53 protein-coding genes (2 of these 53 running past the window's edge) are annotated in these 56196 nt (G+C 71.2%); 25 read left to right on the top strand and 28 right to left on the bottom strand.

The window, feature by feature from the left end; translation table 11 throughout:
- The 3 genes from ACWEOW_RS16440 to ACWEOW_RS16430 all read left to right on the top strand — a co-directional run.
- Positions 1-235, top strand: partial view of a hypothetical protein gene (locus ACWEOW_RS16440; protein WP_452270296.1) — the 3' end only. It extends 527 nt beyond the left edge of the window; only the last 235 of its 762 coding nucleotides appear in the window; the start codon falls outside the window, past its left edge; it ends in the stop codon at positions 233-235.
- A gap of 98 nt (positions 236-333) precedes the next feature.
- Complete coding sequence (locus ACWEOW_RS16435) at positions 334-1092, top strand: VIT1/CCC1 transporter family protein (protein ID WP_452270295.1); 759 nt, start codon at positions 334-336, stop codon at positions 1090-1092.
- Positions 1093-1336: 244 nt separating this feature from the next.
- Positions 1337-3499 carry a DEAD/DEAH box helicase gene (locus ACWEOW_RS16430; protein WP_452270294.1) on the top strand — a complete coding sequence of 721 codons (2163 nt, stop codon included), beginning with the start codon at positions 1337-1339 and terminating at the stop codon, positions 3497-3499.
- Positions 3500-3542: 43 nt separating this feature from the next.
- On the opposite strand, the gene ACWEOW_RS16425 is transcribed toward ACWEOW_RS16430, so the two are convergent.
- Positions 3543-4046 (bottom strand): N-acetyltransferase family protein, encoded by a 504-nt coding sequence (locus tag ACWEOW_RS16425; protein WP_452270293.1) that lies wholly within the window; start codon positions 4044-4046, stop codon positions 3543-3545.
- Positions 4047-4056: 10 nt separating this feature from the next.
- Entirely contained in the window at positions 4057-6099 is a 2043-nt protein-coding gene (locus ACWEOW_RS16420) for an NAD(+) synthase (protein ID WP_452270292.1), read from the bottom strand.
- 108 nt (positions 6100-6207) lie between these two features.
- Between ACWEOW_RS16420 and ACWEOW_RS16415 the strand changes: the two genes are divergently transcribed.
- Positions 6208-6639 carry a pyridoxamine 5'-phosphate oxidase family protein gene (locus ACWEOW_RS16415; protein ID WP_452270291.1) on the top strand — a complete coding sequence of 144 codons (432 nt, stop codon included), beginning with the start codon at positions 6208-6210 and terminating at the stop codon, positions 6637-6639.
- Between the two features lie 23 nt (positions 6640-6662).
- Here ACWEOW_RS16415 and ACWEOW_RS16410 read toward each other — a convergent pair whose 3' ends face one another.
- Positions 6663-7856 carry a glycine C-acetyltransferase gene (locus tag ACWEOW_RS16410; protein WP_452270290.1) on the bottom strand — a complete coding sequence of 398 codons (1194 nt, stop codon included), beginning with the start codon at positions 7854-7856 and terminating at the stop codon, positions 6663-6665.
- Positions 7857-8160: 304 nt separating this feature from the next.
- On the opposite strand from ACWEOW_RS16410, the gene ACWEOW_RS16405 reads away from it, so the two are divergent.
- The 4 genes from ACWEOW_RS16405 to ACWEOW_RS16390 all read left to right on the top strand — a co-directional run bounded on the left by ACWEOW_RS16405 (position 8161) and on the right by ACWEOW_RS16390 (position 13060).
- A complete protein-coding gene (locus tag ACWEOW_RS16405; RefSeq protein WP_452270289.1) occupies positions 8161-8607 on the top strand; it encodes a pyridoxamine 5'-phosphate oxidase family protein in 447 nt (148 codons plus the stop codon).
- Positions 8594-9046, top strand: coding sequence for a TIGR03668 family PPOX class F420-dependent oxidoreductase (locus ACWEOW_RS16400; RefSeq protein WP_452270288.1), 453 nt, complete (start codon positions 8594-8596; stop codon positions 9044-9046). The genes ACWEOW_RS16405 and ACWEOW_RS16400 overlap by 14 nt, the downstream gene beginning before the upstream one ends.
- A gap of 96 nt (positions 9047-9142) precedes the next feature.
- Complete coding sequence (locus ACWEOW_RS16395) at positions 9143-9970, top strand: caspase family protein (protein ID WP_452270287.1); 828 nt, start codon at positions 9143-9145, stop codon at positions 9968-9970.
- A 3-nt stretch (positions 9971-9973) separates the two neighbouring features.
- Positions 9974-13060: a CHAT domain-containing protein gene (locus ACWEOW_RS16390; RefSeq protein ID WP_452270286.1), complete on the top strand. Its 3087-nt coding sequence runs from the start codon at positions 9974-9976 to the stop codon at positions 13058-13060.
- Here the strand turns inward: ACWEOW_RS16390 and ACWEOW_RS16385 are convergent.
- Complete coding sequence (locus ACWEOW_RS16385; protein ID WP_452270285.1) at positions 13050-13610, bottom strand: dihydrofolate reductase family protein; 561 nt, start codon at positions 13608-13610, stop codon at positions 13050-13052. The two genes, ACWEOW_RS16390 and ACWEOW_RS16385, sit on opposite strands and share 11 nt — an antisense overlap.
- A gap of 138 nt (positions 13611-13748) precedes the next feature.
- Here ACWEOW_RS16385 and ACWEOW_RS16380 point away from each other — a divergent pair, with 138 nt between their 5' ends.
- On the top strand, positions 13749-14120 hold the full coding sequence (locus ACWEOW_RS16380; protein WP_452270284.1) for a hypothetical protein: 372 nt from the start codon (positions 13749-13751) through the stop codon (positions 14118-14120).
- Here ACWEOW_RS16380 and ACWEOW_RS16375 read toward each other — a convergent pair.
- The gene (locus tag ACWEOW_RS16375) at positions 14107-14760 is read right to left on the bottom strand and encodes an alpha/beta fold hydrolase (RefSeq protein ID WP_452270283.1); all 654 of its coding nucleotides are present in this window, start codon (positions 14758-14760) and stop codon (positions 14107-14109) included. The genes ACWEOW_RS16380 and ACWEOW_RS16375 overlap by 14 nt on opposite strands.
- Position 14761: 1 nt before the next feature.
- Complete coding sequence (tdh, locus tag ACWEOW_RS16370; RefSeq protein ID WP_452270282.1) at positions 14762-15799, bottom strand: L-threonine 3-dehydrogenase; 1038 nt, start codon at positions 15797-15799, stop codon at positions 14762-14764.
- Positions 15800-15842: 43 nt separating this feature from the next.
- Between tdh and ACWEOW_RS16365 the strand changes: the two genes are divergently transcribed.
- On the top strand, positions 15843-16319 hold the full coding sequence (locus ACWEOW_RS16365; RefSeq protein WP_452270281.1) for a Fur family transcriptional regulator: 477 nt from the start codon (positions 15843-15845) through the stop codon (positions 16317-16319).
- Positions 16320-16352: 33 nt separating this feature from the next.
- Here ACWEOW_RS16365 and ACWEOW_RS16360 read toward each other — a convergent pair whose 3' ends face one another.
- The gene (locus tag ACWEOW_RS16360) at positions 16353-16874 is read right to left on the bottom strand and encodes a hypothetical protein (protein ID WP_452270280.1); all 522 of its coding nucleotides are present in this window, start codon (positions 16872-16874) and stop codon (positions 16353-16355) included.
- Between the two features lie 75 nt (positions 16875-16949).
- The gene (locus ACWEOW_RS16355; RefSeq protein ID WP_452270279.1) at positions 16950-19172 is read right to left on the bottom strand and encodes an alpha-galactosidase; all 2223 of its coding nucleotides are present in this window, start codon (positions 19170-19172) and stop codon (positions 16950-16952) included.
- Positions 19173-19255: 83 nt separating this feature from the next.
- Here ACWEOW_RS16355 and ACWEOW_RS16350 point away from each other — a divergent pair, with 83 nt between their 5' ends.
- The 5 genes from ACWEOW_RS16350 (at position 19256) to ACWEOW_RS16330 (ending at position 25448) form a co-directional block, all read left to right on the top strand.
- Positions 19256-20041, top strand: a complete 786-nt coding sequence (locus tag ACWEOW_RS16350) for a DeoR/GlpR family DNA-binding transcription regulator (protein ID WP_452270278.1) — start codon at positions 19256-19258, stop codon at positions 20039-20041.
- Entirely contained in the window at positions 20041-21162 is a 1122-nt protein-coding gene (gene galT / locus ACWEOW_RS16345; RefSeq protein WP_452270277.1) for a galactose-1-phosphate uridylyltransferase, read from the top strand. Before ACWEOW_RS16350 ends, galT begins: the two co-directional genes overlap by 1 nt.
- Positions 21159-22388 (top strand): galactokinase, encoded by a 1230-nt coding sequence (galK, locus tag ACWEOW_RS16340; protein ID WP_452270276.1) that lies wholly within the window; start codon positions 21159-21161, stop codon positions 22386-22388. The genes galT and galK overlap by 4 nt, the downstream gene beginning before the upstream one ends.
- A 227-nt stretch (positions 22389-22615) precedes the next feature.
- Positions 22616-24007 carry an MFS transporter gene (locus tag ACWEOW_RS16335; RefSeq protein WP_452270275.1) on the top strand — a complete coding sequence of 464 codons (1392 nt, stop codon included), beginning with the start codon at positions 22616-22618 and terminating at the stop codon, positions 24005-24007.
- A complete protein-coding gene (locus ACWEOW_RS16330) occupies positions 24000-25448 on the top strand; it encodes a pyridoxal phosphate-dependent decarboxylase family protein (RefSeq protein ID WP_452270274.1) in 1449 nt (482 codons plus the stop codon). The genes ACWEOW_RS16335 and ACWEOW_RS16330 overlap by 8 nt, the downstream gene beginning before the upstream one ends.
- On the opposite strand, the gene ACWEOW_RS16325 is transcribed toward ACWEOW_RS16330, so the two are convergent.
- Together ACWEOW_RS16325 and ACWEOW_RS16320 are read right to left on the bottom strand one after the other, a co-directional pair.
- Entirely contained in the window at positions 25396-26190 is a 795-nt protein-coding gene (locus ACWEOW_RS16325; RefSeq protein WP_452270273.1) for an ABC transporter permease, read from the bottom strand. The genes ACWEOW_RS16330 and ACWEOW_RS16325 overlap by 53 nt on opposite strands.
- Positions 26187-27116, bottom strand: coding sequence for an ATP-binding cassette domain-containing protein (locus ACWEOW_RS16320; protein WP_452270272.1), 930 nt, complete (start codon positions 27114-27116; stop codon positions 26187-26189). The genes ACWEOW_RS16325 and ACWEOW_RS16320 overlap by 4 nt, the downstream gene beginning before the upstream one ends.
- Before the next feature lie 59 nt (positions 27117-27175).
- Here ACWEOW_RS16320 and ACWEOW_RS16315 point away from each other — a divergent pair, with 59 nt between their 5' ends.
- On the top strand, positions 27176-28105 hold the full coding sequence (locus ACWEOW_RS16315) for a TetR/AcrR family transcriptional regulator (RefSeq protein WP_452270271.1): 930 nt from the start codon (positions 27176-27178) through the stop codon (positions 28103-28105).
- A gap of 137 nt (positions 28106-28242) precedes the next feature.
- Here ACWEOW_RS16315 and ACWEOW_RS16310 read toward each other — a convergent pair whose 3' ends face one another.
- From ACWEOW_RS16310 to ACWEOW_RS16300, 3 genes are all read right to left on the bottom strand, one after another.
- On the bottom strand, positions 28243-28863 hold the full coding sequence (locus tag ACWEOW_RS16310) for a superoxide dismutase (protein WP_452270270.1): 621 nt from the start codon (positions 28861-28863) through the stop codon (positions 28243-28245).
- 139 nt (positions 28864-29002) lie between these two features.
- The gene (locus tag ACWEOW_RS16305; protein ID WP_452270269.1) at positions 29003-29464 is read right to left on the bottom strand and encodes an aromatic ring-opening dioxygenase LigA; all 462 of its coding nucleotides are present in this window, start codon (positions 29462-29464) and stop codon (positions 29003-29005) included.
- A 151-nt stretch (positions 29465-29615) separates the two neighbouring features.
- Positions 29616-33107, bottom strand: coding sequence for a DEAD/DEAH box helicase (locus ACWEOW_RS16300; RefSeq protein WP_452270268.1), 3492 nt, complete (start codon positions 33105-33107; stop codon positions 29616-29618).
- Between the two features lie 76 nt (positions 33108-33183).
- On the opposite strand from ACWEOW_RS16300, the gene ACWEOW_RS16295 reads away from it, so the two are divergent.
- Positions 33184-33672 (top strand): acyl-CoA thioesterase, encoded by a 489-nt coding sequence (locus ACWEOW_RS16295; RefSeq protein WP_452270267.1) that lies wholly within the window; start codon positions 33184-33186, stop codon positions 33670-33672.
- A 10-nt stretch (positions 33673-33682) separates the two neighbouring features.
- On the opposite strand, the gene ACWEOW_RS16290 is transcribed toward ACWEOW_RS16295, so the two are convergent.
- The gene (locus ACWEOW_RS16290) at positions 33683-34939 is read right to left on the bottom strand and encodes a hypothetical protein (RefSeq protein ID WP_452270266.1); all 1257 of its coding nucleotides are present in this window, start codon (positions 34937-34939) and stop codon (positions 33683-33685) included.
- Complete coding sequence (locus ACWEOW_RS16285) at positions 34936-35430, bottom strand: SigE family RNA polymerase sigma factor (protein ID WP_452270265.1); 495 nt, start codon at positions 35428-35430, stop codon at positions 34936-34938. Before ACWEOW_RS16285 ends, ACWEOW_RS16290 begins: the two co-directional genes overlap by 4 nt.
- A 181-nt stretch (positions 35431-35611) precedes the next feature.
- On the opposite strand from ACWEOW_RS16285, the gene ACWEOW_RS16280 reads away from it, so the two are divergent.
- Positions 35612-36004, top strand: a complete 393-nt coding sequence (locus ACWEOW_RS16280) for a TY-Chap domain-containing protein (RefSeq protein WP_452270264.1) — start codon at positions 35612-35614, stop codon at positions 36002-36004.
- Here the strand turns inward: ACWEOW_RS16280 and ACWEOW_RS16275 are convergent.
- Positions 36001-36861, bottom strand: a complete 861-nt coding sequence (locus ACWEOW_RS16275; RefSeq protein WP_452270263.1) for an SDR family NAD(P)-dependent oxidoreductase — start codon at positions 36859-36861, stop codon at positions 36001-36003. The genes ACWEOW_RS16280 and ACWEOW_RS16275 overlap by 4 nt on opposite strands.
- Before the next feature lie 46 nt (positions 36862-36907).
- Entirely contained in the window at positions 36908-37876 is a 969-nt protein-coding gene (locus tag ACWEOW_RS16270; RefSeq protein ID WP_452270262.1) for an NADPH:quinone oxidoreductase family protein, read from the bottom strand.
- A gap of 57 nt (positions 37877-37933) precedes the next feature.
- Here ACWEOW_RS16270 and ACWEOW_RS16265 point away from each other — a divergent pair, with 57 nt between their 5' ends.
- Together ACWEOW_RS16265 and ACWEOW_RS16260 are read left to right on the top strand one after the other, a co-directional pair.
- Complete coding sequence (locus tag ACWEOW_RS16265) at positions 37934-38392, top strand: nitroreductase family deazaflavin-dependent oxidoreductase (protein WP_452270261.1); 459 nt, start codon at positions 37934-37936, stop codon at positions 38390-38392.
- A gap of 9 nt (positions 38393-38401) precedes the next feature.
- On the top strand, positions 38402-39667 hold the full coding sequence (locus ACWEOW_RS16260) for a DUF4921 family protein (RefSeq protein WP_452270260.1): 1266 nt from the start codon (positions 38402-38404) through the stop codon (positions 39665-39667).
- Positions 39668-39670: 3 nt separating this feature from the next.
- On the opposite strand, the gene ACWEOW_RS16255 is transcribed toward ACWEOW_RS16260, so the two are convergent.
- The 3 genes from ACWEOW_RS16255 to ACWEOW_RS16245 are packed head-to-tail and all read right to left on the bottom strand — an operon-like array spanning position 39671 to position 43073.
- The gene (locus ACWEOW_RS16255) at positions 39671-41113 is read right to left on the bottom strand and encodes a flavin-containing monooxygenase (RefSeq protein WP_452270259.1); all 1443 of its coding nucleotides are present in this window, start codon (positions 41111-41113) and stop codon (positions 39671-39673) included.
- Positions 41114-41131: 18 nt separating this feature from the next.
- Positions 41132-42619, bottom strand: a complete 1488-nt coding sequence (locus ACWEOW_RS16250) for a multicopper oxidase family protein (RefSeq protein WP_452270258.1) — start codon at positions 42617-42619, stop codon at positions 41132-41134.
- Positions 42606-43073 carry a DUF6220 domain-containing protein gene (locus ACWEOW_RS16245; RefSeq protein WP_452270257.1) on the bottom strand — a complete coding sequence of 156 codons (468 nt, stop codon included), beginning with the start codon at positions 43071-43073 and terminating at the stop codon, positions 42606-42608. The genes ACWEOW_RS16250 and ACWEOW_RS16245 overlap by 14 nt, the downstream gene beginning before the upstream one ends.
- Before the next feature lie 166 nt (positions 43074-43239).
- Between ACWEOW_RS16245 and ACWEOW_RS16240 the strand changes: the two genes are divergently transcribed.
- Positions 43240-45333 carry a sensor histidine kinase gene (locus ACWEOW_RS16240; RefSeq protein WP_452270256.1) on the top strand — a complete coding sequence of 698 codons (2094 nt, stop codon included), beginning with the start codon at positions 43240-43242 and terminating at the stop codon, positions 45331-45333.
- Positions 45326-46012, top strand: a complete 687-nt coding sequence (locus tag ACWEOW_RS16235) for a response regulator transcription factor (RefSeq protein WP_452270255.1) — start codon at positions 45326-45328, stop codon at positions 46010-46012. Before ACWEOW_RS16240 ends, ACWEOW_RS16235 begins: the two co-directional genes overlap by 8 nt.
- A 68-nt stretch (positions 46013-46080) precedes the next feature.
- Here ACWEOW_RS16235 and ACWEOW_RS16230 read toward each other — a convergent pair whose 3' ends face one another.
- The 5 genes from ACWEOW_RS16230 to ACWEOW_RS16210 form a co-directional block, all read right to left on the bottom strand.
- Complete coding sequence (locus ACWEOW_RS16230) at positions 46081-46371, bottom strand: response regulator transcription factor (protein WP_452270254.1); 291 nt, start codon at positions 46369-46371, stop codon at positions 46081-46083.
- 149 nt (positions 46372-46520) lie between these two features.
- Positions 46521-47549 carry an LLM class flavin-dependent oxidoreductase gene (locus tag ACWEOW_RS16225; RefSeq protein WP_452270253.1) on the bottom strand — a complete coding sequence of 343 codons (1029 nt, stop codon included), beginning with the start codon at positions 47547-47549 and terminating at the stop codon, positions 46521-46523.
- A 135-nt stretch (positions 47550-47684) separates the two neighbouring features.
- Entirely contained in the window at positions 47685-48209 is a 525-nt protein-coding gene (locus ACWEOW_RS16220; protein ID WP_452270252.1) for a 2'-5' RNA ligase family protein, read from the bottom strand.
- A 4-nt stretch (positions 48210-48213) separates the two neighbouring features.
- Positions 48214-49074: a hypothetical protein gene (locus tag ACWEOW_RS16215; RefSeq protein ID WP_452270251.1), complete on the bottom strand. Its 861-nt coding sequence runs from the start codon at positions 49072-49074 to the stop codon at positions 48214-48216.
- A gap of 1 nt (position 49075) precedes the next feature.
- A complete protein-coding gene (locus tag ACWEOW_RS16210; protein WP_452270250.1) occupies positions 49076-49546 on the bottom strand; it encodes a MarR family winged helix-turn-helix transcriptional regulator in 471 nt (156 codons plus the stop codon).
- Between the two features lie 84 nt (positions 49547-49630).
- Here ACWEOW_RS16210 and ACWEOW_RS16205 point away from each other — a divergent pair, with 84 nt between their 5' ends.
- The gene (locus ACWEOW_RS16205) at positions 49631-51451 is read left to right on the top strand and encodes an ABC transporter ATP-binding protein (RefSeq protein ID WP_452270249.1); all 1821 of its coding nucleotides are present in this window, start codon (positions 49631-49633) and stop codon (positions 51449-51451) included.
- Positions 51452-51638: 187 nt separating this feature from the next.
- Here the strand turns inward: ACWEOW_RS16205 and ACWEOW_RS16200 are convergent, their stop codons facing one another.
- Positions 51639-52181, bottom strand: a complete 543-nt coding sequence (locus ACWEOW_RS16200) for a dihydrofolate reductase family protein (RefSeq protein WP_452270248.1) — start codon at positions 52179-52181, stop codon at positions 51639-51641.
- Between the two features lie 60 nt (positions 52182-52241).
- Here ACWEOW_RS16200 and ACWEOW_RS16195 point away from each other — a divergent pair, with 60 nt between their 5' ends.
- Entirely contained in the window at positions 52242-52727 is a 486-nt protein-coding gene (locus ACWEOW_RS16195) for a PH domain-containing protein (RefSeq protein WP_452270247.1), read from the top strand.
- Positions 52724-54241 (top strand): PH domain-containing protein, encoded by a 1518-nt coding sequence (locus ACWEOW_RS16190; RefSeq protein ID WP_452270246.1) that lies wholly within the window; start codon positions 52724-52726, stop codon positions 54239-54241. The genes ACWEOW_RS16195 and ACWEOW_RS16190 overlap by 4 nt, the downstream gene beginning before the upstream one ends.
- A gap of 11 nt (positions 54242-54252) precedes the next feature.
- Here the strand turns inward: ACWEOW_RS16190 and ACWEOW_RS16185 are convergent, their stop codons facing one another.
- Together ACWEOW_RS16185 and ACWEOW_RS16180 are read right to left on the bottom strand one after the other, a co-directional pair.
- Entirely contained in the window at positions 54253-55380 is a 1128-nt protein-coding gene (locus ACWEOW_RS16185) for an ankyrin repeat domain-containing protein (RefSeq protein WP_452270245.1), read from the bottom strand.
- Positions 55381-55727: 347 nt separating this feature from the next.
- A protein-coding gene (locus tag ACWEOW_RS16180; protein WP_452270244.1) for an SMP-30/gluconolactonase/LRE family protein crosses the window boundary here: on the bottom strand, positions 55728-56196 show its end. It continues 494 nt past the right edge of the window; only the last 469 of its 963 coding nucleotides appear in the window; the start codon falls outside the window, past its right edge — the gene reads right to left on this strand; its stop codon occupies positions 55728-55730.

Below are 56196 nucleotides of genomic sequence, written 5' to 3'. Positions count from 1 at the left end.
GCAGGGCAGCCAGGGTGGCCAGGTGCCCAACTTCCAGAACGGCATACCCGGCGGTGGCCTCAACGGGATCGACCCGAACCAGCTCGGCCAGCTCGACCCGAACCAGCTCAGCCAGCTCGGCAACCTCGACCCGCAGCAGCTGCTCCAACAGCTGAACCAGCAGCTGAACCAGCAGCTGAACCAGCAGCTGAACCAGCAGCCCAACCAGCTCAGCCAGGGCGGGACCTCAACCTGATCCGGCCTGACCCCGCCTGACCCGGCCTGATCCCGCCTGACCCCGCCTGATCCGGGCCCGATCTGCCACGTCCCGCCGGGAAGTGCCACGATCGGGACATGCCCGACTCCGGCCCCACCCCTTCGCCCACCGAGCCTCCGACGGCCAGGGCCGCCCACGTCCTCGACGAGCCGCACGACGAGAGCGTCTCCTCGAGGCTCAACTGGCTGCGCGCCGGTGTCCTCGGCGCCAACGACGGCATCGTGTCGACCGCGGGCGTCGTGGTCGGCTTCGCCGGCGCGACGAGCGACCGTGGGGCGATCATCCTGGCCGGCATCGCCGCGCTCTCGGCAGGGGCGATGTCGATGGCCGCAGGCGAGTACGTCTCGGTGAGCACCCAGCGCGACTCCGAGCGCGCGCTGATCACCATGGAGAAGCACGAGCTGAGCCAGGACCCGGACGGAGAGCTCGAGGAGCTGACCCAGCTCTACGAGCAGAAGGGCATGCGCCGCGAGCTCGCCGAGGAGGTCGCCCGCGAGCTCACCGCTCACGACGCCCTGTCCGCCCACGCGGAGGTCGAGCTCGGGATCGACCCCGACGACCTGACCAACCCGTGGCAGGCGGCCGGGGCGTCCCTGCTGTCGTTCGTCGTCGGGGCCCTGCTCCCGCTCCTGACGATCACGTTCGCTCCCGCCTCGTCCCGCGTCGTCGTGACCGTCCTCAGCGTCGCCGCGGCGCTGGCTCTGACGGGCTGGATCAGTGCCCGGCTCGGCCGCAGCCAGCTCGGCAGGGCCATCGCCCGAAACGTCATCGGCGGTCTGCTCGCCATGGGCGTCACCTACGCGATCGGGGCGATCGTCGGGATCAACCTCGGCTGACCGGCCGCCATCGTCACCGGCAGCCGGCTCGGGGCGGTAGCATCGATGGTGTCCCAGCGCCCGACCGAGGCGCATGCCCAGGGAGCCGACTCCACTGCACGCCTTGCGTGATCGGGTCTCCTCCGGGCCTTGGGGGCTCGGGGCGCGTGACGGCGCGTCCCCGGACCCGATCCGGGTTTCCAGACGACACGACCTGGTGTCGCCCGGTTGTCGGCTCGGTGTTCGACGCGTCATCAGGAGGAACATGCCAACGCGCGTTCGCCGCGGGCCGACAGACACCGGCCAGCGAAAGGACTCCCCACGCCGGGAGGACCCCGCACCCCTCATTCCTGTCCTCGCGCGCCGGGTGCGCGAGGTCGAGTCGCGGGTCGCGGGCAAGGGCAAGGCGAGCCCGACCAACCGCACCAAGTTCCTCGTCGTCGCCCTGCTCATGCGACAGGAGCGAGCCCGGGTCAAGGACGACGCCACGATCCCGGCCTCGACCCGCGCCGACCTGCTCAAGCGGCTCGACGGCATCGCGACGATCCTGGCCCAGATCGCGGCCCGCGACACGAGCCTGCTGACGCTGCTCGACGTCAACACCAAGCCGGGCCCCTCCGCCCAGCAGATGCGCCGGGACTGGCTCCTCGAGTCGGGCGCGGAGCTCGCCGAGGAGGACCTCGTCATCCACGCGCCCGAGCCGCCGAAGCCGCTCGTGCCGCCGCAGATCGCAGCTCGCCAGGTGACACCGCAGTCGGTGCCGTCCCGCGTGCTGGCGAACCCGTTCCTCGTGCCCGACGTCACGCGTGCCGGGCAGCAGGAGTACCTCCCCGGCCGCCTCGCCGGCTGGGAGCTGCTCGGACCGCTCTACCGGGCGTTCGAGCAGGGCGCCGGCGGGGAGTCGGCCTCGATGCCGCTCCCGCCGAAGCCGCCGATCGACCGGTTCTCGCCGGCCGGGTCGCAGCTCATGGTCCACCAGTCGCGCTTCCTGCAGAGCGTGCTCGAGGGACACCGCACGTTCCTGCTCGCCGACGAGCCCGGTCTCGGCAAGACCGCCCAGTCGGTCATGGCTGCCTCCATCGCGAACGCCTACCCGATGCTGGCCGTCGTGCCGAACGTCGTGAAGATCAACTGGGCCCGCGAGGTCGAGCGGTGGACGCCGCAGCGCCGGGTCACCGTGATCCACGGCGACGGCGCCGACGTCAACGCCTTCGCCGACGTCTTCGTGGTCAACTACGAGATCCTCGACCGCCACTTCGGCTGGCTCTCGAGCTTCGGCTTCCGGTCGATGGTCGTCGACGAGGCCCACTTCATCAAGAACCTCACGTCGCAGCGGTCACAGCAGGTGCTCGCGATCGCCGACCGGCTCCGGGCTACGGCCCCGGGCGGCGACCCGCTCCTCATGGCCCTCACCGGCACGCCGCTGATCAACGACGTCAAGGACTTCGACGCGATCTGGCGCTTCCTGGGCTGGATCAAGGACGGCAAGCCGTCGCCGGAGATCGTCCGCAAGCTCGACGGCAACGGCTACACCCCGGCTGACCGGGCGTTCTACCCGGAGGCGCGGCGGACCGTCATCGACATGGGGATCGTGCGGCGCCGCAAGGTCGACGTCGCACGCGACCTGCCCGACAAGCGCATCGCCGACATCACCGTCGAGCTGGACGACGAGCTGGGCCGCTCGGTCCGTGCGGCCGAGCGCGCGCTCGGCGACAAGCTGGCCCGGCGCTACCGCGCCCTGCTGGCCGAGGCGAACGCCACCGAGATCCCGGGCGAGCCCGACGAGGCCCTGATGCGGCGCGTGGCCGCGGCCGAGCTGCGGTCCGGACCGGGCGAGAAGGCCGACGGACGCAGCTCCGAGAGCGTCTTCACGATCGTCCGCAAGATCGGCCAGGCCAAGGCCAAGCTCGCCGCCGACTATGCCGTGCAGCTGTCGCACTCGGTCGGCAAGGTCGTGCTGTTCGCCAAGCACATCGACGTCATGGACACCGCCGAGACGATCCTGGCCGACGCGGGCCTGCGAACGGTGTCCATCCGTGGCGAGCAGACCACGAAGCAGCGCACCGAGGCCATCGACGGCTTCCAGAACGACCCGGACGTCTCGGTGGCCGTCTGCTCGCTGCTTGCTGCCGGCGTCGGAGTCAACCTTCACGCGGCGTCCAACGTCGTGCTCGCTGAGCTGTCGTGGACCGCCGCCGAGCAGCAGCAGGCCATCGACCGCGTCCACCGCATCGGTCAGGACGAGCCGGTGACCGCGTGGCGCCTGCTCGCCGCGGGCACGATCGACTCCCGGATCGCCGAGCTCATCGACGCCAAGCAGGGCCTCGCCGCGCGGGCGCTCGACGGCGCCGACGTCGACGTCACGAGCGGCGACACGGTCCAGCTCGACGCCCTCGTCGAGCTGCTCCGACGCGCTCTGGCCGACTGAGCGACACCTGAGCGACACCTCTTCGGTTCGCCCGGCCGGACCGTCAGAACGGGATGTACATGATGTGCAGCCCGACGCGACGCCCGTCGGGCAGCTGGTGCGCCTCCGGCACCGTTCCGACGATGCGGAAGCCGAGGTCCTCGTAGAGCCAGACCGCACCGAGGTTGTCCTCGACGACCGCGTTGAACTGCATCGCGGCGTACCCGGCCTCGCGGGCCCACGCGAGGGAGTCGACGACCAGAGCTCGTCCGACCCCCTTTCCGCGAGCCGCTGCGGACACCATGTAGCTGGCCGTGGACACGTGCGCGCCGGGGCCGGGCCGGTTGCGGCCCATCTTGGCCGTGCCGAGCACGCGCCCGAGGCTGTCGAGCGCGACGGTCGCCCGTCCGCCCGGGCCGTTCTCCAGCCAGATCGCCCGCGCGTCGGCCTCACCGAGGTCGGTGGGGTACGGGAACGTGTCGCCCGCCCGCACGATCTGCTCGATGATCGGCCAGACCTGCTCCCAGTCGGCGTCGTCGTAGTCGCGGACGAGAACGCTGTCGGTCACGTGCACTTCCTCACTGCTCGGGGACGTTGGCGTCGAGCTCGTTGAGCCACGTGGCCGCGGTCGCGTCGGACGGCATACGCCAGTCGCCGCGCGGCGACATGGAGCCGCCAGCGACCACCTTCGGCCCGTTGGGCAGCGCCGAGCGCTTGAACTGGCTGGCGAAGTAGCGCCGGATGAACACGTCCAGCCACGCTCGGATCGTCGCCAGGTCGTATGCCGTCCGCTCGCTCTCCGGGTAGCCCGCCGGCCAGTCGCCCGCCTCGGGATCGTGCCACGCGTGCCAGGACAGGAAGGCGATCTTCGACGGACGGTAGCCGCGTCGGAGCATGTGGAAGAGGTTGAAGTCCTGCAGCGAGTAGGGCCCGATCGAGGCCTCGGTGCTCTGCGGCCTGTCTCCGTGCTTCGTCGGCACGAGCTCGGGAGTGATCTCGGTCGCGAGGATGGAGGTCAGCGTCTCGCCGACGTGGTCCTCGAACTGGCCGGACGAGACGACCCACCGGATGAGGTGCTGCATCAGGGTCTTGGGGACACCGACGTTGACGCCGTAGTGCGACATCTGGTCGCCGACGCCGTAGGTGCACCAGCCGAGCGCGAGCTCGGACAGGTCGCCGGTGCCCAGGACGATGCCGCCGCGCTGGTTCGCGATCCGGAAGAGGTAGTCGGTGCGCAGCCCGGCCTGGACGTTCTCGAACGTGACGTCGTAGACCTCCTCGCCCCGTCCGAACGGGTGCCCCATCTCGGTGAGCATCTGGGTCGCGGTGGGACGGATGTCGAGCTCGGCCCAGGTGACGTCGAGCGCCTCCATGAGCGCGATCGCGTTGCTCTTGGTGTGGTCGCTCGTCGCGAAACCGGGCATCGTGAAGGCGAGGATGTCGCTGCGCGGCCGGTCGAGCCGGTCCATGGCCTTGGCAGCGACGATGAGCGCATGGGTCGAGTCGAGACCGCCGGAGACGCCGATGACGATCTTGGGCTGGCCGATGGCGCGCAGGCGCTGCTCGAGGCCCGAGACCTGGATGTTGTAGGCCTCGTAGCAGTCGAGGGCGAGGCGCTCCTCGTCGTCGGGGACGAACGGGAAGCGGTCGACCTTGCGCATCAGGCCGATGTCCTCGGTGGGCGGGTCCAGCGTCACGTCGACAGTGCGGAAGGGCGCGATGCGCTCGGCGATGCTGCGCCTGTTGTCGTCGAACGTGCCCTGCCGCTGCCGCTCCTGACGGAGCAGGTCGAGGTCGATGTCGGCCACCGAGTGGCGTGGTCCTTCGGGAAAGCGGTCGGTCTCGGTGAGCAGCGCGCCGTTCTCGTAGACCATCGTCATCCCGTCCCACGACAGGTCGGTGGACGACTCTCCTTCTCCCGCAGCGGCATACAGGTATGCCGCGAGGCACCGGAAGGAGGCGCTGCGGGCGAGCAGGTGGCGGTCCTCGGCGCGCGAGACGGTGATCGGCGACCCGGAGATGTTGGCCAGGACGGTCGCACCGGCGAGCGCCGCCTCGGCGCTCGGTGGGACGGGCACCCACATGTCCTCGCAGACCTCGACGTGGAGCACGAAGCCCGGCACGTCGGTCGCGCGGAAGAGCAGGTCGGGCCCGAAAGGGACGCGGTCTCCGGCGACCTCGATGGTCTGGCCCCGCTGGTCGTCGCCGGGGGCGAAGTGGCGGCGCTCGTAGAACTCGCGGTAGCTGGGCAGGTAGGACTTCGGCGCGACGCCGACCACGCGACCGGCATGGATCACGACGGCGCAGTTGTAGACGCGCGATCCGTGCTCCAGTGGTGCGCCGACGACGACGAGCGGGCGCAGCTCGGCGGTCGCCTCGGCGATCCGGGCGATGGCGTCGTCGACGGCGTCGAGGAGCGGGTCCTGGAGCAGCAGGTCGTCGATGGCGTAGCCGGACAGGCAGAGCTCGGGGAAGATCGCGAGAGCGACGCCGTCGTCGTGCAGGTCGCGCACGTGCGCGATGACCGCGTCGGCGTTGCGCTCCGGGTCGACGGCCACGATCGGCTGGGTACAGGCCGCGACCCGGGCGAACCCCTGGGCGTAGGAGCTGTAGAAGTCCATGGGCACAGTCAATCGCACGTGCGGTGTGACACGAGACTCGCCGCGACAGGGTGCGCCGTCACCGGGGCCCTCCTACCATTGGTAGTAGAACGATGAAAGGTGGCTTCGATGACCAGTCAGGATCCAGTCCACGTCCTGCATCCCGAGGAGAGCTGGGACTTCCTGCGCGCTCACGAGTTCGGCCGCCTGGCGTTCCACCTGCTCGACGAGGTGCACATCGTGCCGATCAACTACGTCGTCGACGGACAGCGGCTGTTGTTCCTCACGATGGAGGGCAGCAAGCTGCTCGGCATGACGATGAACGCCGACGTCGCGTTCGAGGTCGACGAGATCGAGGGTGAGCATGCCACGAGCGTGATCCTGCGCGGCCGCGCGCGTCAGCTCGTCGGGCAGGCCGCCTGGGTCGCCGACCGGCTGCCCATGCGCCCGTGGGTGGGCACACCGAAATACATCGTCGTCGAGATCGACGGCGACGAGATCACCGGCCGCCGCTTCGACCTGCACCGCCCCTGGCTGCACGCGCGAGTCGACACGGACTGACCCCTCGACAGCGGCACAGGTCCTCAGCCGACCGCGTCTCGTCCCTTGACGAACGCGTCGACGCACGCGCGCACGTCGTCCTCGGAGTGCGCCGCCGACAGCTGGACCCGGATCCTGGCCTTGCCCTTGGGCACGACGGGGTAGGAGAAGGCAATGACGTAGACGCCGTTGGTCAGCATGTGGTCCGCGACCTGCGCAGCCCGTCGGGCACCGTCCTCGCCGGGGAACATGACCGGCCGGATCGGGTGGGTGCCGGGGAGCAGCTCGAAGCCGGCCTCGGTCATAAGGCGGTGGAACAGCTCGGTGTTGCGGGCCAGGATCTCGCGTTTCTCCGCCGACGAGGCGACGAGGTCGAGCGCGGCCATCGACCCGGCGACGACGCCGGGGGCGACCGAGTTGGAGAAGAGGTACGGGCGCGACCGCTGCCGCAGCAGGTCGACGACCTCGCGGTGCGACGACACGTAACCGCCGGAGGCGCCGCCGAGCGCCTTCCCCAGCGTGCCGGTGATGATGTCGACGCGGTCCTGGACCCCGAAGAGCTCCGGCGTGCCGCGGCCGCCGGCCCCGACGAAGCCGACCGCGTGGGAGTCGTCGACGAACACCAGGGCGCCGAACTCCTCGGCCAGGTCACAGATGCGGTCGAGCGGGGCGTACGACCCGTCCATCGAGAAGACACCGTCGGTGACGACGACCTTGCGGCGCGCACCCGCCGCCACCGCGGCCTCGAGCTGGGCCCGCAGGTCGTCCATGTCGGCGTTGCGGTAGCGGTAGCGCTGCGCCTTGCTGAGGCGCACGCCGTCGATGATCGACGCGTGGTTGAGCTCGTCGCTGATGATCGCGTCCTCGGCGCCGAAGAGGACCTCGAAGACGCCGCCGTTGGCGTCGAAGCAGGACGAGTAGAGGATCGTCGCCTCGGTGCGGAGGAAGTCGCTGATCTTGCGTTCCAGCTCGGTGTGCAGCGTCTGGGTGCCGCAGATGAAGCGCACCGAGGCCATCCCGAAGCCCCACTCGTCCAGCGCCTTCTTCGACGCGTCGACGATCGCCGGGTCGTCGGCGAGCCCGAGGTAGTTGTTGGCGCAGAAGTTGAGTGCCTCTGCCTTGAGCGTGGTGACGTGGGACGACTGGGGAGAGGTCAGCTCCCGCTCGTTCTTGTAGAGGCCGGCGTCCTTGATCTCCTGCAGGGTCACTGCGATCTCGTCCTTGACTGAGCCGTACATCGGTGTCCTTCGCGCGTCGGCGGGCTGGTAGCGCCCCCCAGCGTATGCCGCCCGGCTCCCACCCGAGCACCGTGCGGGCGCGCCGGGCCCCCGTCGAAGGCCTTGTTCGGCGGCCGGCGGAAGGCAGGCCAGGCCCCTCAGATTCTGCTCCGTATTTCGGAGCAGAATCTGAGGGGCCGCCTGAAGGGCGATCGGGGCGCCAGGACGTTCGAGCGGCCCACCCTCTGGGCCCCCCATCCATCGTCCGGAACAGGCGCACCGTGACGGACATCTGGGTAAACGAATCAGCCTTCTGGACGACCCGGTGGCGCAGGGGCTGTTGCGGTCTCCGCTCCCGGCCCGGCTGGCCTACACGTGGACTGACGGGTCGCCGCGGGTCATCCCGATCGGATTCCACTGGAACGGCACGGAGATCGTCTTCGGCACGCCGACGGACTCTCCGAAGATGCAGGCGCTGGTCGCCGGCGCGAAGGTGGCCGTGACCATCGACACGGACGAGATGCCGTACAAGGTGCTGATGGTCCGGGGCACGATCCGGACCGACGTCGTCGAGGGCATCGCCCCTGAGTACGAAGAGATGACCATCCGCAGCCTCGGCGATGAGGCCGGGCGGCAGTGGCTGGCCACCCTGGGGGCCATGATGTCGCACATGGCGCGCATCTACGTCACCCCGGAGTGGGTCGGGATGCTCGACTTCGAGACGAGGTTCCCCAGCGCCATCGAGCGCATGATGGAGCATGCCTCTGGGTGAGCCGGCCGTCGCGCCGTGGGTGCGTGAGCGGTTCGCCGCCGGGCGGGTGGCCCGGCTGGCGACGCTCAACTCCGACGGCCGACCCCACCTCGTGCCCGTCACGTTCGTCCTGGAGCGGCCTGCCGACGTGGTCTGGATCGCCGTCGACGCCAAGCCGAAGTCGACGCGCCGGCTCCGGCGCCTGGCGAACATCGAGGCCGACCCGAGGGTCAGCCTCGTCGTGGACCACTACGAGGAGGACTGGGACCGCCTGTGGTGGGTGCGCGCCGACGGAGACGCCTCGGTCGTGCAGGTCCCGACGGTCGCGGGTGACGCGGCGGTCATCGCGCTCCGGGCGAAGTACCCCCAGGAGACGGATGCGGAGCACCTCGGCCCGCTGATCCGGGTCGTGGTGCAGCGCTGGGCCGCGTGGAGCGCCGCGGAGCCGAACCAGACGTAAACCCTCGAACCACGTGTATCAACCGCCCCAGCGGAGAACACTGATGGTGCAGGGCCGTCGCGTCGGGTTGCGGCGCGCCCGACGAAGGAGCACGTCATGGCCAAGCGGGCACTGCTCATCGGCGTCAACAAGTACGCCATCCCTGGCGCCGACCTGCGTGGGTGCGTCAACGACGTCAACGACATCGCCGAGACGCTCCAGCAGGTCCACGGCTTCGCTCCGTCGGACCTGACGCTCCTGCTCGACGAGCAGGCCACGAAGGCGGCGATGGAGCAGCAGATCGCGGCCCTCGTCGACGGCGCGTCCGCGGGCGACATCCTCTACCTGCACTACTCCGGCCACGGCTCGAACGTCCCCGACACGAGCGGTGACGAAGCCGACCACCGCGACGAGATCCTCTGCCCGCACGACCTCGACTGGAACGACCCCCTCACCGACGACTGGCTGCGGGCGACCTTCGACCGCCTCGACCCGCGGGCCAGCCTCACCGTCGTCATGGACTGCTGTCACTCCGGCAGCAACACACGCGAGCCGCCGCGTCCGCCGGGCGCGCCGGAACCGGAGATCATCTCGCGGTTCCTGCCGAACCCCGACGACGTCGAGCGTGGCGGCGGCTTCACCGGCACACCTCGTCGGGTCGGCCGGCGCCGCCGTCCCGACGACGTCCACGACGTGGACATCACCGAGACGCTGATCTCCGGCTGCCGGGACGACCAGACCTCCGCCGACGCCGACATCGCCGGGACCTTCAACGGGGCGCTCACCTACTACCTCGTTCGAGCCATCCAGGACCAGCCGGATGGCACCTACCGCGAGATCCATGCCGCGACGCTCGCCGGGCTCCGCGACAGCTACGACCAGGTGCCCCAGCTCGAGGGCCGGGCACCGCGGTTCGACCAGACGTTCCTCTCCGCCATGGAGTGATGCATGTCCACCGTCGCGAACAGCACGACCCCGCTCGAGCCCGAGCCACCGCACAACGGCCAGGTGCCCGGCCAGGACACGGACGGCATACCGCCGCAGGAGCCCGCCGGCGCCACGCCGCCACCCGTGCCCGATGCCGCGGCGCAGCGAAGCGACGCGCCAAGTGATGCGCCCCCTCCCGTGCCGGATGCCGCTGCGCCGGCGCCAGGGGATGCGCCTCCGGCTCTCGCGCCTCAGGTCGCCGAACCGGCTCCCGAGCCACCCGACGACGACCCGCGGCCGGCCACCCGGGTGCGGGTGTCGCACGGCGACCTGCGCTTCGCGCGGCACCATGTGCTCGTCGGCCACTACCCCGGCAGCACGCTCATCGGCGGCGAGGCCGCACTCGACGAGCTGCTCGACGGACGCCTGTCGCGGGCAGCCCTGCTGGGCATCTACCCCGGTCCGCTCGAGACCTGCCAGGTCTTCACCGACCCCGACGAGTGGACGCGGCCACCCGGGGCGATCGTCGCAGGGCTCGGGCCGCTCGGCGCGCTGAGTGCCGCCTCGCTCGCCCGCGCGGTCGCGCACGGCGCCCTGACCGCGGCCCTCGCCCACGTCGGCGGCAGCCCCGCGCGCCCGACATCCGACGTCCAGACGCTGTGCCTGTCGACGCTGCTCATCGGCACGGGCTCCGGCGGTCTTCCGGTGCGCGACAGCGTCCAGGCCCTGCTCACCGGGGTCCAGCGTGCCAACGACCGGCTCGCCGACACCAACCTGCCCGTGCACCTGGCCGAGATCGAGATCATCGAGATCTGGCAGGACCGCGCCCTGCAGGCGGTCGAGGCGCTCGAGTCGTCCCTGACGAGTGGCGAGCTCGCGTCGTCGTTCACCGCCGACCTGCGCCTCGAAGCGCGCCCCGGGCGACAGCGACGGCTGCTCTTCCAGGAGCCGACCGGGTGGTGGCAGCAGGTCCGCGTCCGCAGCGAGGACGACGGCGGGCTGACCTTCGAGGCGTCGGTGCGCCGAGCCGGCACTCCGACGCGGACCGTGCCGACGCAGCGGGCCCTCGTGGACCGCCTCGTCGAGTCGCTCGTCGACTCGCCGTCTCCGGACCCGTCCGCGGCCCGGACCCTCTTCGAGCTGCTCTTCCCGAACGAGCTCAAGGCGCAGGCGCCCGACACCGACAACCTCGTCCTGGTTGTCGACCCCGGGTCGGCGCACTATCCCTGGGAGCTGCTCGACGACCACGGCACCGAGGAGGACCGGCAGCCGCTCGGCGTGCGCCGCGGCCTCGTGCGCCAGCTCGAGGGCTCGTCCATGCGCAGCCACGTGCTGTCGGCGACGAACAGCCGGGCGCTTGTCGTCGGCGACACCGCGAGCGGCCTCAGCGCTCTCCCGGCGGCTCAGCAGGAGGCCAAAGACGTCGCAAAGGCCTTGCGTTCCAATGGCTTTGAGGCCAATCCCATCGTGGCCGAGAGTGGCACCAAGGTCGTCCAGTCACTGTTCGACGGCCCTTACCGTGTCGTCCACCTCGCCGGACACGGCGTCTACCAGTGGCCGATCGGTGACGGCACCCAGGCCACGGTGACCGGCATGGTCCTCGGCAACGGCATGTATCTCACCGCCGGCGAGATCGGCCAGATGCGTCAGGTTCCCGAGCTCGTCGTCGTCAACTGCTGCCACCTCGGCGCCATCGGCCCTGGCGGCGACACTCCGCAGACAGGCACCTACCACCGGCTGGCCGCCAGCTTCGCCACCGAGCTCATCGACATCGGTGTTCGTGCCGTCGTCGCGTGCGGATGGGCGGTGGACGACGCTGCGGCCTCGACCTTCGCGAACACGCTCTACGACCGGCTGCTGGCCGGAGCCACCTTCGGCGAGGCGATCAGCGCCGCCCGGTGGCAGACGTGGAACGACTACCAGTCGGTCAACACGTGGGGCGCCTACCAGTGCTACGGCGACCCCGACTACCGCCTCGCCCCCGACGCCGTCGTGCACCACTCGACCGGGACGCACCGCCCGCCGGCGAGCGCCGAGCAGGCCCGGGTCGAGATCGAGAACCTCAGCCAGTCGGTCGACGTCAGCCGCAACACCCGTGCCGGCCTGAAGCGGCTCGCCGAGCTCTACGACGAGCTGTCCCCCGCGGACCGCGAGGACGACGACCTTCAGGTGCTCATCGCCCGCACCTACAACAAGTTCGGCGACTTCACGCACGCCACCGAGTACTTCGAACGGACCCTCGAGCACGGCGGCACTGCCCTGACCGTGCACGACTTCGAGGTGTGGATCGACCAGGTCGTGCGCTCGGCCGCCACCGCGACGTCCGACGGCGGCGCGGTTGACCAGGCCGCCGCCACGATCGAGGCGGCCATCGACAAGCTCCGCAGCCTGCTCGACAACCCTGCGGCACTCGTCCTCGGCACCCAGGCGCCGACAGGCAAGGCGTCGAACGGGCTGACCGTCGACCGGCTCTGGCGGGTGGCGAGTGCCTACAAGCGACTGGCCCTGGTGACCTGTCCCGACCGGCCGGGCGCGTCGCCTCGCGCGAGGGACTGGACGCGGACGCACCAGGCGCTCGAGCAGATGGCCGAGTGGTACCGGTCCGCCCGCGACGCCGCGGGGCAGGGCGACCGCCGCCGCCACGGCGCCCTGGCGAACTGGCTGGCAGCCGAGCTGGCTCTGCGTTGGCGACCGGTCGACGGCCGCGAGCTGCTTCGCAAGGATGCCGCCAGGGCCCTCATCGACCAGTGCATGGCCGCCGCGAAGGAGGAGGCGTACCTGGCGCCGACGTTCTGGAGCGTCGCGGTCTACGGAGACCTCAAGGTGCTCGATGCCCTGTGGGGGCCGCGCGCCACGGCCGACGATGCCCAGGAGGCACTCGACCTCTACCGCAGGGCGAGCGAGCTGGGCAGCGAGGAACAGCTCCGGCAGGTCCGCGACCAGGTGGACTTCCTCATCGTCATGGCCGGCACGGAAGCCCGAGGGCGGGCGAGCTTCCTGCGCGCGCTGCACGACGGGCTGGTCGCCATCGACGGCGATGCGGGGACGGGCGACGCCGGCGAGGGGAGCTCGAGCGGAACGGCAGGTGACGGGCCGCTCAACGCCTGACGGCATACGCGGCATACGTGGTGCCCGCCGCGAAGCGTCGGCTGTCGAGCAGCTCGAGATCCAGCCGTATGCCGTCCGGCAGGGCGGCGTTGCCGGCGCCGACGACCGCCGGCACCCGGAGCATGCGGATCTCGTCGACGATGCCCGCCCGCAAGGCGTGGGCCGCCAGGTGTGGGCCGCCGATGCTGACGTCTGTGTCCGCGCCGGCGACGAACGCCGCGACCGCCTGCGGGTCGAAGGTGCGCTCGAGCGTGGTCCGGGGCGTCGGCACCTCGGTGAGCGTCGTGGAGTACACCACCTTGTCGGCCGCCTGCCAGATCCGGGCATAGTCGTCCCCGGCGTCCGTGTCGGGGTTGTCTGTCGGAGCCGTCTCCCAATAGGCCATCACCTCGTAGAGCCTGCGCCCGTAGAGGTAGGTAGCGGTGTCACGCTCGAGGTCGTTGACGAACCGGTGCACCTCGGCGTCAGGCGCGGCCCAGCCGAAGCCGCCCGTCTCGTCGGCGACGTAGCCGTCGAACGAGGCAATCGTCGTGTAGATGAGCCTTCCCATGTGTTGACTCTGTCACGCGCTCGTGCGTGCGGGCTTCCTCCCGGCTGGCGAATCGCCTGAGCACGACTAGAGTTACCGGGGTTTGCCCCGGCTCACGAGGTCGGGCGGCTCCCCTCCATTCCCACCAGGAAGCTCCCCGTGCCCCGTCGACTCCCCCACGCCTTCGCCGCCGTCATCGGCGCGCTCCTGCTCGGCTCCTGCGGCAGCTCCCCCGCTGCGGCACCGGTGGACCCCCAGCACCCCGCCTGGTCCGCTGTCGCGACGATCGTCTGCCCGGACGACGCCAGCGGGTCGGTCGCCGAGCACAAGGTCACCTGCACGGACGACAAGGGTCAGCCGCTCGAGGCGGCGTTCTACGAGCATTCCGTCGACCTCGACCGCCGGGTCAGCACGTTCGAGTGCAAGACGGCGGTCAACTCGGTGGCCGGGAAGGACTGGATGGTCCCGGCCGTCACCGACCAGGACCAGATCGCCCGGCTGCTCGATGCCGGCGGCATCAACCTCTGCTGAGGAAGTCCTCGGTCACGTCGGCCAGCTCGCGGGGCGACTCGGTGTTGAGCACCGACCCCGCCCCGTCGATGACCGACAGCTCGGCGCCGGGCACGAGGTGAGCCAGCTGCTGCGCCGCGGCAACACCCGTCCGGTCCTTGGCGCCTGCCACGACGAGGGTCGGGGCGGACACCTGCCGCAGCGACTCCGTCCCGTCGAAGTCCTTCAAGGCGTCGAACACCGCGAGCATCCGCGGGCGTGAGACGCCCGCGTCGACGAGCTTGGCCTCCGGCACGAGCCGCATGGCGAGCTTCTGCATCCGCAGCGCGGTCCTGGACGGCCGGATCAGGGCACCGCCGACGACGAGCCGGCCGACGAGGTCAGGGCGCTCGACCGCGATGCGCAGGGCGACACTCGCCCCGATCGACAGGCCGAGGAAGTCGGCCTGTCGGATGCCTTGCAGGTCGAGGTCGTCGGCGACGCCGGTGGCCGCACCGGCCAGGTCGAAACCGACGGGGTCCTTGGGACGCAGGCCACGCATCCACGGGGCGTTCATCGGGCGACTCGCGCCGAGCGCCGACACGAAGTCCTGCCACACGAACGGCGACTGGCCGAGCCCGTGCAGCAGCACGAGCGGGCGAGGTCGGGGGTCCGGGCTCACCTCAGCTCCAGTCGAGGACGACCTTGCCGCACTGGCCCGACCGTGCGGTCTCGAACGCCTGCTCCCACTGCTCCGCAGGGAACCGGTGGGTGATGACCTGGGTGACCGCCGCGCGGAACCGCTCCGACGTCGCGATCATCTGCGACATGGCGTACCAGGTGTCGTACATCTCCCTGCCGTAGATGCCCTTGAGCGTGATCATGTGCGTGATGACCTTGCCCCAGTCGAGGTCGTAGGACTGGTGCGGCAGGCCGAGCAGCGCGATCCGGCCGCCGTGGTTCATGTTCGAGATGAGGTCGGCGACGGCCGGGGCGGCTCCCGACATCTCGAGGGCGATGTCGAAGCCCTCCTTCATCCCGAGGTGGCGCTGGGCGTCGGCGAGCGACTCCCGAGTGACGTTGATGGTGAGGTCGGCGCCGGCGTGCTCGGCCAGGGCCAGCCGGTAGTCGCTCGCGTCGGACACCACGACGTAGCGCGCTCCCGCGTGTCGCGCGATCGCGGCAGCCATGACGCCGATCGGGCCGGCGCCGGTGATGACGACGTCCTCGCCGACCATCGGCCACTGCAGCGCGGTGTGGGTGGCGTTGCCGAGCGGGTCGAACACGGCACCGAGGTCGGGGTCGAGGTCGGGGGGCTGGACCCAGACGTTCGAGGCCGGGATGACGACGTAGTCGGCGAAGGCGCCGTCGCGGTTGACGCCGATGCCCTGCGTGCGGATGCACAGGTGCCGCCGCCCGGCGCGGCAGTTGCGGCAGACTCCGCATACGACGTGCCCCTCGCCGGAGGCGCGGTCACCGACCTGGACGCTGGTGACGTCCTCGCCGACCTCGACGACCTCGCCGTAGAACTCGTGGCCGATGACCAGCGGCGGCCGGACCGTCGACTCGGCCCAGTCGTCCCAGCCGGCCAGGTGCAGGTCGGTGCCGCAGATGCCCGCCCGGAGCACGCGGATCTTGACGTCGGTGGGGCCGCAGGTGGGCTCGGGTCGGTCGACGAGCTCGAGTCCGGGGCCTGCGGTCAGCTTGGTGAGGGCACGCACAGGGAGAGTCTGCCACCCGCCGTTTCACCCCGATAATGCTGTGGTGACCAGCAGTGTCGAAGGCGAGCGGGTAGCCGAGGCGGTCGCCCGGCTGCGGGCCGAGGGCGAGCGCGTGACCCCGGCACGGTATGCCGTCCTGCGGGTCCTCGACGCAGCGGACGCCGATGAGCACCTGACCGCGGAGCAGATCGGTGCGCGCGTCGCGGAGGTCGAGCCCTCGGTGCACCGGGCGACGGTCTACCGGACGCTGACGTCGCTGTCGGAGATCGGCATCCTGTCTCACGTGCACCTCGGCGGTTCGGCGGTGGTCTACCACCTCGCGGGCGCCGAGACCGTCGAGCCGGCCATCGCATCCGGTCACGCCCACGTGCAGTGCCACCACTGCGGCAAGGTCTTCGACGTCCCTCCCGAGGCGTTCGACGGTGTGGCGGCCAGGCTGCGCGAGACGCTGGGGTTCACCCTCGACACCAGCCACGCCGCCCTGCTGGGCACCTGCCGGGAGTGCGCCTCCCACCACTGAGCGAGACGCGGGCCTGGACCTTGTCGTCGGGAGTCAGTGCGACAGGTTCACCTTGATCTGGGCGACGATGAGGGCCAGCACGATCGTGATGAACCCGAAGAGCAGGGCAGCCTTCACCGATGCACCATTGCTGCGGCGCACCAGATAGCCCACGGCGCCGATGAACGCTGCGAGTACCAGCCGGACGATGCGCAGCTCGGCGGACTCGGGCACCAGCAGGACCGCGAGGGTCGCCACGATCGCGACGGCGAGCCCGCCGACGAGGTGGGCGACCGCCGCCTCACCGTCGTGGCGGCGCAGCGAGCCCTCACCCGCAACGTGTGCGGCGACGACGAAGGCGAAGACGTGGGCGAGCACGAGACCGAGCGTGATGCCCCAGATCGTCTCGACGAGCCGCAACGCGGTGGTCCCGGCCAGCGTGGTGTCGAACAGCGAGAGTGCGCCGATCAGACCGATGGCCACATAGAGCGCCATCGTCAGTGCGTCCCGGCGCAGCTCTGGGTCGTGGTGCACCGGGACGGTCCGAACGTGCTCGTCGTGAGGCGGCTCGCTCATGGTCGGAGCGTAGCGCGGGACGCGTGGGACGAACTGCTCACTCGACGAGGAACGGAGGCGGCGGACGGTGGTTCCTCAGAGGGCGCGGAGGTCGAGCAGGTATCCCTGGGCGGGGCCGAGCACCGGGACCGGCAGCCCGACCCCGGTCAGCACCGACCCCGGGACCGTGAGCCCGCCCGGCTCGAGAGCCCGCGACCACCAGGCGGGCGCGACCTCCTGCACGACGGCCGGCAGCCCGGCCTCGGGACGCAGCCGGACGGCATACGTCCGCGTGGGGTCCAGCCCCGGCAGCGGCACGGCGCCGGGGTGTGCGTCGCGCGAGGTCGCGAGCTTCGCCACGACGTATGCCGCCCTCCCGCCGTCGGCGGCGACCGTGCCCGTCAGCTGGAGGGTGCTGTCGGGCAGGTCGGCCCGCACGAGGTCGCCCGAGTGGAGCAGCGGGCGCAGCTCCCGGACCAGCCCCGTCCAGGCGGTGAGCGCAGCGAGCTCGCCGTCGTCGCACCGGGTGATGTCCCACTCGATCCCGGCGTGACCCTGCAGCGCCGTCAGCAGCCGGAACCCGAGGTCGACGTGGCGGTGCGTGGTGTGCGCGACCGCCCGGCCGACGTGCGTGCCCATGAGCTCCGGCGGCACGAGCAGCGTCGTCCACCGCTGGATGGTCGCGCGCTCGAGCGCGTCGTTGGTGTCGCTGGTCCAGATGCGGTCCGTCCGGTCGAGGACGCCGAGGTCGACCCGCCCGCCGCCGCTCGCACAGGACTCGATCTCGAGCGCCGGGTGGCGCCTTCGCAGCTCGTCGAGGAGCGCGTAGAACGCAAGGGTGTGGCGGTGGACCGCGGGCGCGTCGACGAGGCCGTCGATGGTGTGCACGGCCTCGTGCAGGTCGCGGTTGTGGTCCCACTTGATGAAGGCGACGCGATACTCGTCGACGACCGCGCTGATCCGGTCGGCCAGGTATGCCGCGGCGGCGGGGTTCGTGAGGTCGAGCACCTGCTGCACCCGCCACTGCCGAGGCGAGCCCGCCCGGGGCCGGAGCACCCAGTCGGGGTGGTCGCGGACGAGGTCGCTGTCCTCGTTGACCATCTCGGGCTCGAACCAGATCCCGAACTCCAGGCCGAGCCCCCGGACGTGGTCGACGAGCGGCGCGAGGCCCTCCGGCCAGACCTCGCTGGACACGACCCAGTCGCCGAGCCCGGCCCGATCGTGCCGACGACCACCGAACCACCCGTCGTCGAGGACGAAGCGCTCGACGCCGATGTGGGCCGCCGTGTCGGCCAAGGCGCGCAGGTGGTCGAGATCGGTGTCGAAGTAGACCGCCTCCCACGTGTTGAGCACGACCGGGCGCGGCCGGCTCGGGTGCTGCGGGCGGCTCCGGAGGCTGCGGTGCAGCGCTCGCGTGAGGCCGTCGAGACCGTCGATCGCGTGGACGAAGACGACCGTCGGGGCGGCATACGACTCGCCGGGTGCGAGCCGGATCTCACCGGGGGCGAGCAGCTCGGCCCCGCCGAGGACGGCGTGGTGGCGCCCGGCTCCTTCAGGGAGGGCCTCGACGAAGTGCTCGTGGTTGCCGCTCCAGGCGGTGTGCACAGCCCAGACCTCGCCACTGCGCCAGCCGAAGCCGGCCGTCCCGGCGACGAGCAGGAGGGTCGCGTCGTGCCCGGTGCGCCCTCGGCGGCTCGCACGCAGGTGCGTGCCGTGGTCGAGGCGGCTGCGCTGCGGTGAGCGCTCCCGGCACCAGCGACCGGTGAGGTCGAGCACCTCGTCCGCCCGGGTCGGCAGCGGCAGGATCGAGCGCAGGGCTGCGACATCGAGCGGCTGCGGGTCGGCGCTCGTGTTCAGGACGGTGGCGTTGACTCGGAGCACGCCGTGCGGGTCGAACGCGTGCCGGAGCTCGAGCGCCAGCCCAGCGGCCGAGACCGCCCGCGTGAGCAGGACGGCCCCGTCGGACTCACTGGTGACGCCGGACCAGCGCACGGCACCAGCGGCCCCGCCCCGGTGGCCGGCCCATCCCGGGGTGCCCGACCAGCCGTCGGCCTCACCGGGCAGCACGGTGAGCTGCCACGGTGCGTCGAAGCTGCTCGGCGGGACGGCGGGGACTGTCGTCTCGACCAGCGAGTCGTATGCCGCCCCGCCGCCGGCGAGCGCGGCGCCCCAGTGGAGCACCTCGGGCAGACCGTCGGCGCGGGGCGCGACAGCGAGCGCGGTCCCGGCAGACTCGATGTGGACGGAGATCGGGGCTCGGGTGTCGGACACGTCATCCCTTGTCGAAGCCAACAGGTTCGCACACATGGTGCCACGCATGGACCCCATTGTCGATGGGGAGTTGTGTTCGAAGATGACTGTTGTTGTTTGACAAATGACGTCGAGTCCGTCATCGTCGTGACATGCTCGGCAGCCAGCGACGGTCGCTCATCCTCACTCTCGTCGAGGAGTCCGGGGCCGTGCGCGTCGCCGACCTCGTCGAGCGCCTCGGGGTCTCCGACATGACGATCCGCCGCGACATCGAGCGGCTGTCCGCCGACGGCCTGCTCGAGCGGGTCCACGGCGGAGCGCTCGCGATCGGCTCCAGCCCGAGCGCACCCACCGGCGAGGAGCCCGGGTTCTCGGCCAAGTCCACCCTCCAGCTCGCGCAGAAGAGCGCCATCGCCGCGGCCGCCCGGAGACACATCGCACCCGGCAGCACGATCGGCATCTCCGCCGGCACCACGACCTTCGAGCTCGCCCGCCTGGTGCGCGACACTCCCGACCTGACCGTGGTGACCAACTCCGTCCCGGTCGCCCAGCTCCTGCACGAGTCCGGCGCCCCAGGCCAGACGGTCGTGCTCACCGGCGGCGTCCGGACGCCCTCGGACGCCCTCGTCGGTCCGGTCGCCGTGGGCGCCCTGCGCACCCTTCACGTCGACCTGCTGTTCCTCGGCGCGCACGGCATCGACGCGCGCGCCGGCCTGACGACGCCGAACCTCGTCGAGGCCGAGACCAACCGAGCACTCGTCGCTGCCGCCCGCGACGTCTGCGTGCTCGTCGACTCCTCGAAGTGGGGAACCGTCGGCCTGTCGACGTTCGCCGAGCTCGCGGACGTCGACGTCCTCATCACCGACGCCGGCCTGCCGCCCGGAGCCCGGTCCGCCCTCGCCGACACGGTCGGCTCACTCGAGATCGTGGAGGCCTGATGGCCACAGTCACCGACCACCGCCTCACCCGTCGCACCCTTGCCGACGGGCGGGAGATCATCTACGTCGACGGGCCGGGTGCGCCCGCGCGCGTCGCAGTCGACCCGCGACCGACCGAGCAGCGCGTGCGGTCGGGCGAGCTGCGCCGCGACGCACTCGTCGACGACTGGGTGGCGGTCGCCTCGCACCGCTCTCACCGCACCTTCATGCCGCCGAAGGACGAGTGCCCGCTGTGCCCGGCCGGGCGGGGCTCGGTGCCCTCCGAGATCCCCGAGCGCGACTACGAGGTGGTCGTCTTCGAGAACCGCTTCCCGTCATATGCCGTCGAGGCGGCCGGCGTCGAAACGCCTTATCCCGCAGGGCTTTTCGACGTGAAGCCCGCCGTCGGCCGATGTGAAGTCGTGTGCTTCACGAGCGACCACGAGTCATCCTTCAAGGACCTCCCGGTCGAGCGGATCCGCACGGTCGTCGACACGTGGGCCCAGCGCACGAGCGAGCTCGGCGCCCGGCCCGAGGTCGAGCAGGTCTTCTGCTTCGAGAACCGCGGCCGCGAGATCGGCGTGACGCTGCCGCACCCGCACGGCCAGATCTACGCCTACCCGTACCTCCCCGAGCGCACCCGGAGGCTGCTGGGCGCGGCCGAGCGGCACCACGAGCGCACCGGACGTCTGCTCGGCGCGGACCTGCTCGCCGCCGAGCGCACCGACGGCTCACGGATCGTCACCGAGGGAGCCCACTGGACGGCATACGTCCCCTTCGCGGCGCGCTGGCCCGTGGAGGTGCACCTCGTCCCGCACCGCGACGTGCCCGACCTGGTCGCGCTGGAGCCCGACGAGCGCGACGAGCTCGCAGTCGTCTACAAGGACCTGCTGCAGCGGCTGGACCGCTACTACGTCGCAGCCGACGGATCGCCGATCTCGCTGCCCTACATCGCGGCCTGGCAGCAGGCTCCGGCCCGCGTCGGCCGTGAGGTCTCCAGGCTTCACCTGCAGGTCATGTCGGTGCTACGGGGGCCCGGCAAGCTCAAGTACCTCGCCGGCTCCGAGTCCGGCGTCGGCGGCTGGGTCAACGACGTGGGTCCCGAGCTGACCGCGGCCCGGCTCCGGGAGGTCGCGGCATGAGCGACGTAAGCGGCACGAGCTGGACGAGCGGGACAGGTGAGGCGCACCAGCGCAGCGGAGCCGACGTCGCAGCAGCCGCGCGGGCGGGCTTCGAGCGCGCCTTCGGGGCGGCTCCCGAGGGGGTGTGGTCGGCCCCCGGCCGGGTCAACCTGATCGGCGAGCACACCGACTACAACGCGGGCCTCTGCCTGCCGATCGCGTTGCCGCACAGGACGTATGCCGCGGTGTCCCGCCGCGCGGACAGCACCCTCAGGGTGGCATCGGCCCAGCGGGACGGGGTCGTCGAGGTCGCGATCGAGCAGATCAGCCCGGAGCGGCCGGGCGGGTGGGCGGCATATGTCGCGGGCGTCCTGTGGGCGCTGCGCGAGGACGGCTTCGCCGTCGGCGGGCTCGACGTGTTCGTGGACTCGACGGTGCCGGTCGGTGCCGGGCTGTCGAGCTCGGCCGCTCTCGAGTGCGGCGCCGCGGTCGCGGTCAGCGACCTCTACGGTCTCGGCCTGGCCGACAGCCGCGAGGGGCGAGTCCGCCTCGCCGCCCGGTGCGTCGACGCCGAGAACGTCATCGCGGGCGCGCCGACCGGCGGCATGGACCAGTCGGCGGCACTGCTCGCCGCGCAGCGGTCCGCCCTGCTGCTCGACTGCCGGTCGGGAGAGACCGAGGACGTCCCGTTCGACCTTGCCGCCGGCGGCCATGCGCTCCTGGTCACCGACACGCGAGCCGAGCACGCGCTCGTCGACGGGCAGTATGCCGCCCGGCGCGAGGCGTGCGAGTCCGCCGCTCGCCAGCTCGGCGTGAAGAGCCTGCGCGAGGTGTCGCCCGCGGACCTGGAGGACGCCCTCGCGAGACTCGACGACGAGGTCGTGCGACGCCGCGTCCGTCATGTCGTGACAGAGATCGAGCGGGTCCGAGAGACTGCAGCAGCATTGCGCGCCAACGATCTTCACGAGGTGGGGCGGCTCTTCGACGCGTCCCACGTGTCCATGCGGGACGACTATGAGATCTCGTCCCCCGAGCTCGACGTGGCGACCGAGACGGCCCGGCGCGAGGGTGCGCTGGGCGCCCGGATGACCGGTGGCGGGTTCGGCGGGTCGTGCATCGCCATCGTCGCCAGCGATGACATCGCGCAGGTGGCGGATGCGATCGAGGCCGCCTGCGTGCGTGAGGGCTTCGCTGCGCCGGTGTCGTTCGCCGTGACGGCGTCCGGCCCGGCCGGCCGTGACAGCTGAGCACCACTCCCCCTCAAGTCGAGTGGCCGCTTTGACACAGGGCCCGTTGGGCAGAGGCGCGGGGGGCCTGTGACAAAGGGGCCACTCGACTGGGTGCTCACGTGGAGTGGTCGTTCGGTCACGCGGGCTCAGGCCTACGGGGTGTGTCGAAGTGGCCACTCGACAAGGGATGGGCGGGTATCCCGGTGACGCCTCGACGGGCGGGCGGGCTGGCTTAGGGTGCGTCCATGACCTCGGCGACGACGCCCACCCCGCTGGCCCCCGCGGTCCGGCGCGGCTACGGCCTCGGCTCGGTGGCAACGGGCGCGTTCGGCACCGTCCCCGGCCTGCTCCTGCTCCCCTACCTCACCGACCACCTCGGCGTCGCCGCCGCAGCCGCCGGTGTCATCGTGTTCGCGCCCAAGGCCTGGGACGTCATCCTCAACCCCATCGCGGGACGGATCTCAGACCGGTCGACGCACCCCGACGGCAAGCGCCGGCCGTTCCTGATCCGCGCCGGCCTGCTGCTCGCCGCCGCGTTCGCCCTGCTCTTCCTCGGCCCGTCGTCGCCGATGTGGCTCGCGGCCGGCTGGGTCGCGGTGGCCTACCTCGCGTGCGCGACGGCATACAGCTTCTTCCAGGTGCCCTACGTCGCGATGCCCGCCGAGCTGACCGACGACTACGACGAGCGCACGCGTCTCATGACGTGGCGCGTGTCGATCCTCGCGCTCGCGATCCTCGTCAGCGGCGGCGCGTCGCCCGTCATCCGGGACGCGTTCGGCCCGGAGTGGGGCTACCGCGCCGTCGCGTTCTTCGTGGCCGCTCTCATCGCGCTCGGGGCGTTCGGGGCGTGGAGGGGCACGCGCAGCGCCCGGATGTCCCACGGGGAGTCCACTGCGGCGACGTTCGGCGACCAGCTGCGGCTCGTCCGCTCCGACCGGCCGTTCCGCCTGCTCCTGACCACCTTCGTCCTCCAGGCGCTCGCGACCGGCGCGATGCTGGCCGGCGTCGACTACGTCTCGCGCTGGATCATCGGCACCACGATCTCGGCAACGCTGCTGTTCGTGTGCTTCGTGGCTCCGGCGCTCGTCGTGACGCCGCTGTGGCAGCGGTACGGCACGCGCCGGGACAAGAAGCGCGGCTACCTGCTCGCGTCGCTGCTGCTCGGTGGTGGAGCCCTCGTGCTCGTGCTGCTGCGGTCGATGCCGACCGCCGCGGTCTATGCGTGCGTCGCGGTCGTCGGCGTCGGTTACGCCGGGGCGCAGATGTTCCCGATGGCGATGCTCCCCGACGTCGCGAGCCGCACGGGCGAGGCGCGCACCCGGGTGGGCCTCTACACCGGGATCTGGACCGCCGGGGAGACGCTCGGGCTCGCTTTCGGGCCGGCCGTGTATGCCGCAGCCCTGGCTCTCGGAGGCTATGTGTCCTCTACGGGTTCGACTGTGGCACAGAGCGACTCGGCGCTGACCGCGATAGCGCTCGGCTTCTCGCTCGTGCCCGCGGTCCTCGTCGCGGTCTCGCTCCTGTCGCTTCGCGCGTATCGCCTTCCGTCGCCCGACCGCGGTGAGGGCGAACACGGCAGTGCTGGGTCGCACGAGTCGGACGCGTTCACCACGAACCCTGGGGGCACCGATGGATGAGACCGAGATCCGCGCCCGGCTGGAGGCGATGCGGGCTCACGACCTGCCCACCCACGGCGGCCGGACGCTCGCCTACGTCTATGACTCGGGACTGGCAGCCGCCGACGCGATCGGCCGCGAGGCCCTGGCCGCATTCGCGTCCACCAATGGCCTGGACCCCACGGCGTTCCCCTCCCTCCTGCAGATGGAGAACGACCTCGTCGGGGTGGCGGGGCGGCTCGTCGACGCTCCTGACGGCTTCGCCGGCGTCGTCACCTCCGGGGGCACCGAGTCGATCCTGCTCGCCGTCCTCGCCGCTCGCGACTCACGGCCCGAGGTCGCGCACCCCCGCATGGTCATCCCGACCACCGCTCACGCCGCGTTCCACAAGGCCGCCCACTATCTCGGCGTCGAGCCCGTCCTCGTCGACGTCGACCCGATCACGAAGCGAGCCGTGCCCGAGGCGATGGGAGCCGCCATCGACGAGCGGACGGTCATCGTGGTCGCGTCGGCGCCCTCCTACGCCCACGGGGTCATCGACCCGGTCGAGCCGATCGCCTCGGCGGCCAAGGCAGCCGGAGTGCGCTGCCACGTGGATGCGTGCATCGGCGGATGGGTCCTGCCGCACCTGCGAGCCGTGGAGCCGGACCAGCCGGTGTGGACGTTCGCGGCCGAAGGCGTCACGAGCATCTCGGTGGACCTGCACAAGTACGCCTACACGCCCAAGGGTGTCTCGGTCCTGCTGCACGCCTCCGCGGACCTGCGCCGCGGCCACCTGTTCGCCTCCGCGCACTGGCCCGGCTACACCATGCTCAACACCACCGTGCAGTCGACGAAGTCGGGTGGCCCGCTGGCCGCCGCCTGGGCGGTCGTCAACCACATCGGGGCCGACGGGTATGCCGTGCTCGCTCGCACCGCGCGCCGGGCCACGCTCGACCTCGCGGCGGAGGTGGACGGCATACCCGGGATCTCCCTTGCGGCACAACCGGACTCGACGCTCCTCGCCCTGACGACCGACGGCTCGTGCGACGTCTTCACGATCAGCGACGAGATGCTGGCGCGTGGCTGGTTCGTCCAGCCGCAGATGCGCTTCAGCCTGCTGCCGGCCACGCTGCACTTCACGATGAGTGCGGCGACTGCTGCTGCGTCGCACGAGATCGCGGCCGACCTCGCGTCGGCGACCGAGGCTGCCCGGACCGCCGGGCCGGTCGTGGTCTCGACCGAGCTCACCGCAATGACCTCCGCGCTCGACCCGGCGACGCTCGACGACGCCACCTTCACCGCACTGCTCGGTGCGGCGGGGCTCGGCGGCGACGACGGCCGGATCGCGCTGCCACAGCGGATGGCGCCGGTCAACGCGCTGCTCGACGTGCTGCCACCCGCGCTGCGTGAGGCACTGCTGCTCGGCGTCATCGACCGCCTCGCCCGGCCTTCCGATGGAACAGCCACGCCGACCACGTGACCGCGACGGCAAGGATGCCCACGCACCACGCGAGCGCGATGATGCCGTTCGAGCCGATCGGCGTGCCCGTGAGCAGGCCCCGGATCGTCTCGATGATCGGCGTGACGGGCTGATGCTCGCTGACCCACTGCAGCCAGGTCGGCATCGTGTGGACCGGGACGAACGCGCTCGACAGGTACGGAAGGAACAGCAGGACGAAGCCGTAGCCGCTCGCCGCCTCTGGGCTGGAGGCCGCCAGGCCGATCGCCGCGAAGACGTAGGTGATCGCCAGGATGTAGAGCGCCACGATGCCGGCGGCGGCCAGCCACTCGGCCAGGTTGGCGTCGGGACGGAACCCGACGGCCATCGCGACGAGGATGACCACCGCTGTCGCGACGAGGTTGCGCAGGAGGCTGGCGACGACATGGCCGGTCAGCACCGCTGCACCCGGGATGGGCATGGTGCGGAAGCGGTCGATGATCCCGGTCGACATGTCGTCGGCGACCTCGACCGCGGTGGACGCGGCGCCGAAGCCGGCACAGAGCACGATGACGCCGGGCACGACATACGTGACATAGCCGCCCCCGGGCGAGAGCGCGCCACCGAACACATAGGTGAACAGGAGCATGAGCATCACCGGCAGCAGCACCGCCATGAGCAGCGCCTCGAGGTTGCGGACGGAGTGCAGCACACTGCGGCGGACGAAGGTCGCGACAACGGCGGGGCGGGTCGCCAGCTGCGGCTGGCAGGTCGACGCGGTCATCGCGAACCACCGCCCGTCAGCGTGAGGAAGACGTCGTCGAGACTTGGCCGGCGGAGCTCGACCTCCCCCACGAGGCCGGTCGCGGACAGCTCGGCGACGGCGCTGCGAAGGCCCTCCAAGGTGCCATCGGTGCGGGCGCTGGTCACCACCTCGCCGCCCGCAGCCACGAGCTCGAGCACCTCGCTGCCGACGCGGGCCTTGAGCTCGGCCGGAGTGCCTTCCGCGACGACCCGGCCCCCGTCGAGCACGACGACCCGGTCGGCGAGGCGGTCGGCTTCCTCGAGGTACTGGGTCGTGAGCAGGACCGTCGTGCCGGCTCGCGCCAGTCCCTCGACGACGCCCCAGACGGCCCTGCGGCTCCGGGTGTCGAGCCCCGTCGTGGGCTCGTCGAGGAAGAGCACCTCCGGCCGACGGACGAGGCTGATCGCGAGGTCGAGCCGCCGACGCATGCCGCCCGAGTAGGTGCGGACCTGTCGCCGAGCCGCGTCGAGAAGGTCGAACTCGGTGAGCAGGCGTGCCGCGCGCTCCCTGCTCTGCGCTGCGGTGAGGCCCCAGAGGCGGGCCATCATCCTGAGGTTCTCCTCACCCGTCAGCAGGCCGTCGACCGCGGCCGACTGTCCGGTCAGGGCCTGCCGGCTGCGCACCGCCGCGGGGTCGGCGACGACGTCGACGCCGGCGACCTCGACGGTGCCGGTGTCGGGCGGCACGAGCCCGGTGAGGATGTTGACGGTCGTCGTCTTGCCGACCCCGTTGGGGCCGAGCAGGGCGACGACCTGGCCCCGGCCGACGTCGAGGTCGACGCCGTCGAGCACACGGGTCTCCCCCCAGGTCTTCACGAGCCCGCGGACCCGGATGCCCGAGTGGATGGTCTCCTGCGTGGCAGCGCGTGTCGCGCGGGTGATGGTCTGGCTACCGGCCTGGCGCATGACGCCCCTCCCATACTGTTTATGTCGTATATCTCGTTTAAGGTATACACAGTTCTAGGATGGCGTCAACGACAAGCCGAGAGGGACCGGAGACCATGCCCGCCGACGACACCCCTGACCTCGACCTGCCCCGCGGCATCGCTCTCGCGTGGGGAGTCGCGGCGAGCCCTCAGCGCGGGCCGAAGCGCGAGATGAGCGTGGAGCGGATCGTCGAGACCGCGGTCGAGATCGCCGACGAGAAGGGCCTGGCCGCGGTCTCGATGTCCAGCGTCGCGTCGGCCCTCGGGTTCACCCCGATGTCGCTGTACCGCTACGTCTCGGCCAAGGATGACCTGCTCGTGCTGATGTTCGAGGAGGGGGTCGGCGTCCCGCCCGAGCACGTGCGCGAGACCGATGACTGGCGCGAGGCGCTCACCCGGCTGTATGCCGCCGAGTCAGAGATCTTCGAGAGCCATCCGTGGCTCCTCGACATCCCGGTGACCGGCGTGATGATCACGCCGAACAACCTCGCGTGGATGGATGCTGGGCTGCACGCGCTCGCCAGGACGAAGCTGGCGCCCAGCGAGCGGGTCGCAGCGACCTTGATGCTCGCCGGCCACGTCAGGTGGAAGGCCAACGTCACCCGGGCCTATGCCGATGCCGGCTGGACCGACGAGGCGGGCCTTCTCGAGGCGCTCATCACCGCAGACCAGTTCCCGGACCTCGAGCCGCTGGCCCGAGCCGGGGTGTTCCGGTCCGACGACGACCCGTTCGCCTGGGGTCTGGACCGGTTGCTCGACGGCCTCGGCGCCGTCATCGCGGCCAGCGAGGCCGACGGTGCCACGCCGGCGCCGGCCGCCTCGGGGCCCGAGCCCGAGCCGGAGCCGGTCCGCCGGGACTCCAAGCTCAAGGAGGCGCAGCGCCGCACCCGCGAGGCCGAGAAGCAGCTGCGCGAGGCGCGCCGCAACGAACGGCAGGCGCTGCGAGAGGCGCGCGAACGGCATACCTGAGCCGTGACCAGGGTGACTGGGCGCTCACTCGACGTGAAAAGGGTTGCGCACCAAACCAGTCGGGTGAGCGCCCCGTCCCACCAGCCTCGTGACTGGAGTGACGGGGCGCTCACTCGACGTGGGGAGTGAGGTGCGCGTCAGGCGGGGACGATGAGGCCCTGCGTCGCGCGCGCGCGGTCGAGGCGAGCCGAGACGTCCTGCCAGTTGACGATGTTCCACCAGGCCTTGACGTAGTCGGCCTTGACGTTCTCGTACTGCAGGTAGAACGCGTGCTCCCACATGTCGAGCTGGAGCACCGGGATCTGGCCGACCGGGATGTTCCCCTGCTGGTCGAACAGCTGCATGATGTTGAGCCGCTGACCGAGGGTGTCCCACGCGAGGATGGACCACCCGGAGCCCTGGATCGCGTTGGCGTTGGCGTTGAAGTGCGCCTGGAACTTGTCGAACGACCCGAAGAACTCGACGATCGCGGCGGCGACCTCGCCCTCGGGCTGTCCACCGCCGTCCGGGCTCATGTTCTTCCAGAAGACGGAGTGGTTCGTGTGCCCGCCGAGATGGAAGGCGAGGTTCTTCTCGACGCCGTTGACCGCGGCGTAGTCACCTGACTCGCGAAGCTCCTCGAGCTTGGCGACCGCGGCGTTCGCACCGTCGACGTACGCCTTGTGGTGCTTGCTGTGATGCAGCTCCATGATGCGGGCACTGATGTGCGGCTCGAGCGCCGCGTAGTCGTAGTCGAGGTCGGGGAGCGTGTAGGCCACTTGTCGTTCCTTTCGTCAGACCATCCGGCTGCCGACCACTCTATGCCGGGGGCAAAAGGGCCCGACAGGGTGTCCGGCAGCCGGGGATGTGGGTCCCTTACCCACATCCCCGATCCTCCGACTTCGAGCGGACTTGAGGTCAAACGGTATCCGCGCGTCTGGCGACGCTTCGCAAGGCGATCCCGACGAGGACGAACCCCACGCCGAGGGCCACCGCCATGAGCGCGACGCCGTAGGCGACGACCGACGTGAACAGCGAGGCCCGCAGGAACGACGCGGTCATCACGGTCTGGCGCTTCGGGTCGTCCTGCGCCATCTCTGCGTACGTCTTGCCGCCACTCGCCTCGAGCGCGTGCTTGTTGATCACCTGGGCCTGGGCGTATGCCGTCCAGGGGCTGTTGACCGTCTGGCCCGCGAAGTTGTCAGCGTCCTCGGACACGGTGATGTTCTCCGCGGACAGCTGGTTCGTGACGACGATCCAGGTGCCCACGCCGGCGACCGCGAGGATCGCACCGAAGATGATCAGGAGCAGTCCGATCACGGCGACGCCGCGCAGACCCCCTGCTGTCGTGCCGCTTGTCTGCCGCACAGTGCTTGTCATTCAAAGCCTCCCAAAGCGGTGCATGGTGAGTTGGCCTGGCACCCGCCCACGCTGGCCCGGCGCCACGTTTCACGGTAGGCCCGCCAGGTCACGCTCAGATGACACTTTTTTGGGTGATCCGGGGGCGCGGTGAGCGCAGAAAACGCCCTGCTCAGGAGGACAGCGACAGCAGGTCGCGGATGTCGTCGGCCGTGATCGCACCAGAAAGTGCGCCGCCGTCATCGACGACGCGTTGGAACAGGTCGCGCTTGCGCTCCTGCAGCGCGACGACCTTCTCCTCGATCGTGCCCGCCGAGACGAGGCGGTAGACGGTCACGGGCCGGCGCTGCCCGATGCGACGCGCGCGGTCGATGGCTTGCGCCTCGGCGGCAGGGTTCCACCAGGGGTCGAGGACGAAGACGTAGTCGGCCTCGGTGAGCGTGAGACCGAATCCGCCTGCCTTGAGGCTGATCAGGAAGGCCGTCGCGTCGCCCTCGCGGAAGCCGCGGATCACCGACTGCCGGTCGGTGGTGCTGCCGTCGAGGTATGCCGTCTCGATGCCGGCGCGGTCCAGCGCGGTCTCGACGTGGCGCAGGAAGCCGGTGAACTGGCTGAAGACGAGGGCGCGGTGACCCTCGGCGGCGAGCTCGCGCAGCTGGTCGATGAGGTAGTCGATCTTGGCTGGTGTGGCCGAGCCCGCGTGCGCGTCGTCGACGAGCGAGGGATCGAGCGCGAGCTGGCGCAGCCGGGTCAGCGCCGCGAGGATGGCGACCCGGTTGGCATCGGGGTCATCGAGCAGGCCGAGCACGCGCTGCCGCTCTCGTTGGAGGTGCTGGTCGTAGATGTGCCGATGGGTCGGGTGCGGGTCGAGCGGCAGCACCTGGATCTGCTTGGGCGGCAGGTCGATCGCCACCTGCTCCTTGGTGCGCCGCAGCATGAGCGGCCGGATGCGCCGCCGGAGGCGGTCGAGCAGCTCGGGGCGCTCACCCGACTCGATCGGCCGCCGGTAGCTCTTCGTGAAGACGTCGGGCCGCGGGTAGAGCCCCGGCGCCGTGAGCGACAGCAGGGACCAGAGGTCCATCAGGGAGTTCTCCAGCGGGGTGCCCGTCACCGCGAGCATGAAGGGCGCACCGAGACGGCGCACCGCGAGGTGGGTCTTGGCCTGGCGGTTCTTGACGAACTGAGCCTCGTCGAGGACGACACCACCCCAGTCGACGCCGTGGAACGCGGCGTCGTCGAGGCGCAGGACGGCATACGACGTGATGACGACCTGCGCGCCCGCGACCGCCTCGGTGAGTGTCGTGCCGCGCTTGCGCTCGGTGGCCGTGACGGCGACAGCCGCGAGATGTGGGGCGAAGGACTCGAGCTCACCCATCCACGTGCCGACGACACTGGTCGGCGCGACGACCAGGACCGGCCCGCGAGCGTCCGGGCCGTCAGCCCCGAGCTCGCCGCGCTCGTGGGCCCGCGTCAGCGCCGCGATCACCTGGAGCGTCTTGCCCAGGCCCATGTCGTCCGCGAGGATGCCGCCGATCCGGGCATCCCACAGGCGCGCCAGCCAGCGGAACCCGTCGAGCTGGTAGGGCCGCAGCGTCGCCCGCAGGCCGGCCGGGACCTGCGCGCCAGGGGTGGTGTCGGCGGATCCGAGCGCGGCGACACTCGCGGCCCACCGGGCGCTCTGCTCGTCGACGACTCCGAGCTCGACGAGCTCGGCCCACAGGTCGGCATGGTGCGGGCTCAGCCGCAGCCCGTCGGACTCGGGGTCGGCGATCTCGCGTGCTTCCTCGATCAGCGACCGCAGCCGCACCAGCTCTGGCCGGTCGAGGCGGAACCACGATCCGGAATCGAGGAACATGACCTCGGCCCCCCGGGCGATCGCGGAGAAGAGCGGCTCGAACGGGACGTCCTCGCCGTCGACCTCGACCGACACGCGCAGGTCGAACCAGTCGCCCGTGTCTCTGGTGTCCCCGGTGTCGCTGCGTCGCGCGCGGTCAGGTGACGGGCCCGCACGCTCGTCGGCCTCCCGGGGTGCGGGGTCCGTCGCGCCGACGTGGACGACCGGCGCTGACGTCAGCTCCTCGTATGCCGGCAGGTCGTCGTCGACCTCGAGCGTGACGTGGTCGTCGGCCTCGAGTGCGGGCAGCACGTCGGCCACGAAGGTTGCTGCCTCGAGGCCGACGAGCACGACCCTGGGGACCAGATAGGCGGCGTCCTCGCGGTCGCCGCGCAGGGCTCCGGGCACGAGGCGAAGGGACGTCGCGGCCTGCGTGGCGGCGGCCTCCGCGGCGCGGTCGCGACCGCCGACCGTGCCGAACCGGGCGGTCGAGAAGACCCGCGGGGTGCCGTCATAGGCATGGGTCAGGTCGATGCGGACCTCACCGGGCACGGTGTGGACGACGTGGACGTGCACGGTGACCTGCTCCGGCTCCGGGCCGTCGCGGCCGGCCTCGGGTGCGGGCAGCGGCACGTCGGACCGGATCGCGACCCGTTGGCGCAGCCCCGGCACGACCGACCCGAGGAACCGGGCCCGCTCGTCGGCGGGCACGCGCAGCCCGCCCATCGCCTGGACCAGGGCCTCGCGCCCCAGGCCGAGATCCTGGTCGAGGGGGACGAAGGTGAGGGTGCCGTCGTCTCCGTCGACGGCCAGCGCATGGACGGGGTCGCCGAGCGGGACGACCTCGCCGAGGAGGTCGGGCATCCCGTCGACCGTCGCGGACACGTCGAGATCGCCCGACCCGTCATCGGAGCGTCGCACCCACAGCGTGAGAGTCGTGGCCTCCGACGACACCTCGACGGGGCCGGCGACGCCTTCGCCCGGCATGATCTCGATGCCGACGCGACGGGCCTCCCGCAGCAGGGGCCACACCTCGGGCGTCGAGTCGAGGGCCAGCGGTGGGACCGGTGTGAAGTACGTGGTGCTGCCGGAGCCGTGTCGCGCGACGTCGTGCAGGCGGCTCATGACCCGCTCGTGCTCGGGCAGGAACCGGATGCCGGGCCGCCACTGCGGCAGCGCGTCGTGCCACGACAGCGTGCCGTGCCACGTCCCCGCGCGCGTCCACCTGGTCGGCCGCAGCCCATAGCTGGGCTCGGGCACACCCCTGCGGCCTCGCTGGTCGCGGTAGATCGTGTCGACGAAAAGGCCTGCGGGCATGAGGTCCCCGCGTGGCGCGGGCCGCGCGGCCGGTGTCTCGTCGTCGCCCTCGGCACGCATGGGACGAACATGCCCGAGGACGTCGGCCCAGTAGGTGCGCGTGGGCGGGGTCGGCCGGGTCGGCGTCGAGCCGCCGGCGTCGTCACCGAGATCGGCGCCGGTCACCGGCGGGTGAGCGGGCGCCCGGCCCTGAGCGATGTCGCGTGCGGTGAGCAGGAGCGCGACGACGTGCTTGCAGTCCTCGCCGACCGGGCAGGAGCAGCGCCCACTCCAGAGGTGAGCGCGACCCTTGGGGTGCGGCCGAGCCTCGATGATCGTCTGGTACGTGTCCGACCGGCTGCCCTGCACCGTGCCGAGGACCATGAGGCCGTCGGCACGCGTCGCGATCGTGCGGACGCGCCCCTCGACGGCATATGCCCGCCCGCGCTCGAACGTGCGCGGGCCGACCTGCTGGGTCACATCGGGGTCGGTGACCTCACCGACCCACGTCGCTCGACCCACGCTCAGTGCCACCCTCCGACTCTAGGTCGCGCAGGTGACATCCCCGACACCTCCGTCCACAGGGGACGGCGTGCGGCAGGATGGCCCGATGGCCCAAGCGTCACCCGTGTCCTCGGACCCGCGGAACCTCACGCTCGCGGACTTCCCGGTCCACCAGCCCGTCACGACCCGCTGGTCCGACAACGACATGTACGGCCACCTCAACAACGCCGTCTACTACGAGCTGTTCGACTCCGCGATCAACGGCTGGCAGAGCGCCCACGTCCCGGTGAGCCCGACGACCGACCCGACGCAGGGCGTCGTCGCCGAGTCCGGGTGCACGTTCTACGGCGAGGTCGCCTTCCCCACCGCGCTGGTGGTCGGGCTGCGCGTCGCCCGCCTCGGCACGAGCAGCGTCACCTACGAGCTGGGCCTGTTCGTCGACCCGGACCGCGAGCCCGGCGCCGACCCGTCCATCAAGGCCCTCGCCCACTGGGTCCACGTCGAGATCGACTCCGCGACGCGCCGGCCCACGCCGATCCCGGACGAGCTACGCGCTCTGATGCGCTCTGCGCAGAGGCGGGTCGACGGCGTCTGAAGCCGTCGGCTCAGTTCCCTGAGACCGCGTAGGCGCCCCGCGGGCTGTCGGTGTCGCTGTCCGGAGGCTCGGCGATGCTCGGGCCGCCGACCTGTGTGCACGTCCCGTCGAGAGTGCATCGGATGAGGCCGCTCCTGCTGTACTCGGCGGAGCTGACCGACACCACCAGAGCGGACCCGTCGTCCGTCATGCGGCCGGCCACGGGGTTGAGCCTCGACGTGCCGATGGCGTCGAGCACGACCTCACCGGTGTTGACGTCGACCACCTGCGCGCCTGACCCCGCGATGAGGAACCGGCCGTCGGGTGAGAAGGCCTCCGGCACGACGTTGCCGCACGAGGACAGCCGCGTGACTGGCCGGTCGCCCCGCACGTCGAGGACGGAGTAGCAGACGGGCGCGCCTGGTTCGCCGTGCAGGCCGCCGACGGCGAGGACCACGCCGCGGTCGGCATCGACGTCCATGACATTGCCCTTGATGACGGTCTGACGACCCGTGTCCAGGTCGATGCGCAGCGACTCTCCCAGGTAGTCGTAGCCGCCGACCTTGACCGCATAGAGCATGTGACCCACGAGCGCGGTCGGTGCCGCATCGACCTTGATGATCGAGAGCTCCTTTCCACGGCTGTCGGCGATGTGGATGGTGCCCTCCCCGGGCGCGTTGATGGCCGATCCGTCGCTCCAGGCGATCCGGCTCCGGTCCGCCGACACGACGAAGCCCGCCGCAGCCTTGAGCACCGTGCCGGTCCGGTCGGTGAACACGATGAAGTCGCCCTGGTTCGTGCCGTACTTGCCCTGCATGATGAACCCGCCGTGGTCCAGCCGCTCGAAGGTCGGGAACCCGCCCCGGAGTGGCCCGTCGACGGGCGCCGCGGCGCCGTCGTGGAAGGTGCCCCGGACGGCATACGGCACACCGGGATCGACGAAGGGCGCGCTCGCACTCAGCCTCGGGGCGCCCACAGCGGCCGCATCCTTGATGCTGACGGTCGTCGTCACCGCCGGCTGCGGCGTCGTGGTCGACGGTCGCGGCGTGGGAGTCACGGTGACCGGGGTGGTCGCCGGGACCTGGATCTGCCGGCCGGCAGGCTTCGACCACAGCAGGGGGACGGCGACGACAACCGCGACGATCGCGGTGACGGCACCCGCGACGACGCGGCGGCGGTCGCTGCGTCGCTTGGTGGCGACGACGGCGTCAGCGAAGCTACCGACGACGTCGACGTGCTCCGACTCGCCATCGAGGAAGGCGCGCAGGTCGCGCTCGGTCGGAGTCATGCGAGGGTCTCCTTCATCGTGACGCGCAGGGCGGCGAGGGCGCGGCTCGCATGGCTCTTGACGGTGCCGACCGAGCAGCCGAGCACGTCTGCTGTCTGGGCCTCCGTCAGGTCCTCGTAGTAGCGCAGGACGATGACCGCGCGTTGCTGCTTCGGCAGCGCCGCGATGCGGGCACGGAGCTCGTGGTCGTCGTGATGGTCGGGGGCGGCGGCTGGGTTGGTGAAGGAGACGAGGTCACTGTCGGCGACCTCGCGGCGACGGCTTGGACGGCGCCAGGAGCTGTGGTGCTCGTTGACGATCGCCCGACGCACGTAGGCATCGGGTGACCCGTACACCGAGTGCCATCGCCGGTACACCTTGAGCAAGGCCGCCTGCACGAGATCCTCCGCCTCGTGGGCGTCGCCCGTCAGGAGGTAGGCGAAGCGGACGAGCCGGCGCTGGCGCGCCTCAACGTAGGCCGAGAAGTCGGCCTGGCGCTCTGTGTCGCCCATCGAGGTGTCCCCTGTCTCGGAAGGTGGCTGCCATTCATACGCGGACGAGGGCGAAATGGTTGTCCGGCACCGTGCCGCCGATCGCCAGGGACAGCCGCCAGCCACCACCATGGCGCAGGTCGGCCGGTTACGCGCGCCACACCGACGCTCCGGGCGCGCGGAGGACGGTTACGGTTGGTCGGTGACGTGGAACGCGTGGGTGCAGCGGATCTCGGGCGACCTGGCGGCGCTCTCGGGCGGCGACTGGTTGACCTTCACGGTGCGCGCCGACAGTGCACCCGTCGGAGCGTCCGTCGCCGACGTGCTCGTGCAGGCTCGGCCGCTCGAGGGCGTGCTCGCGCTCGAGTGCATCGCTGACACCGAGTTCGAGGGGCTGACCGACCTGACCGCGGCCCAGCAGTCCGCCCTCGTCGAGCTCGGCTGGGAGCAGGACGGCGACGACCCCGACTATGAGCGGACGTTCGCGCCCGAGGACACGACGTCGGCCGCCCAGCTGGTCGCCGCGACGCTCCGCGACGTGCTCGGCGCCGGCACGCCCGACGAGGTCGACGTGCGCCGACGGGACCTCGGCTAGGACCGGACGCGCTCGCCGGGCGTGGCGGCGGCGGCAGCGTCAGGATCCCCCGCCCCAGGTGCACGGAGCGCCGCCCGGCGCATCACCGCGGTGTATGCCGGCCGCACGAACCGCTTTGCCCGCCAGGCGATCTGGCCGTCCACATCCGTGAGGATGACGTCCTTGCGGGCATCGATCCCGCGCACCACCGCCGCAGCGACACCGTCCGCGGTGCGGCGCGCTCCGCTGACCATTCTCTTGCCGGCGTCCTCCAGCTCGGTGTCCGCGCCCTGGAAGGATGCGCCGAGGTTGGTGCGGAAGAACGACGGGCACACGACGGAGACCGCGATGCCGAAGGGCGCGAGCTCGTGGGACAGCGTCTCGCTCAGCGCCACCACTCCCGCCTTCACCGAGTTGTAGGCCGCCATCCCGGGTGCGTGGACGAGTCCGGCGAGCGACGCGGTGTTGACGATGTGTCCGCTGCCCTGCTGCTTGAGCAGCGGCGTGAACGTGCGACACCCGCGCACGACGCCGAGCAGGTTGATGTCGACGATGCGGTGCCACTCGTCCATCGTCGCGACATCGATCCGGCCGCCGGCTGCGACCCCGGCGTTGTTGACGAGCAGGTCGAGCCCACCCCACGTAGCGCGGACCTGCTCCAGCGCCGTGGCCCAGTCACCGTCGCTACGCACGTCGAGCGACAGGTAGTCGACTCCCGCCGGGACGGCGTCGGGGCGCTCAGGTGCGAGGTCCGTGGCCAGGACCCGGTCACCCCGCGCGGCCAGCGCGGTAGCGAGGGCCAGCCCGAGGCCGGAGGCGGCGCCGGTGACCAGGACCCGCTGGGAGGAGGTGGGCGTGTGACGTGAGCGGAGCGGCATACCGACCAACCTACGTCGGTGCCCGAGCCAGGACCGCAGGCAGCAGTCAGCGAACCGTGAGCGTGACCTTGCCCATCGCGCGGCGCTCGTCGATCTCGGCGAGTGCGGCGGCGACGTCGGCAAGCGGGTGGCGGGAGCCGATCGGGGGTGCGAGCAGGCCGGCCTCGAGCAGCGGCAGGATGGCCGCCCACTGCTCCTGAAGGTAGGCGGGGTTGGGGGTCCAGAAGGCGCCCCAGCCGACCCCCACCACGGAGATGTTGTTGAGCAGGAGCCGGTTGACCTTGACCTCGGGGATCTGGCCGGCAGTGAAGCCGATGACGAGGAGACGGCCCTCGGGCGCAAGGGCGCGCAGACTGTCGGTGAAGCGGTCTCCACCGACCGGGTCGACGACGATGTCAACGCCCCTTCCGTCCGTCAGCTCCTTTGCGCGAGTGAGGAACTCGTGAGCCATCAGGACATGGTGTGCGCCTGCCTCACGCGCCACCTCTGCCTTGTCCTCCGACGAGACGACCGCGATCACGCGAGCATCCATGGCCCTTGCCAGCTGCACCGCCGCCGTGCCGATCCCGCCGGCCGCACCGTGGACGAGGACGACCTCGCCCCGCTCGAGATGCCCGCGCTGGGTAAGAGCGAAGTGGACGGTCAGGTAGTTCATCGGCAGCGCAGCACCGACCTCGAACGGCACACCGTCTGGGAGCGGGAAGACCATCGCCTCGGGGACGGCGACCGTCTCGGCGAACGCCCCGAGGACCGGGAACGCCGCGACCCGGTCGCCCGGCGCGAACGTGCTTTCGGCTCCGGCCTCCCGCACGACCCCCGCACACTCCGCTCCCGGAACGAACGGCAGGTCCGGGCGCATCTGGTACAGGCCCTTGGTCAGCAGGACGTCGGGGAAGCTGACGCCCGCCTCGTGGACGTCGACCAGGACGTGCCCTGGCGGCAGGTCCGGCTCGGCGACGTCGTCGACAGTGACGGATCCGGGACCTTCGAGTGCCGTGACACGTGCAGCGCGCATGACGCGGACCCTACCCGCGTGGTCGACAATGAGGTATCGAGTCGCAAGGAGGCACCGATGTCTGTCATGAGCCGCGTAGGTCGCTGGGGCAACGAGACGATGAGCGCGCTGTACCGCCGTTTCGACACTCCCATGTTCCGCTCGGCGCGTGGCCTGCCGATCCTGCTCATCACCGTCGCCGGCCGTAAGTCCGGGACCCCGTACACCACGCCCGTGGCGTACTTCACCGACGGCGACGACCTCGTCGTGTGCGGGAGTGCCGGCGGCATGGTGGACGAGCCTCAGTGGTTCCGCAACCTGCGCAGGGCCGACCGTGCGCACGTCGAGATGGGCGACGAGGAGTTCGGCGTCGAGGTCCATGTCGCGACGGGCGCCGAGCACGACCGGCTGTGGGCACGGCTGCTCGAGCTCTCACCGCACTTCGCCGACTACCAGTCCAAGATCGAGCGCAAGGGAGGCACGCGCACCCTGCCGCTCGCCGTACTGACCCGCGGTGCGGCCACGCCCGGGTCATAGGCTGACGGGGTGACCGAGCCGCTGACGCGCCTGCCCGACGGGACCATCAAGCAGGTCAACCCCTTCACCGGCACCAAGGTGTGGACCCTTCCCGGGCGAGGCGCGCGCCCGCTCGGGATCGTCCCCTCCGAGCGGCACCCGCTCGACCCCCAGCTGCTCGACCGCTGCTGTGCCTTCTGCACCGGGCGGATGCTCGAGACCACCCCGGAGATCGCACGGGTCGTCAGGGACGACGGTGGATGGCGCGAGATCCGTGGACTTCGGGCCGAACAGCTCGACGACACGGTGCCCGAGTTCCGCCTCATTCCCAACCTCTTCGAGATCCTCACCTACGACTACTGGCACCTGACGCACGGCTTCGAGCCGACCCCGGAGGCGCAGGGCCGACGGACGGCATACCTCGCCACGCCCGAGGGGCGGGCGCACGTCGCTGCGCTCGCGCGGATCAGGATGCGCGCGCGGGGCGCCGCAGGGGCGGACGCCGAGCCGCTCGCCGAGGACGACCTCGAGCGGGAGTCTGTCGGCCTGTTCGCCGGGAACCACCAGGTCATCGTCGCGCGCCGCCACTTCGTCGACGGCGCCACCGACGACACCCAGAGCGCGTCCTCAGGATCGCTGACGCCCGAAGAGCACTGGAAGTACACGGAGTTCGCCATCACGGCCATGCGCGACCTCTACCACGGCAACCCGTGTGCGCGGTTCGTGTCGGTCTTCCAGAACTGGCTCCGCCCCGCCGGCGCGTCCTTCGACCACCTGCACAAACAGGTCGTCGCGATCGACGAGCTGGGTCCCCAGGTCGAGCGGGAGGCGGAGCGGCTCCGGGCGGAGCCCAACCTCTACCGTCGCTGGGGACGTGAGTATGCCGCTGCGCACGGACTTGTCGTCGCGCGCACCAACACCGCCGTCGCTCTCGTCGGGGTCGGGCACCGTTTCCCCTCGCTCGAGGTCCACACGACCGAGACCCATCGCGCGCCGTGGGAGCTCGGTGCCGACGAGGTCCGCGACCTCTCCGACATGCTGCATGCCTGTCATGCTGCCACCGGAGCGGACGTGCCCACCAACGAGGAGTGGCATCACCGGCCACCGACGCTCGACCTGCCGATGCCCCTGCGCGTCGTCCTCAAGTGGCGGATCTCCACGCTGGCCGGCTTCGAGGGCGGGACGAAGATCTACGTGAACACCATCGACCCGTGGACGATGCACGACCGCACCGTGACGCGCCTGCGGACCCTCCTCGACGAGGGCGCGGTGTCCAAGCGCATCACGCTCGGCTGACGGTCACCGACGCAGCTCCATCGCCTCGGTCACGTCACCACGCAGCATGTCGCGCCGGTCGAGCAGGTAGTTCTGGCGCATCAGCCATGGCGCCCCGTCGCCCTGCCGCGGCAGGTCGGGGGAGGCCCGCTGGACGTAGCCGGACGTCAGCGGGAGAAGCGGCTTGCCCACCATCCCCTCAGGTGCGCGCGGCACGGCCACCCGCCACCCATCGGCATACAGGTGGTTGAGCAGCCGGCACACGTAGCGGCTGGCCAGGTCGGAGCGAAGCGTCCACGTGGCGTTGACGTACCCGACGCAGACGGCGAGGTTGGGAACGCCGCCGAACATCATGCCGCGGTAGACGTAGAGCTCCCGCGTGGACCGGCGCTCACCGTCCACGACGAAGTCGATGCCACCGCCGACCTTGAGCCGCAGGCCGGTCGCCGTCACGATGACGTCCGCCTCCAGCTCGCCGCCTGACGTCAACCGTATGCCGCGCGGCGTGAACGTCTCGATCGTGTCGGTGACGACGTGCGCCGTCCCGTCCCGCAGGACCCGGAACAGGTCCCCGTCGGGCACGATGCACAGGCGTTGGTCCCACGGGTCGTAGTCGGGCGTGAAGTGCTCACCGGCCAACTCCGGCGACCCGAGCGCGCGTTGGGCACCCTTGGTGAGCAACGCTTTTGCCGCTTCGGGCCGACGGCGGCTCAGCTGGTAGAACGCCAGCGACACGAGGACGTTCTTGTACCGGACCACGTCGTCGCCCATCCGTCCCGGCAGCACCGTGCGGACCACCTCACGCACCCGGTCGCGGCGCGGCAGGGCGGTGACCCACGACGGCGTGCGCTGCAGCATGGTCACGTCGGCGCCTCGGTCGGCGAGCGCTGGGACGAGCGTCACGGCCGTCGCACCCGAGCCGATGACGACCACCTTGCGCCCGGCCACCTCGAGCGCCTCCGGCCAGAACTGGGGGTGCACGACCTGCCCCTCGAACCGCTCGCGGCCCGGAAAGGCCGGGTCGTGCCCGCGCTCGTAGTCGTAGTAGCCGCTGCACAGGTAGAGGAACCCGCAGGTCAGCTCCTCACGGACCGAGTCGCTACGCTCGACGGTCACCGTCCAGCGCGCCTCGTCGCTCGACCAGGAGGCAGCGACTACCTTGTGCCCGAAGCGAACTCGCCGGTCGATGCCGTACTTGCGTGCCGTCGACCGCAGGTAGTTCAGGATCTTGTCGCCGTCGGCGATCGCGTCGGCGTCCTGCCATGGCTCGAACGGGAAGCCGAGGGTGAACATGTCGGAGTCGGACCGGACGCCGGGATAGCGGAACAGGTCCCACGTGCCTCCCAGCTCGTCGCGCGCCTCGAGGATCGCGTACGACCTCGTCGGGCACATCGTCTGGAGCCGGTAGCCGGCCCCGATGCCGGAGAGGCCGGCGCCGACGACGAGCACGTCGAGATGTTCGGTCACGCCCCCATTGTGCGGGGTTCACTCGGGCTGGTTCCCAGCCGCCCCGTTGATCGTGAACGGCGTCGTGACGCCGTCGTACATGACGTGCGCGACCAGACCGTCCACAGCGTGTGGCAGCGTGTGGCAGTGGTCGCTCCAGATGCCGGGGTTATCCGCGACGAACGCGACCTCGTACGTCTCGCCAGGCCGCACGTCGAGTGTATCGACCCACCACGGGCTCCCTTGGGCCGCAACGGAGTTCCGCGACAGGACGACGACGTGATGGCCGTGCAGGTGCATCGGGTGCACCTCGTCCGAGTTGTTCGTCAGGCGCATCACGACGACGTCACCCTCGCGGACGTGGAACATCGGGACGTCGGGGAAGAGCCGGCCGTTGACGGTCCAGAACACCCCGGGCCGGCCGTCGATGAGGCCGATCCGGCGCCCGATCGTGTAGTCGAACGTCTTGTCGGGGTGCGACGGGTCGAAGCCGAGCGGTGCCGGGCGGCCGTAGTCCAGCAGGTCCAGCACCTCGCGCGGCTGCGCGACGGGGCCGGGCGCCGCGGCGGCTGCCGGCCCCAGGATGACGCTGCGAGCACCCCCGACGTGCACCCGGGCAGCGGATCCGTCGGCCGGAGTCGTGACCATCAGGTCGACGCGCCCGCCCGCGGGGACCAGCACCGAGCGGTCGACCACCTCGGTGGGCCCGACGACGTCATGGCCGTCGACCGCCGCGACCCGGTAGGGAACCGACGACCACACGGTCGCCGTGCCCTGGTCGGTGTTGACGACCCGGATGCGGACGGGCTGGCCCGGGGTGGCCACCACCCGCTCGTCCTCAGCGCGTCCGCCCAACGTGTGCTGGCCGGCATACACGTGCAGGAGCGCGACGACGTCGACGGGGCTCCGCGAGCCAGGGGCGGCGGGGGCCGCGGGTGGGCTGACGACGAGCGCCCCGAAGAGGCCGCGCTCGACCTGCTCGTGCGACACCTGGTGGGAGTGGTACCAGTACGTCCCGGCGTCCTTCACCACGAACCGGTAGACGTATCGCCCGCCGACCGGCACGGCATCCTGGGTGATGCCGGCGACGCCGTCCGCCGCGTTCGGCACGTCCACGCCGTGCCAGTGGAGGGTCGCGCCGTCGCGCACCGACTCGTTGACGAAGGTGACCTCGACGAGCTGGCCCTGGCGCGCCCGGATGGTCGGGCCCGGCGACGTGCCGTTGACGGTGTAGCCCTCGACCGACCGGCCACCGGGGATCTCGACGGTGCCGCTGCGCGCGACGAGCTCGACCTTGACGTCTGCCCGCCGTGCGGGGTCCGCCGTCAGTGACGTCACACTGACGCCACCCGCGCCTGCCCCGCCATGGGCGGCGTGAGCGGCGTCGTGACCCATGGCCATGACCGAGTACTCGCCGAGCCGGCTCGACCACCAGCCGAAGGCTGCGAGGCCGAGCGCCGCGGCCAGCGCGACCAGAGCGACCGCGCGCCGCAGGACCTCCCCGCGACGCAGGTCAGACCGCGACACGAGTGCTCGGCGAGGCCGCCTCTACGGCACCGGCGACGCGGGCGCGGCGGGCGGCGTGGACGGCGATGAGCAGCAGGGCGAGCGCGTTCGCACCGTGGAGCAGGCCGAGGTAGGGCACGTCGACGATCGAGTAGCCGAGCATGGCCTGGACGACGACCAGCCCGAACAGGACCGCCGCCCACGTGCGTGCCCGCGGCGTCCTGACGAAGAACGAGACGACGAGCAGCAGCAGCGCGGCAGCCGGGATGACCATCCCGCCGACGATGCCGTGCACCACGAAGCCGAGCTCGCCGGTGAAGTTGGAGGCCGTCTGGCTCTCGACGAGCGCCTTGTCGACGACGCCTCCGTCCTGGACGAAGCCCGCCATGCCCCCGAAGCCGAACGCGATCGCCGCCGCCTGCACGAACACCCCGCCGGCGATGATCCAGGCGAGCACGATGTAGGTCTTGCGCATCAGAGGGTCCTTTCGCGGATGCCGGATGAGTCCCCTCCACGATCCGCGGGCCGGGACAGCGCGGTAACAAGGCAGCCCACAGAGTCGATGGAGGTTCTCCCCCAGAGCCACGTGTGGCCTACCCGGTGACGCGCGACCGGCCCAGGGCCGATCATGAAGTGTGCTCGTGAGGCGAGGCTGGTTGGTGACGCTCGGTGTCGTCGGCACCGCGTCGCTGCTCTATGTCTTCGTCGTGCGCGGGTTCGTCGACATCGGCCCGCTCCCCGGAGCGGGACTGGGCTGGCCGCTCGTCGGCGTACTGCCCCTCTACGCCTTCGGCCTCTGGCTGCTCACAGCGACCTCGTCGCGCGTCGCGGTCTACGTCGCGCTCGGGGCGACCGCGATGGCGGTCAGTGCGGCATACGAGACGGCGGTCGAGCGCAACCCCGACGTGCTCACCTGGAGCGGCTTCCCGCTGCTCAACTCGATCGGCCTGACCTCCGACGCCCTGGCCACCATCGGCTTCCTGCTCATGATCGCGACCTTCCCCAACGGCGTGCTCGAGCACACGTGGCAGCGCGTCGCCTGCCGACTGCTCTGGCTCCAGGCGCTGGTCGCGCCGCTGACGCTGCTGACGACCCCGCAGGTCGTCATGACGCAGTACATCGGCGTCCAGGCGACCATCCCGAACCCGTATGCCGTCCCCGCACTCGAATGGGCGGCGCCGGTCGTCGACGCACTCCTCGTCCAGGCCGCCCCGGCGCTCGTCCTGGGCATCGGCGTGCTGTACAGCAGGGCCTTCTTCGGCCCTCCCAAGACCCGGGCCCAGCTCAGGCTCCTGGCCTGGGCGGCCACGTTCGCGCTCGGCTCCTTCGGCATGTGGGAGAAGGTGCCGGAACTCGGGCTGGACGACGGGCCACTCGGCTGGATCAGCCAGGTCGCGGTCTTCGTCGGCCTCTTCATGCTGCCCGCTGCCTGCATCCACGGCATCCTGCGCTACGGCGCCTTCGACATCGCCCTCGCGGACCGGGGCCGCGCCGTCGTGCGTTCGTCGACCGTGCTCATCACCGTCCTGTACGGCATCGCGGTGGCCGCGCCGGTGGTGCTGATCAGCGACAAGCTCACAGCGGTCAGCGCGGCGCTGTTGTCGGCGGTCCTGGCCGTGGCCCTGCTCCCCGTGCGCGGGTGGCTCGAGCGGGCCATCCACCGCGCGGTCTTCGGTGACCGCGACCACCACCTCGCACTGCTCAGCGAGCTCGGGGCGCGGCTCGAGCAGGCCGTCGAGCTCGACGAGGTGCTGACCAGGCTGGCGCAGTCGCTGCGCGACGGGCTCGACGCGACCTGGGTCAGGATCCGGCTCGTCGGCTCCGACGGTGAGGTGACCGACTCGTCCCTCGGAGTCGCGGGCGAGACGACGGGCGACCCCGTCGTGGTGCACGACCTCACGCAGGGCGACGCGCGGCTCGGCCGCATCGAGGTCGGCCCGGGGCGTCACGGCGACTACAGCCTCGCCGAGCTCACCCTCCTCGGCACCGTGGCACGGCAGGCCACGACGGCCGTCTCCAACGTCCACCTCACGGCCCAGCTCGCCGACCAGCTCGACGAGCTGACCGCGTCCCGGGTGCGCCTCATCACCGCCCAGGACGCCGAGCGACGGCGCATCGAGCGCGACCTTCACGACGGCATCCAGCAGAACGTCGTCGCGCTCATCGCCAGCCTGCGCCTCGCCCGTAACCGGCTCGACCGTGGCACGCTTCGCCGTGAGGAGCTGTCCGAGCTGCAGGACCAGGCGCGCGAGACGCTTGCGGACCTGCGGGAGCTGGCACACGGCATACACCCGCAGGTCCTCAGCGACAGCGGGCTGGTGGCTGCGATCGAGTCCCGCACGACCCGCTTCCCGGTGCCGCTCACCATCGAGGCCGACGACGAGCTGCGCTCGCGGAGGTTCGACCCCGACGTCGAGACCGTCGCGTTCTACACCATCCGCGAGGCGCTCTCGAACGTCGCCAAGCATGCCAACGCGTCCCGGGTGCGAGTCGCCTTGAGCCGCAACGAGACTAGGCTTCGGGTCATGGTCTCGGACGACGGTATGGGCTTCGACCCCGGCGCTGGAATCGATGCCCATGCCGGGCTCGCGAACATCCGCGACCGCGTCGCCGCCGTCCACGGCCACCTCCACGTGTCCAGCGCGCCGGGACGCGGCACACAGATCGTCGTCGACCTGCCGATCGAGCCCGAGACGGTGACGGAGTCGCCGACGCCGGAGCCGGCGAATGCCTGAGCCGCTGCGAGTGGTCATCGCCGAGGACAACTACCTCGTCCGGGAGGGCGTGCGCCGCCTGCTCGAGGACTCCGGTGAGGTCACGGTCCTGGCGTGCGTCGGCACTGCGACCGAGCTGCTCGACGCCGTGCGGCGGCTCGCGCCGGACGCCGTGCTGACCGACATCCGGATGCCGCCGACCCACCAGATGGAAGGGATCGAGGCAGCGCACGCCGTCCGGGCGGCATACCCGTCGACCGGTGTCGTCGTGCTCTCGCAGCACACCGACGAGAGCTACGCCCTGGCCCTCTTCGCGCACGGGTCCGCGGGCGTCGGCTACCTGCTCAAGGACCGGGTCGGTGACCTGGAGGACCTCGTCCATGCCCTGCGCGAGGTGTGCGCGGGCGGGTCGGTCGTCGACCCGCAGATCGTCGACGCCCTGGTGCGCCGCCGCAGCCAGGGGGTCACCAGCCCTCTCGCCGGGCTGTCACCACGCGAGCTCGACGTGCTCCGCGAGATGGCGCTGGGCCGCACCAACGCCGGCATCGAGCAAGCGCTGCACCTGTCGTCCTCGACGGTCGAGAAGCACGTCAACGCGATCTTCACCAAGCTCGGCCTCTCCGAGGCACCGGTGCATCGCCGCGTCGCCGCCGTCCTCGCCTTCCTCGACGCGGAGCATGGCTCGATCAACGCTCCCTGATGGCCCGGGCATCAGCCGGGACCCGACCTGCCCGCCCGGTCAGGAAGGGTCATGCTCGACCTCGGCGGTCAGGCATCCGTCTCCGGCGGCGTTCGCGCCGGCGGCCACGAGAGCGTCAGGCCTCGGCTAACGATCGCCCGTGCCACCAAGGCCGTTCGCGTGCGAACAGCCATCTTGACCAGGGCCGAGGCGACCTGGTTTCGCACCGTGTACGGGCTCACCCCCAGCTCGTGCGCGGCACCCTTGGTGTCGTGTCCGGCGGCCAACAGGGCGACCACTCGCCACTCGGCCTCAGAGAGATCAGTGATCCCTCGCGAGCTTCTGGCGCGGCCGTCGTGGAGTGGGGGCTGGGCACTCATCGCCGCAGCTGTGCTCGCCCCGGTGGTCGGCTCCGTGGTTGCGATCTCGATATTCATCACTGGCCTCAGGTCGGGGAGCGTCCAACAGGCACATCAGCACTGATGTGGGTGGTCTCCACGGAGGCGCGCGGTTGTCGTCGTGCCCGCGCTCAGGCGATGAGCTCGCGCACGTGCGGGACGACCTCCTCGGCGTAGAGCCTGATGCACTCCAGGCGCTGCTCATGCGGAAGCGTCCCCATGGAGTACTTCAGCTGGAACCGTGAAACACCCAGCAGGCCAACGGTTTCCGCAATCTTCTGTGCGACGGTCTCGGGCGACCCGCAGTAGACCGCACCGTCGGGTCCGACCTGCGCCAGCGCCTGCTCCTTGGTCATCGGAGCCCAGCGCCGCTCGCGGCCGATCTTGTTCATGTACGGCACGAAGTGCGGGAGGAACTCGTCGCGGGCCTGGTCGTCGGTGGCGGCCACATAGCCGGGCGAGTGCACACCGACGGGCAGCTCGGGCCGGCCCATCTCCTTCAGCGCCCGCCGGTACAGGTCGGCGAGCGGCACGAACTGCCGGGCCGAGCCGCCGATGATTGCGATCACCACCGGGAAGCCGTAGTGGGCGGCCCGCACCACGGACTGCGGCGTGCCCCCGACGCCGACCCACACGGGCAGGCGGCCCGACTCGGTTGCGGGCATGACCCGGTCGACCTGGACCGGCGGACGGATCGAGCCCTGCCACGCGATGGGTTTCTCGGCGACCACGGCCGCGAGCAGGTCGAGCTTCTCCTCGAAGAGCAGCTCGTAGTCGTTGAGGTCGAGCCCGAAGAGCGGAAAGGACTCGACGAACGAGCCGCGGCCCACGGTGATCTCGGCCCGGCTGTGCGAGATCGCGTCGACCGTCGAGAAACGCTGGAACACCCGGATGGGGTCATCCGAGCTGAGCACCGTGACGGAGGTGCCAAGGCGGATCCGCTCGGTGCGGGCGGCGAGCCCCGCGAGCAGGACGTCGGGGGCGCTGACGGCGTAGTCGTCCCGGTGGTGCTCGCCGATCCCGATGAAGTCGAGCCCGAGCCGGTCGGCGAGCTCTCCTTCGGCCAGGACCTCCCGGATGACGACGGCCGGATGGAGCGGCTGCCCGTCCGGCCCGTTCGCGATGTCACCGAAGGTGTCCAGGCCGAGTTCGAGGCTCATGGGCCCATCGTAGGTATGCCGCCTCCCCACCCCTTCGTCGAGTGAGCGCGTCGTCCCACAGGTCACGCGTGTTACGAAGCGCCCACTCGACCAGACGGGGGTATGCCATCCGACCCCGACCCCTGAGTGGGCGGGTCAGGCGCCGAGGTTCCAGGCGCGCTCGGAGACGGGGTTCCACCGGCGCACCGACTCGATCTGGCCGTCGATGGGCCGGGTCCGGCCGAGCACGGCCAGCGCCTCGCCGACCTGCCGGGAGCCGAGGCCCCGGGCGAGCGTGACGTGCGGGGTCCACCGACCGGGACGCACCTGGTCCGGGACGTCGGGTGCGGCGACCATGGCCTCGGCGATCGCCGCGTGCAGCGACAGGAGGCGAGCGCAGGGCACGAGCAGCCGGGCCAGTACGAAGCGCCGGGACCCCATGACCACGAGCGGGCCGAGCCGCACGGGCACGGGTAGCTGTCCGCGCACGATGGCCCGAAGGCGTGCCTCGACGAAGTCCGGCACCGACCCGGCGACCGAGAGGGTGAGGTGCGGAGCCGCGGCGACACCGAGCTGCTTCGCCTGGCTCGGCAGGCCGGCGCCGGCGAGGGCAGCCCATTCGGCTCGGATCTGGTGGTCCGAGCCGGCGTCGAGCAGGGCCTCGACCGACTGCACAGGCATTCGCTCAGGCCACCTCGCGAGGCTCCGGCTGGCCGATGCCCAGGTGGTCGCCGACGAACGACTGGATCGTCTGCGTGTGCTCGGTCCAGCGACTGTCGCCGACCTCCACCACGAGCGTGGGCAGGTCCAGCCGTGACAGCAGGTCGAGCTCCAGCTGCCGCCGGTGCCGCATGAACTCGACGTATCCCTCGAACCCCTGCAGACCGCGGGCGAGGCCATACCCCTGCTTCGTGTGGTAGCCGACCACCCGGTCCAGCCACTCCTGCGGCCGCTCGGCAGCCGCACGCTCGAGGATCTCGCCCGGGTCGCCGGGATCGAGGTAGACCAGGGCCGGCGACTGCGAGGACACCGTCTCTACGAGAGCCTGGACGTGACGCTCCAGCACGAGGTCTGGCTGGTCGAACCGGGCCACGAGGGCGCAGACCGGGTTCTGGAGCAGCACGCACTCCCAGATCTGGATGGTGTCGCGCGGCTCGCGACCGAACCGTCGCCAGCTGTCTGCGAGCACCCGCGTATGCAGCTCGGGCGTGATGCTGCCGTCGTAGCCGTCGTGGTCGCGCAGCCGGCTCACGAGCCCTCGGGGCAGGTCGGACCGCCGTCGCCCGTATCGCACCAGCCAGGCGTCACCGGACCGTTCTGCGGCGCCGATGAGGGCGCTCGCGTCGGCGGGGAACTGGCCGAGCAGCCCCACAAGGTCGTCGTTCGTCAGCACGGCGACCTGCTCGAAGTCGACCGGGTGGTCGACCCGGCCCTCGGCGAAGTGCTGGGCTCGCACACCCTGTGCAGCCAGCCAGAGGCCGAGGCCATGCGCGGTCGTGCTCTTGCCCGACCCCGGCAGGCCCTCGACCATGATCACACCAGACACGTCATCCCTCTCTCGGATCAAGTTTGCCGAGAATAGCTGCGAGAGAGTCCCGCTCGCGATCGGACAGGGCGCCGAAAAAAGCGGCCGCGTCCTCGCGCCGCGCGGCCTCTACGTCGGCGAGCACGGCCTCGCCCTCCGTGGTCAGCTCGACCGTCGTCGCCCGGCGGTCGGACGGGTCCGCGGCGCGCCGCACCAGCCCCCGGTCCTCGAGGCGGTCGACCACGTCGGTGGCCGACCGCGGCGCGATCCGGAGGTGCTCGGCGACGACACCGAGCCGCGTCGGGCCACCGTGGCCGATGACCCGCAGCGCACGAGCGTCGTGAGGAGCAAGGTCGTGGCCCAGGCCCCGTGCCCAGCGGCGGCGCAGCGCCCGAGCGGCACCGAGCAGCAGCTCGTCGAGGGCGGGCTCGTCGTCCCCTGCCTGCCCAGGGACTCCACCCCGTCGATGGGGGTGGTGAGGGGGCGACGGCATGGGAGCAGCATACGGCCACTTGCCCACAACCTCATAGTGAGGTAACCTCATTAAGCCTCACACCCCTAGCGAAGGAGGGAACGCTTGCCTGAGCTCCCCCACCACACCGCAGGGCGCGGCCCCACCCGCCTCGACCCGGCCGACCGCGCACAGCTCGCCGAGTCGCCCGTCTCGATCCGTCGGGTCCTCGCCCTCTTCCGTCCCCACGGCGGCGTCGTCGCCGTCGTCACCGCGACGATCGTCGTCATCTCGGTCATCTCGATGGCCCAGCCGTTCCTGTTGCGCTCCGTCATCGACGACGCCCTGCCCCACCAGGACGTCCGCCTGCTCCTGCTGGCCGTCGGCGGCATGCTCGCCGTCACCGTCGTCACCCAGCTGCTCGGTGTCGTGCAGACCTGGCTGACCACCGCCGTCGGCCAGCGCGTCATGCACGGACTGCGCACCGACGTCTTCCGGCATCTCCAGCGCCAGTCGATCGCCTTCTTCACACGCACGCGCGGCGGTGAGGTGCAGTCGCGCCTCACCCACGACATCAGCGGTATGCAGTCGGTCATCACCTCGACGGCAACGTCCATCGCGAGCAACGTCACGACGGCCATCGCCACGGCCATCGCCATGGTCGCCATCAGCCCACGCCTGTCCCTGCTGTCGCTGCTCGTCATCCCCCCGGCCGTCCTCATGACCCGCCGGGTCGCCCTGCTGCGCCGCGACATCACCACGCAGCGGCAGCGCCGCCTCGCCGACCTGCACAGCCAGGTCGAGGAGGGCCTCACGGTCAGCGGCGCCACCCTCGTCAAGACCCTCGGGGCCGGCGACGCCACCGCCGAGCGGTTCTCGGCCACCTCGACCGACCTCATCGACCTCGAGCTGCGGTCGCAGCTGGCCGGCCGCTGGCGGATGGCGACGATGCAGATGGTCTTCGCCGCGATCCCGGCGCTCATCTACCTCGCCGCGGGCTTCCCGGCCACCTCAGGCGGCATGACGATCGGCACGCTGATCGCCTTCACGACGCTGCAGGGGACGATCTTCCGGCCGCTGCTGGGTCTGCTCGACGTGGGCGCCCAGTGGATCACCTCGATGGCCCTGTTCAGCCGGATCTTCGCCTACCTCGACCTCCCAGTCGAGGTCGCCCCACCGGCCGAGCCGGTCGCGATCGACCTCCGCTCGGTCCGCGGCGAGATCGTGATCGACGACGTGACCTTCACGCACGACGGACGGGTCAACGCACTCGACGGCGTCACCCTCCACGTCCCGGCCGGAAGCACCGTGGCGCTCGTCGGCGAGACCGGCTCCGGCAAGTCCACCCTCGCCGGGCTGGTCGCGCGCCTGCACGACCCCACCTCGGGCACGGTCGCCATCGACGGCATCGACCTGCGCGACCTGGACCCCGGCGACCTCGCCAGCATCGTCGGGGTCGTCAGCCAGGACACCTACCTCGTGCACGCGTCGATCCGCGACAACCTCCTGCTCGCCGCCCCCGAGGCGCCCGACGACGAGCTGTGGCGAGCGCTCGAGGCCGCCCAGGTCGCGGTGCTCGTCGCAAGCCTGCCCGAGGGGCTCGACACGGTCGTCGGCGCCCGCGGGCATCGCTTCTCAGGTGGCGAGAAGCAGCGCCTTGCCATCGCGCGCACGCTCCTGCGTAATCCGAGGGTCCTCGTGCTCGACGAAGCGACCAGTGCTCTGGACAACGACACCGAGCGCGACCTGCAAGCGGCCCTTGACCACCTCATGGCCGGGCGCACCACCATCGCGATCGCACACCGGCTGTCGACCGTCCGCGATGCCGACCAGATCGCGGTGCTCGACCACGGCCGGGTCGTCGAGCTCGGCGACCACGACGCGCTCGTGGGCCGCGGCGGTCGCTACGCACGCCTGGCCGCCGCCGACCTCGCCCCGGCCGCCTGACCAATCCCGCAGGGTATGCCGGTCGCTGGGGTATGCCGCTGCGCCGCGCGTGACGGTCAGCCGGGCACGCCGGTCAGGCGGGCGTTCCCGCTCGAGCGGGGTAGCTCGAGTGCGGGATGTCTCCGGTCCGGCTCTATCTGCGTTGCTCCACCACGTGGACCAACGCAGAGGGCGCGGATACCGCCGCTCAGGCCGGGCCGTAGTCGAGGTGAACGACGCCGTTGGCGTAGACGTCGGACCCCTTGAGGGACAAGGTCGTCGGGTCGACGCCGTCAGCGAAGAGCCGCTTCCCGGTGCCGCGGGCGACCGGGTAGACGAACAGGTGCAGGTCGTCGACGAGCCCGTCCCGGAGCAGCGCCCGCACGAGGGTGCCGCTGCCTGAGACGTAGATGATGCCGTCGGTCCCGTCCTTGAGCCTGCGGATCGCCTCCGGGTCGTAGGGCATCGTCGTCGACGGACCCCACTCGACGCCGGGCTGCTGCGACGCGACGACGTACTTGTGGGTCTCGTTGAAGAACGGAGCGCCGGGGTCGTCCGCGACCGTGCGGGTCGACCAGGCAGGCGCGAACGCCTCGTAGGTCCGGCGGCCGAGGAGGATCGCCTTGGCCGGCCCGGTGATCGCGGCGAGGGTCTCACCCATCCTCGGGTCGAAGCCGAACTCGAAGGTCCAGCTCGGGTCCTCGTAGACGCCGTCAAGTGCGATGAACTCGTGAACTGCGATGCTGCCCATGAGCATCCACCCTTGGGCCACAGGGCCTTCCCGTCAACCCGGTGTGGCAACGTTGGCTCTGTGGAACTACGCGAGCCGGCGCACCTCGTCTCACCCAAGGCGGTTCGGATGTGGACCGTGGAGGCGCTGTTCGCGAACCTCTTCCTCGTCGCCGCGCAGGTCATCTGGTGGTTGGTCGACGACGACTCCGACCGCACGAGCCACCTGGTCGTGGCCCTGGTCTGGCTCGTCGTCGCGGTGGCGTACGTCATCGTCATGCCGCGCTGGCGCTACCGGGTCCACCGGTGGGAGGCGACCGAGCACGCCATCTACACCCAGACCGGCTGGCTCAACCAGGAGCGTCGCATCGCACCACTGTCCCGGGTGCAGACCGTCGACCTGGAACGCGGACCGGTGGCCCAGCTCTTCGGGCTCGCATCGGTGCGGGTCACGACGGCATCCGCCGCCGGCCCCCTGAAGATCCACGGGCTCGACCTGCCCGTCGCGCAGCAGCTGGTCGACTCGCTCACGACCGCGGCAGTCCTGGAGAAGGGCGACGCGACGTGACCGACCGGGCTCCCGCTGCCGACGACGAGACGGGGTGGCGCCGCCTCGACCCGCGGATGCTGCTCATCCACCCGCTCGAGACCCTGGTGCGCCTCCTGCCCGCCCTCCTGGCGATCTTCATCGCCCGCCTCGGCAGCGACGGCAACGACCGCTGGGAGCTCCTCGCGCTCCCCGTCATCGTCGCCTACGGGGTGTTCCGCTGGCTGACGACTCGCTACCGGATCGGCGACGGCCAGATCGAGCTCCGGCGAGGCCTGCTCACCAAGCAGACGACGACCGCACGGCTGGACAAGGTGCGCACGGTCGACCTCACCGCCAAGCTGCACCACCGGGTCCTCGGGCTGGCCAAGGTCGAGATCTCGACCGGCGGCAGCCGCCGCGACCGGCTCGTCCTCGACTCGCTCCAGGCGGACGAGGGACGCCGGCTTCGCGCGGAGCTGCTGCATCGCATCGACCCGGCGGTCACCGCGCTGCCCAAGCCGTCGGGTCCTCCGGTCGACGATGCCGGGATCGCGGAGGTGCTCGCCGACGCGCCGCCTCCACCCCTAGACGAGGAGCTGGTACGCCTCGACCCGACCTGGGTGCGCTACGCACCGCTGACGATGACGGGCATCGCGACCGCGGCGGCCGGCCTCGGATTCATCACGCAGGGCTTCTCACGTCTCGGCGAGGAGGGGCAGGCCATCATCGAGCGGGCCCAGTGGGTCCGCAGCCTCGCGTGGTGGATCGACGCCGTGCTCGTGCTCGCGCTCGTCTCGGCACTGGCGGTGACGGCATACATCCTCGCCTTCTGGGGCTTCCGCCTGACCCGCAACCGGCTGGGAAGCCTCCACACGACACGTGGGCTGCTGACGAGCCGTGAGACGAGCATCGACCACGGACGGGTGCGCGGCATCCGGCTCGACGAGCCGCTGGGGCTGCGGCTGGCCGGGGCGCGCCGCCTCAAGGTCGTCACGACAGGTCTGCTGCGCGAGCGCGGTGGGTCCGACTGGCTCTGCCCCCCGGCACCGGCGAGTGTCGTCACCGGTGTCGCGTTCGAGGTGGTCCCGGACGCGGCCGCCATCCTCGCGGCGCCCGCGCAGCACGGACCCGCGGCCCGGCGCCGCCGGCTCATCCGCTCCATCGTGCCGGCGGCGATGGTCGTCGCGCTGCTCGTCCTCCTCCGCCTGGTGTGGGACCTGCCGCTGCTGTGGGTGGGCATCGGCCCGGTCCTGCTCGTCGCCGCGGTGTGGGTCGGTCTCGACCGCTACACGGGCCTGGGGCACCTCGTGACGGAAGGACACCTCGTCGCGCGCGAGGGATCGCTCGACCGGCGGCGCGTGGTCCTCGACCGTGACGGGATCATCGGCTGGACCGTCCGCCGCTCGTTCTTCCAGCGCCGCTCAGGCCTGGCGACGCTCGTGGCCACGACCGCTGCGGGCGACCAGCACTACGATGTCGTCGACGTGCCGGTCGACCGTGCGGTCGCGGTGATCGCGGAGATCAGCCCGGACCTGCTGGCCGAGTTCGCCTGAACGAGAGGCGGCTACGCCTTCTCGAGGATCCGGACCAGCCCGTCGTATCCCTTGGCGCGGGCGTGCTCGAGCGCGGTGACGCCGTCCTTGTCGGCGATGGCCGGGTCGGCGCCCGCGGCCAGCAGGATGCGGACGATCTCCTGGTGCCGCTGCCCACCGTCGCCGAGGATCACCGCCTCCAGCAGTGCGGTCCAGCCGAGGTCGTTGACGTGGTTGACGTCGATCCCCGTCTTCACGACGCGCCGAACGTAGTCGACGTGCCCCCGTTCGCTGGCCGGGATCACCGAGACGCCGCCATAGCGGTTGCGGATGGTGAGGTCGGGCCTCGCCGGGAGCAGCGCTTCGAGCATGGCCACGCTCCCCGTGACGCCGGTGACGAGCCACGGGGTGTCGTGTCGGTCGTCGAGCGCGTCGGCATCGGCGCCCATCGCGACGAGGACGCGGGCAGCGTCGACCCGGTCGAAGGTGGCCGCGAGCAGCAGCGCCGTGCGCCGCCGACCGTCCCGCGCCTCGAGGTCGGCTCCCGCCCGCAGCGCGAGCGCGACCCGGTCGGCGTCACCCGCCTCTGCCGCCGCGAGCAGCTCACGGTCCGGGTCGGCGATGGGCTTGCCAGTCGTCGCCGTCACGAGCACTCCTTCGAGTCGGGGTTGGTTTCGTTCGCGAGCCATCTGCAGCGGGGTGAGCCGCTCGGTGCCGGACGGCTGCTCGAGAGCGACCCCGCCCGCCACGAGCACGCGCAGCGTGTCGACGTATGCCGTCGTGTCCCGTCCCAGCCAGACGGCCTCGTGGATCGCCTGGTAGCCGATGCGGTTGACATGGTCTCGGTCGATGCCGGCGCGCAGCAGCTCGCCGACGACGAGGGCGTGCCCGCGCTCGGCGGCGCGGATCAGCCCCGTGCCGTTCCAGCTGTCCTTGTCGTCGACCCTGGCACCGTGGGACAGCGTGAGGCGCAGCAGCTCGAGGTGGCCCTCGCTGGTCGCGACGAGATAGGCCGACTGCCCCGTCTCGTCCTTGGCGTTGACGTCGGCGCCGCGGGCCACGAGGGTCCGAGCGCGATCGACGTCGTCGGCCCAGGCGGCGTCGCGCAGCGCCTCGTCGAGGGCCGCCTGTTCGGCCGGGGTGGGCGATGTCGGGCTCACCCGGTCGAGTGTGGCGGATGGGGTCGGGCGCTGACTCGACGAGGGGGTGTCGCGCGTGATGTCTGGGGTCGGGCGCCCACTCGACGGGAGGCTCGGGCTGCTGCAGCCGGCCAGGACGACGCCGCCCAAGGCGAGGACGAGCCCGACGGCGGCGCTCCGTTTGCGGGCCGTGGCGCGTAGATGGGTGGCAATCCACCGGTCCGGGCCTCCGTTTGGGGGCCGTGGCGCGTAGATGGGCGGCAATTCACCGGTCCGGGCCCCCGTTTGCGGGCCCCGGCGCGTAGATGGGTGGCAATTCACCGGTCCCGGCCCCCGTTTGGGGGCCCCGGCGCGTAGATGGGTGGCTCTCATGGCACGAACGGGTCGGTGACGACCTCGTACGGCGGCGTCGCGACGGCCTCGTCGAACTTGCTGTCGACATACATCGTCCGCCCGCGCAGCACCTTGGCGGTAGTGAGCACCCGGGCCGGGTCCGTCGCCCGCTGCGAGAGCAGCTCGGCCGACCTGCCGTCAGCCGTGAGCTGCAGGGTCGCGAGCATGCGCGAGAAGTTGCGCACCACGCTGAGGCGGGTGCCCTGGAGCACGAGGCCGTCGGCGTTGACGAGGTCGGCCGAGCCGGTCGCCACCGGAGTCACGGACCCGTCGGCCAGGGCGAAACGCCAGAGCAGCCCGACGTTCCCCTGCGCGACGACGAGGGCCGAGCCGTCCTGGCTGACAACGATGCCGCCGAGGTTGAAGCCGCTCGCCTGTGCGATCGTGCCGGTCGCGTCGGCCCACAGGTCCGCCGACCACCCGTTCGCCCCTTCGGCGACCCGG

The organism is Monashia sp. NPDC004114 (assembly GCF_053603855.1).
Note: the sequence above shows the minus strand (reverse complement) of the source record. Positions and strands in the feature narration are given on the sequence as shown.

Excerpts from the sequence above, each read along its gene's own strand:
- ACWEOW_RS16305 (WP_452270269.1), bottom strand. The coding sequence starts at position 29,464 with ATGACAAGCACTGTGCGGCAGACAAGCGGCACGACAGCAGGGGGTCTG.
- ACWEOW_RS16395 (WP_452270287.1), top strand. The coding sequence starts at position 9,143 with ATGGCCAAGCGGGCACTGCTCATCGGCGTCAACAAGTACGCCATCCCT.
- ACWEOW_RS16245 (WP_452270257.1), bottom strand. The coding sequence starts at position 43,073 with ATGCGCAAGACCTACATCGTGCTCGCCTGGATCATCGCCGGCGGGGTG.
- ACWEOW_RS16230 (WP_452270254.1), bottom strand. The coding sequence starts at position 46,371 with ATGAGTGCCCAGCCCCCACTCCACGACGGCCGCGCCAGAAGCTCGCGA.
- galK (WP_452270276.1), top strand. The coding sequence starts at position 21,159 with ATGAGCGACGTAAGCGGCACGAGCTGGACGAGCGGGACAGGTGAGGCG.
- galT (WP_452270277.1), top strand. The coding sequence starts at position 20,041 with ATGGCCACAGTCACCGACCACCGCCTCACCCGTCGCACCCTTGCCGAC.
- ACWEOW_RS16265 (WP_452270261.1), top strand. The coding sequence starts at position 37,934 with ATGTCTGTCATGAGCCGCGTAGGTCGCTGGGGCAACGAGACGATGAGC.
- ACWEOW_RS16435 (WP_452270295.1), top strand. The coding sequence starts at position 334 with ATGCCCGACTCCGGCCCCACCCCTTCGCCCACCGAGCCTCCGACGGCC.
- ACWEOW_RS16390 (WP_452270286.1), top strand. The coding sequence starts at position 9,974 with ATGTCCACCGTCGCGAACAGCACGACCCCGCTCGAGCCCGAGCCACCG.
- ACWEOW_RS16415 (WP_452270291.1), top strand. The coding sequence starts at position 6,208 with ATGACCAGTCAGGATCCAGTCCACGTCCTGCATCCCGAGGAGAGCTGG.
- ACWEOW_RS16420 (WP_452270292.1), bottom strand. The coding sequence starts at position 6,099 with ATGGACTTCTACAGCTCCTACGCCCAGGGGTTCGCCCGGGTCGCGGCC.
- ACWEOW_RS16385 (WP_452270285.1), bottom strand. The coding sequence starts at position 13,610 with ATGGGAAGGCTCATCTACACGACGATTGCCTCGTTCGACGGCTACGTC.
- ACWEOW_RS16325 (WP_452270273.1), bottom strand. The coding sequence starts at position 26,190 with ATGACCGCGTCGACCTGCCAGCCGCAGCTGGCGACCCGCCCCGCCGTT.
- ACWEOW_RS16295 (WP_452270267.1), top strand. The coding sequence starts at position 33,184 with ATGGCCCAAGCGTCACCCGTGTCCTCGGACCCGCGGAACCTCACGCTC.
- ACWEOW_RS16285 (WP_452270265.1), bottom strand. The coding sequence starts at position 35,430 with ATGGGCGACACAGAGCGCCAGGCCGACTTCTCGGCCTACGTTGAGGCG.
- ACWEOW_RS16275 (WP_452270263.1), bottom strand. The coding sequence starts at position 36,861 with ATGCCGCTCCGCTCACGTCACACGCCCACCTCCTCCCAGCGGGTCCTG.
- ACWEOW_RS16330 (WP_452270274.1), top strand. The coding sequence starts at position 24,000 with ATGGATGAGACCGAGATCCGCGCCCGGCTGGAGGCGATGCGGGCTCAC.
- ACWEOW_RS16320 (WP_452270272.1), bottom strand. The coding sequence starts at position 27,116 with ATGCGCCAGGCCGGTAGCCAGACCATCACCCGCGCGACACGCGCTGCC.
- ACWEOW_RS16360 (WP_452270280.1), bottom strand. The coding sequence starts at position 16,874 with ATGAGCGAGCCGCCTCACGACGAGCACGTTCGGACCGTCCCGGTGCAC.
- ACWEOW_RS16200 (WP_452270248.1), bottom strand. The coding sequence starts at position 52,181 with ATGGGCAGCATCGCAGTTCACGAGTTCATCGCACTTGACGGCGTCTAC.
- ACWEOW_RS16335 (WP_452270275.1), top strand. The coding sequence starts at position 22,616 with ATGACCTCGGCGACGACGCCCACCCCGCTGGCCCCCGCGGTCCGGCGC.
- ACWEOW_RS16290 (WP_452270266.1), bottom strand. The coding sequence starts at position 34,939 with ATGACTCCGACCGAGCGCGACCTGCGCGCCTTCCTCGATGGCGAGTCG.
- ACWEOW_RS16225 (WP_452270253.1), bottom strand. The coding sequence starts at position 47,549 with ATGAGCCTCGAACTCGGCCTGGACACCTTCGGTGACATCGCGAACGGG.
- ACWEOW_RS16210 (WP_452270250.1), bottom strand. The coding sequence starts at position 49,546 with ATGCCGTCGCCCCCTCACCACCCCCATCGACGGGGTGGAGTCCCTGGG.
- ACWEOW_RS16400 (WP_452270288.1), top strand. The coding sequence starts at position 8,594 with ATGCCTCTGGGTGAGCCGGCCGTCGCGCCGTGGGTGCGTGAGCGGTTC.
- ACWEOW_RS16315 (WP_452270271.1), top strand. The coding sequence starts at position 27,176 with ATGGCGTCAACGACAAGCCGAGAGGGACCGGAGACCATGCCCGCCGAC.
- ACWEOW_RS16235 (WP_452270255.1), top strand. The coding sequence starts at position 45,326 with ATGCCTGAGCCGCTGCGAGTGGTCATCGCCGAGGACAACTACCTCGTC.
- ACWEOW_RS16220 (WP_452270252.1), bottom strand. The coding sequence starts at position 48,209 with ATGCCTGTGCAGTCGGTCGAGGCCCTGCTCGACGCCGGCTCGGACCAC.
- ACWEOW_RS16410 (WP_452270290.1), bottom strand. The coding sequence starts at position 7,856 with ATGTACGGCTCAGTCAAGGACGAGATCGCAGTGACCCTGCAGGAGATC.
- ACWEOW_RS16270 (WP_452270262.1), bottom strand. The coding sequence starts at position 37,876 with ATGCGCGCTGCACGTGTCACGGCACTCGAAGGTCCCGGATCCGTCACT.
- ACWEOW_RS16430 (WP_452270294.1), top strand. The coding sequence starts at position 1,337 with ATGCCAACGCGCGTTCGCCGCGGGCCGACAGACACCGGCCAGCGAAAG.
- ACWEOW_RS16350 (WP_452270278.1), top strand. The coding sequence starts at position 19,256 with ATGCTCGGCAGCCAGCGACGGTCGCTCATCCTCACTCTCGTCGAGGAG.
- ACWEOW_RS16355 (WP_452270279.1), bottom strand. The coding sequence starts at position 19,172 with ATGCGTGGCACCATGTGTGCGAACCTGTTGGCTTCGACAAGGGATGAC.